This window comes from Parabacteroides sp. merdae-related_45_40 (genome assembly GCF_001915675.1).
This window is the reverse complement of sequence record NZ_MNQY01000039.1, coordinates 20721-65253: the sequence shown is the minus strand read 5'-3', so window position 1 is coordinate 65253 and position 44533 is coordinate 20721. Positions and strand designations below refer to the sequence as shown.

The window sequence follows — 44533 nt, the reverse complement described above, 5'->3', positions numbered from 1 at the left end:
GAATACGTCGGCTGTCGTCCCCGTCAGGCCACTCAGGTTGCTGTCCACCTGCAGGCGTTTCACTTCCCCACCGGTCAAGCCTCCAAAGCGTTTTCCCTGGATTTCAACACTCTGCAACGAGACAGTTTTATCTACAGGAACCTGTGCGAAAACAGACAGGCTCAGGCAAGCAATAGCCGGAAGGAGTAATAGTGTTCGTTTCATATATATATAATTTACATAAGTTTAAAAACAAAAAAAGTCTGTATGTTACATGCATACAGACTGTCCTCGTCACTAATTGCCGAATGATTATTCAGCAGGAGCAGCTTCAGTTTCAGCAGCCGGAGCTTCAACAGCAGTTGAATCACCTTCAGCAACCGCAGTTTCTTCTGTTGTAGCTTGTTCAGCAGGAGCGACAACTTCTTCTACTGTAGCTTCTGTTTCAGTTTCTGCAACTTCAGTGTTTTCTGCTGATTTGTTGCCACAAGATGCGAATGATACAGCTGCGATAACAGCAGCAAATGCAACTAACTTTTTCATTTTGTTTTTTTAATTTAAACGGTCTATAATATCTTCTTGTCTTAAAACGATGCAAATGTATGTATTAATCAAATATGTTGTACAACATATTGCGCTTTTTTTCAAAATATTTTATACACAAGCCTCAACGATCTGATTTACAGACTATATAAACTAATCAATAGTTGCTATACAAGTAACGCTTAATACTTTTCTTAGGCGTCTTTTCGAATTCTGTCGGATACAATTGCAGGGCGGAAACAGCTTCGTAAGGTGCTAAAAGTTTGTTAAGTTCGATCCGGTTCTGCTCCATGATGATCGGAAGATCTTCATGCGAAATTCCCGTGCTGTCCACCGTATCGTAATCCGGATAAACAAGCCCTACCAGCTTACCGTTCTTCTCTATTATGATGCTTTCCATTACAAACGGCAAGTTGTTCAGCTTCGATTCGATCTCTTCCGGATAAATGTTCTGTCCGCTCGCCCCCAAGATCATCGTCTTGCTACGGCCACGGATATAAATACGGTTATCGGCGTCGATCGTCCCCAAGTCACCCGTACGCAACCAGCCGTCCTCCGTAAAAACCTTGGAAGTCGCTTCCTCGTTCTTATAATAACCTTTCATCACATTTTCGCCGCTCACCTGAATTTCTCCTACCTTATTATAAGGATCTTCCGAGTCGATACGCACCTTCATGATGCCCTTCAATATCTGGCCGCATGAACCGGGGACATACTCGTCATTATGGTCATAGCTGATCAGCGGTCCACATTCCGTCATACCATAACCGATCGTGAACGGGAATTTGATCTTATAAAGGAAATTCGTCACCTCCTCATTCATGGCCGCTCCTCCCACGATCACTTCACGAAAACGTCCGCCGAAGGCATCAACCAGTTTCTTCCGTATCTGTGCATAGATACGGGAATCCAGCAATGGAATATTCAACGCCACCTTCATAGTCGTCTTGCTAAGCTGCGGCAGGATCATTTTCTTGTAAATCTTCTCCAGGATCAACGGGACCGTCAGGATCAGGTTCGGTTTCACCTCCTCGAAGGCTTTCAACAGGATTTTGGGAGAAGGAACCTTCCCCAACAGGTAGACATGCGCCCCGACAGCCATCGGAACCAGGAAATTGAACGCACAACTATAAGCATGTGCCAACGGCAGAAAACAGAGTTCGCGTTCCCCCCTGTACAATACGCCAAGCTCGATGCCGTACATCACATTCCCCGCCAGGTTGTTTCCGGTAAGCATAACCCCTTTACTGAAACCGGTCGTGCCGGAAGTATAGTTCAACAGGACCACTTTGTCATTGTCCAGTTCCGCATATTCGATATCATCCTTGCCGAAACCGTCCGGATACTTTTCCGCCATCTTCTCATCCATGCCTTTCAAAAGCTTCTGAATGCTTTCACCATCGCGCTGATGCAGGCAACGGAAATCGGACAGCGAAAAGACACCACGCACGTCCTCGATCATTTCCTCTTCCAGTGTATCCCAGATACGGTCACTGACAAAAAGGAAAACCGACTCGGAGTGATTGATAATATGATGCACATCGTTCGGACTGAAGTCCTGCAAGATAGGTACTATAATCGCTCCGTAGGTCACAGCGGCCATATAAACAATACACCAGCGGGCACTGTCTTTTCCGATCAGAGCAATCTTATCTCCCCGCCGTATCTGACATTCTTCAAATAGGATATGGATACGGGCAATCTCTTTGGCCACATCGGCGAAAGAAAAGGTCGTCCCTTTGCTGTAATCCGTCAAGGCGGGCAGTTCCCAGTTCTTCTTGAAACTTTTCTCGTATATCTTGATAAAATTCTCTTGTATCATACTGCACACTGTATTATAATTTGCGCAAAAATACAGACTATCCGACAAATACACAACAGATAGCCAGAGTTTAACCAACAGTACAACAATACCCAAAGGTTTGACAAACTAAATTTTTACCTATCTTTGGCAACCGAATAAACGGATGAGACATGAAGAACTGGAAAGTACTTATAACAATATGTGTGTTAGGATGCACTCGTATATGTGCACAAGAGACAGGGGCGAACGACACCGTCTCCCGCCATCCGCTCACACACGGGGTCGGTATCGACTTCCGTCCCGTCTACCTCATCCCCACCAATGAGTTCTTTGCCGGCGAGAACGCTGCATGGCAACCCTTGCGTAAGTCCGTGTCGGCACACCTGAAATACTCTTTCCGGTTTCATCCCGATTCGCGCTACGGGAAATTATACCCGCACACGTACCAGGGAATCGGTGTCTCATACCACTCTTTCTTTGACAAGGCCGAGATCGGGACTCCGGTTGCAGTATATGCATTCCAGGGAGCACGCATAGCCCGGCTCTCCTCCCGCCTGTCACTGGATTACGAATGGAACTTCGGGGCCTCTTTCGGATGGAAAAAGTACCATCCGGGAACCAACGCCTATAATTATGTTGTGGGGTCAAAGATCAATGCCTATATCAATTTGGGATTCTTGCTGAACTGGCAACTGGCGGCAGGATGGCAACTGACGGCAGGCATCGACCTGAGCCACTTCTCCAACGGAAACACCCAGTACCCCAACGCAGGCGTCAATACCGTCGGAGGCAGGATAGGCCTGGTGCACACCTTCGGAGCAAATGCCGGGACGGTGATGTCAGGCAGGCGGACCACACAACGCATCAAACCTCACATCAGCTACGACATCGTCTTATATGGCGCCTCGAAACGAAAAGGGGTTATCAAGCCCGATGAAGCCTACCTCGCCCCCGGCTCGTTCGGCGTATTAGGATTCAATTTCAATCCTATGTATAACTTCCACCAATATTTCCGTGCCGGAGCATCGCTCGACGTACAATACGACGAAAGTGCCAACATCAAGGAATACGAAGCCGACTACAACGACCAGGCCGAGCACAGGTTTTACCGTCCGCCATTCAAGGAACAATTGGCAGTCGGGCTATCCGTACGGGGCGAACTGGTCATGCCGATCTTCACGATCAATGTAGGCATAGGCTACAATGTTTACCACAAATGCACCGATACGCAAGGGATGTACCAAATCCTGGCACTGAAAACATCTGTCACACGCAACCTGTTCCTGCACGTGGGATACCAGTTGAGCAAATTCAAAGACCCCAACAACCTGATGTTAGGGATAGGTTACCGGTTCCACAATAAACGATAAGAATATACTATCTCCAAACATTTTCCGTAAATTTGCGCGATAATTAAAAGACAATGATTGATAAGACTGTTTTTGAGAACAAGATAGCCGCATACTATACCTTAGGATGCAAGCTGAATTTCGCCGAAACTTCGACCATAGGGAAAGTCCTTGCCGAACAGGGCGTACGCAAAGCACGTCCGGGTGAAAAGGCCGATATTTGCGTTGTCAACACCTGCTCCGTGACAGAACTTGCCGACAAGAAATGCCGCCAGGCGATCCGCCGGATCGGCAAACAGCACCCAGGGGCGTTCATCGTCGTGACCGGTTGCTACGCCCAGTTAAAGCCGGAAGAGGTTTCCCATATCGAAGGAGTCGACCTTGTCTTGGGAGCCGAGCAGAAGCTGGATTTGTTAATGTATCTGGACGATCTGAAAAAGAGAGAAGAGGGAGGCGCCATAATCGCTTCCCGGACGAAAGATATCCGTACTTTCTCCCCTTCCTGCTCGGCAGACGACCGTACGCGCCATTTCCTGAAAGTGCAGGACGGATGCGATTATTTCTGTTCCTACTGCACGATCCCCTTTGCCCGCGGACGCAGTCGCAACGGGACGATCGCCAGCATGGTGAAGCAGGCCGAAGAGGTCGCCTCAAACGGGGGAAAAGAGATCGTGCTGACAGGCGTCAACATCGGCGACTTCGGGAAGAGCACCGGGGAGACGTTTATCGACCTGATCCGCGCCCTCGACAAGGTGGAAGGGATCGTACGCTACCGTATCTCCTCCATCGAACCGAACCTGATCACGGACGAGGCGATCGATTTCGTGGCATGCAGCAGACGTTTCGCTCCTCATTTTCATATTCCGTTACAGAGCGGAAGCGACGAGGTGCTGAAACTGATGCGCCGCCGTTACGACACGACCCTGTTCCGGCATAAGATCGAAAAGATCAAAGAGGTCATGCCGCACGCCTTTATCGGCGTCGATGTGATCGTCGGTACGCGGGGTGAAACGGATACCTGTTTCGAGGAGGCCCGCACCTTTATCGAAAGCTTGGACATCAGCCAGCTGCACGTGTTCAGCTATTCGGAACGGCCGGGTACGCAGGCACTCAAGATCGACCACGTCGTCGACCCGAAAACCAAGCATGCCCGCAGCCAGCAATTGCTGGACATATCCGACCGTAAGCTCCATGCTTTCTACGAAGCGCATATCGGCCAGAAGGCGAATGTCTTGTTTGAACAAACACGCAAAGGAGGCATGATGCACGGCTTCACGGAGAATTATATCAAGGTGGAGATCCCGTACGACCACTCGTTGGTCAACGAAACCCGGCAGGTCATACTGGAAGGTTGGAACGAGGACAAAACGGCGTTAGTAGTAAAGATTATAGAATAAATGATTTATCCGTTACTTTTGGCTTGATCCAAAAGTAGCCAAAAGATCAAGGCTTAACCGACAGTTCTTCTGCACCCCCGTGTCAAGCACGGGGGACAAGCCTGTTCCCACATCAAATGTGGGATCGCAAAGGAGCAGGTAGCATCGGCAATCCCCGAAGAGCCGTCAGGCTCTATTTCCGGCCTAAGCCGGTGAGCGTTAAGCGCAGAGACCGTAGTGAGCACCCGGAACGTCTGCTGTCTGAGCGAAGCGAGTTTCAGACGCGACAGCGAACGAAGGGAACGGAGTAGCGAAGCAACTTTAGCCTTGAACTTTTGGTTACTTTTCTTTCAAGAGAAAAGCAACAGATAAATCAGCATTTACACAAATAAAAATTAATAAAACCATCATGTGGAATAAAATACAATATGCGCTTATCTACAGTTGGGTAAAGGTTCATGCCTTATTGCCGATGTGGGCGCTTTATATATTATCGGATATCCTCTATGCTCTGGTCTATAAGGTCGTCAGATACAGGGTGAAAGTCGTCAGGCAAAATATGAAAGCCTCTTTTCCCGATAAATCGGACACCGAACTGCGCCGGCTGGAACGCGAGTTCTACCATCACTTCGCCGACTACGTGGTCGAGACGATCAAGCTCGCCCACATCTCCCTCGAAGAGTTACAACGCCGGGCTTTCCTGAAAAATCCCGAACTGGTAGACACGCTGATGGAGAAAGGACACACCTGTTTTATCCTCCTGATGGGACATTACGGCAACTGGGAATGGTTTTCCGGCTCGACTTCCCGTTTCAAGGATTCCCGCATCTACCAGATATACCGACCCCTCAACAACCAGGCATTCGATCGCCTGTTTTTTAACCTGCGTACAAAATTCGGTTCCTTTGGGATCAAAAAACAGGACACCGTGCGCGATGTCATCACCCTGAAGAAAGACAAAACCCGCTGTGTCGTGATCTTTATCGCCGACCAGACACCGAGCCGGAACAACCTGCACTACTGGACGAACTTCCTGAACCAAGATTCCTCCATCCTGACCGGCCCCGAACGCCTTGCCCGCAAACTGGATTTGCCGGTCATATTCCTCGACACGAAGCAGGTGAAACGCGGCTACTATACCATAGATATGAAACTGGTGACCGAGACTCCCAAAGAGACTCCTGAGAACTGGATTACCGAACAATATGCCCGCTTGATGGAAAAATGTATCTTGCGCAATCCGTCGGGGTGGCTTTGGACGCATAAGAGATGGAAACATAAGAGAGTTGAAAGTGGAGAGTTGAGAGTTGAAAGTTAAATTACAAAAAAAGCACACACAATATGAAAACAAACGAAAACTTTCAACTTTCAACTTTCAACTTTCAACCGGACAAACGTCTTGCCGTCGTCATCCTAAACTGGAACGGCCGCGCGCTGATGGAAGAATTCCTGCCCTCCGTTGTCGCTTGCACACCCGGCGAATGGGCAGATGTAATCGTTGCCGACAACGGCTCTACGGACGATTCCATCGAGATGCTGAAAACAAAGTTTCCGACGGTCGGCATCATCCGGCTGGACAAGAATTACGGCTTTGCCGAAGGATATAACCAGGCATTGAAGCATATCGGACACGAATACACAGTCTTGCTCAACAGCGATGTCGAAGTCACTCCGGGATGGCTGGATGCACCTATCGCCGCGCTGGACGCCGACAAAACGATTGCCGGCGTCCAGCCCAAGATACGCGCCCAACGGAATAAAGAATACTTCGAGTATGCCGGAGCGGCAGGGGGATATATGGACCGGTACGGCTATCCGTATTGCCGCGGACGCGTCCTGCATGTCGTCGAGAAAGATGCCGGACAATATGACACGCCTGCCGACCTGCTTTGGGCCACGGGGGCCTGCCTGTTCGTCCGTACGGCCACTTACAAAGAGGTGGGCGGCCTCGATGCCGGGTTCTTTGCCCATCAGGAAGAAATCGATCTGTGCTGGCGGCTACGTTCGCGCGGCTACCGGCTGGTCTGTACGCCATCGTCGGTCGTGTACCACGTGGGAGGCGCCACGCTGAATGTCGAGAGTCCGCGCAAGACGTTCCTCAACTTCCGAAACAACCTGCTGATGCTATATAAGAACTTGCCGGAAAAGGATTTGAAGCACGTGATGCATGCACGTTTCTGGCTGGACTATATCGCCGCTGCCAAGTTTCTGCTGACCGGCCATTACCCGAACGCCCGTGCCGTGTATGAGGCCCGGAAGGCGTTCCACGAGCTAAAACCGTCTTACGAACCGGTCCGCCGTGAGAATCTCGCCAAAACAAAACTTTCCGGCATTCCGGAGCTGCGAAAAGGAAGCCTGATCTTAGCGTTCTATTTACAGGGGAAAAAGAGATTCACGGAACTATGAACAGAGAGAATTTTGCAGGCAAACGGACAAGTACGGACAGAACGGACACCCGATATATAAAAATTCCGACATTTTACTAAAACGCTAATAATCAACAAACAACCTCTAAAATCCATTCCCAAAACCACTTTTGGGATGCACGTCTGTTGCAAATCGGATGTCCATAATTTCCAGGCTTTCTCAAGACCGGCTTTCATAAATAAATGTATATTTACCATACATAACCCCATCTGCTTCCCAATAGGGCAGAGGGCTCTGCCCTATTGAGTAAAAAATATATCCTATAGGGTATCATCATCTATTTTGCCAGGGGATTAATCCCCTGGCAAGGAAAAAAGGAAAAGGGAAAAGAATTTATTCTGCTCTTTTGCCGGAGGATTAATCCCTTGGCAAAAGAAAAAGGAAAAGGGAAAAGGATTTATTCTGCCATTTTGGGGGGGATCAATCCCCCGCTCGGAAAATAAATATATCGGGTGTCCGTTCTGTCCGCATTTGTCCGCTTTCTCTTCCTTTAAAACATAACATCATATTAAACAGGTAGATACAAAAAACAACACTCTTTACCGGACTGTACCGGAGTTGCAAGGGAAAGCAATGCCTTCCCTTGTCTTTTTTACAGGTTCGAGTGCTGCAAAATGTCGATCATGATCGGCTTGAAACCGCTCACGAAACACTCTACGGCGATCACCATCAGAATCAATCCCATCAGGCGCATCATGACGTTATTGCCCGTCTCGCCCATGTAACGGTTCAGACGTGTGGAAGCGCGGAGGATCAGGTAGGTGATAAAATAGATCAATCCGATCGTCCCGATCAAGATGCACTTCTTTGCCAATGTCACGGCATCGTCCATCAGCATCAAGGCATTGGCGATCGCACCCGGCCCGCAGAGCATCGGGATGGCAAGGGGCGTAATGGAAATGTCGTTCACATATGTCTTCACCTCCTCCTCTTTCAGCTTGGCTTTCGCATAGCGTGCCTGCAACATGTCGAAACCGATCGTGAAGATGATAATGCCACCCGCAATACGGAACCCGTTTGTCGAAATACCGAAAAACTTGAACAGGAACTGCCCGGAGAAAGTGAAAACCATCAGCGTCAGGAACGATACGATTGTAGCGCGGCGGACAATGGCACGACGCTGTTCCTCACTCATGCCATTCGTCATGGTCAGAAAGACAGGCATCGTCCCTAACGGATTTGTCAGCGTAAAAAACGAGGTAAAACATAACAGAAAAAAAGGTAACAATGAATCCATAATAATACTATTTTTATAATGTGTCAATAGAATAATGTGCCAATAAAATATCGGCACATTATTTTTCCCATACTAAATAAGCAGACACGAGCCAATGGTTCAGCTTGTTCCCGTCTATCTCTGCTGCTTCGGGAATGCTGACCGTGAAGGTATGCTTGCCCGGCGCGATATCTGTCAAAAGAATCTCTTCAGGCATCACATCCGAACCCGGACACCAGTTGGAACGTGACAGGTCGGATGATCCTAACGGTTCTTCCACTTTCTTTTCCGAATAACCGTCTTTGGCAATATAAGAAGCCAGGCGCTCTTTCAGCCACACGCCCGTTGCCGGGTTGAAACGGCGGAAAGAGGCACAATCCGAACGCCAGGGGATGAAGTTCAACACTTCTTTCCCATCGATCGAAACGATATTGCGTTTCTCGACAAATTCATCACCACCGGAATGGCCGCCATGACCGGTCACGATATATTTCAGCCGGACATTACGCACACCGGCGGGAATCTCGAAATCCGTCGACACGTCCCGACGGGCAAAGATATCCGGATAGGTCTGCCCCTCGTAGTAGACCGTATTCATCAACGGCTCCACATGGCGGCGGGTCAGCGGATCATAAGCCAGGCCGGATTCATCCACATCGACCGTCATACTGGCGATATAGCCTTCCGTCGTCCAGGTGTCGATAAAGATGCCAACATAGGCTCCTCCTTCCAAAAGTGGATACAGGTCGGTTATATCCTGTTCCCAGCTGACGCTATCTTCCCAATGGTCGATATAGACCGGCTTACGGTTATGCGTCAGACTGTCGTCGGGGGCACTGAAATGTCCTACCCCGAAAGGTGTCATGAAACGCATCAGTTCGACCGTCGGTTTATAATCTTCGCCCGCAACGATCCCGACCATGTGTTCCAGCTTCGTACTATCCACTTCCGGGAACTGCTTTTCTCCCTTAGCGATGTTCAGCAGGTTGATGCCCGACTCTTTCGGCAGGACGAAACAGGAACCGGACTTATCCCAGCGGTCGCCGTTGGAGGCAATCGTCACCTTCAATTTGACAGACACATTGCGTTCGTATTCGGGCAACGTTATTTTCTTCAGGATGATACGCCCGTTCACCAGATGGTAAATGCTGTCCGCCCCCGGCGCATTATAGGCTTCCGGATAGATATCCGGTGCAAACCGTACGGGCGTATCGTCAAACACACGTACGGTAAAGTCTCCTTTCGCAGGAATCTCCCGCGGTCCGCATGCCGTCAGCAATAACGCTCCCGCCAGCGAAAAGAGTAAAACAATCTTCTTCATCATTTACGTTTAGTATTTAGTAAGCTCTTTAAGCAACTGTTTCTGCCCGGCAGACCGGTCGCCATGCACACACGGACCGGTCACACAACCGCCTTCACAGGCCATCACCTCGATAAATTGTCCCGGAGCCTTGCCTGTCTTAGCGTATGCACGCAACAATGCGACGTTCTTCTTCGTAAGGTTGGCCACCTGGATCGTATTCAAGCTAGCATCCTGATCTTCTTTCAAGTAGACCTTCACTGCATTGATCACACCGCCTGCTTGTGCAAATCCATGTGCCTCACGTACGGAGTTACGCAAGACGGTGAACGGTTGTGCCTCTTCGATCTTGATATCCATACCGGCCAACACGGAACCGACCTCTTCGAACGTGAGCGTAAAATCCACACAGGGGTCCATCTTCACTTCTTTCCGCTTCGCCACGCACGGGCCGACGAACACGATCTTGGCATCCGGATATTTCTCCTTCACGATCCGGGCGGTGTAGTACATCGGCGAACCGGTAGTCGAAATATATTTTTTCAAGTCCGGGATATGTTTCTCGGCAAGCTGAATATAAGACGGACAACAACTGGTCGTCATAAACGGTTGGCCTTCCGCCAACTTTTCTTTCAGTTCTTCGGCTTCGTGGCGGGTCGTCTCCATCGCTCCCTGCGCCACTTCCACAACTTCAAGGAAGCCCAGTGACTTGATGGCCCCGTAGACCTTCTCCACCGGAGCCGCAAACTGGGCCAGGATGGACGGGGCGACAATGGCTACCATCGGTTCCTTGTTGCGCAGGCGTTGCAGGATGTCAAACACCTGGGATATCTCGAATATCGCCCCAAAAGGACAGGCGTTCACGCATTTGCCGCAATAGATACATTTGGATTCGTCGATATGTTCCACCCCGTACTCGTCCTTGCTGATCGCCTTCACCGGGCAAACTTCCTCGCAAGGGATCGGGATATACACGATAGCATGATAGGGGCAGTTCTGGTGGCATTTGCCGCAACTGATACAGGTATCATGGTCGATCTCCGCCTGCCCGTTCTTCTTGAAGCGGATCGCGTCTTTCGGACAGTTCATATAACAACTGCGCGCCACGCAGCCACGACAAAGGTTCGTAATCTCATAGTTCACCTGTACGCAGGACGAACAGGCTTCATCCACCACGCACATCAGGTTCTCTTTCTTGTTTTCCGAGCGCAGCAACGCTTGTTTGGCGTATTCAGACAAAGGGGTCAGCTCGTCGACCTCGTCCTGCATATCGAATCCGAGCAGCGGCAATGTCTTGTACTTCCACACAGCCCGTTCCTTGTGCACACAGCAACGGCCGATGACTTTCGACTTACGGGGACTCAACTCGATAGGCAGACGGTCTATCTCTTCGAGCAGACGGTTTTCCTTCCAAAGTTTCACTAACTTCGCCAGCAATCCGTGGCGGACAATCATTACGTTGTTGGTAAATGCCATGGTGAATATATTATTTGTGCTTTAGGCTACAAAGATACGGAGCATACGCCCCTCCCGCCAAATAACGAACCAGCTAAATTATAAAAATCTTTTGCCGAAGGACTAAGCCCGGCAAAAGATTGATTTCAGGAGAAAGTTTCACCAAGGATGATCGATGCGCTATGGACATCACCTCCGAAGGGCGGATTCAGCTTAGAGAGTTTCAACTCGACTGCTGCCAGCTGGGGGAAACGCTCCTTCAGAGCATACAAAATCCGTCCTGCCACATGTTCTATCAGCTTGGAAGGGATATCCATCTGCTCTTTTACAACCGCATAGACGGCCGCATAGTTGATCGTATCGTCCAATTCGTCACTCTTCACAGCCTGCTCCAATGGAGCCGTAAGAATCAGATCCACAACGAAATCGTTCCCCACCTTCGTCTCCTGCGGCATTACGCCGTGGTAGGCATAGAATCTCATTTTCTCCAGTTCTATCTTTGTTGTCATAATTCGTTATTTTATCTGTAAATGTAAATAAAGTAAACCTTTCTGCCAAAAAATAGTCTTATATTTGCGATAAGCAACTAACTACATATATGATGGGAATAAAGCAAAAAGAAGAAAACACGAATGGCGGCCTGCATAATACCCTTGCCGCCGGTACGACCGTTAAAGGCGACATCGTGACGGAAACAGACTTCCGCCTGGATGGAAAAATCGAAGGAGATGTAAGTTGTAGCGGCAAGATCGTGATCGGCCCGAAAGGGAACGTCACGGGAAACATCGTTTCCACAAATGCCGAAATATTAGGGGAAGTGGAAGGTTCCATACACGTCAGTGACAAACTTGTCCTGAAAGCGACCGCCGTCATCAAAGGCGATATATTCGCCCAAACGCTGGAGATCGAACCGAACGCCCGCTTCAACGGGGTTTGCAAGATGTCAGGGGAAAAATAACGACAAAATCCTTTTTCATAATAAAGTCACAGAACCGGAGGAGCGTTTTCTCCTTCAATTCTGTGACTTCTTGTTTTATATCTGACAGTCGTCCTTACCGTAACAAGACTTTCACGCATGTCCCGTCTTCCAAGACGACAATATAGACGCCTTCAGCCAAACCGGTCATTTCGCTATAGCCATCCGATAGAGAAACGGTACGAACCGTCTGCCCGGCAATATTGACTACTCGCACTTTCATCGGTTCGGATGTCGTGATACAGATACGTCCATCGATCGCCTGTATGTGGCTTTCTCCCTTCGCGATGGTTTCCGTAGCCGTCGGATCATCATCGAGAGGAACTTCCACGACAGAACTGCTGTCGAATGTCGGAACAGACAACCTATCGCCTGTAAGGTTCGCCTTGCCGTCCCAGGGGAAATCCTCACCGTTATTCGGATCGGTGAAGAGCTTTTCATTGATGGTGGTCACGAAATCGGAAGCCGAAAGTGCCTTGGCAAGCGTGCCGGAGCCAGCACCTTCCAGATAATAGCAGTCAATGATGGAGGGCAGTTCTTCCTCACCTGAGCGGAGGGTGCTTTCGCTGTAGTCATCACCCGAAATCGCGCCACCGGTCACCTTGCCCATATTGTAACAGTTATAGACGCTCGCATCGCTGCCTATGTATCCGGTAATGCCACCTGCCATACCTGACGGATCGATGACCGTCCCGGCATTGTAGCTGTTCGAAACGCTGCTGATCTTGCGCATACCGCCGGTCAATCCGCCGATGCTTCCCTCTGCCGTCCCGCTGACAGTGGCAGTGCTGAAGCAGTTCTCAATACGTCCGTAGCTGAGCATCCCGCTGATGGCACCGGTGTATTCCTGCCCATCATCGGCTTTGGAAGTGACCGTGCCGCCAACTATGCCGAGGTTCTTCACCACACCCCAAGCGACATAGCCGAACAGCCCGTACGACTGCCGCCCGTCGATCGGCTGGACGTTCAGTCCCTTGATGACATGTCCCTGCCCGTCGAAGTAGCCTCCGAAACGGACTTCATCAGGCTCCTCGCCGTTGTTATACTCACCGATCGGCGTCCAAGATTCGCCACCGAGATCGATGTCGGCCGTCAGTTTGGCATTAAGCCGGACAACCGTATCGTCGTCCATGTTGATTTGACCGTCACCGTTGGTGTCCACTTGTTCATGCTCGGAAGCATTCACCTGATCCCGGAACCATTTCAGATGTTCCGCACTCTCTATTAAATAATACCCATTCTCGTCCTGCGAGGGTTGAGTTTGCCCGAAGGCTGAAAAAGTCGGTGCCACAAATAGGGCAAGACAATAAAAGTAAAGTTTGTTCATCATATATTATAAAGTTTAAATTAGTAATCTTCAGTTCGTACCCATTGCATATTTCTTATAATAAGGAATGGATAGCCGGCGCCACAAAAAAGCCGGCTATCCCCTTCATATGAAGGGAGCCACGGATACTTTTTCGTTTAAACCTACTGTTATAACTTACAATGAAGCAAATATATAAAAAAATAACGGAGGAACACTCTATTTACTTACTTATTTTCTGAAAAAATAGCGTGCTCCTCCGCGACTGTAGAACCGACTGGCTGTTTATTTTCTCCCCGAATTCCTAATCAGTTCCGTAATCTTGTTATTCAGGCAGTCTGCCTCGATCAGTTTCTCCAACGTGATGTGCATCCTGTATCGCCAATAATGGTTTGAATCGGACGGGACGTTGATGCGTTCCGCTTCGTAATCTTTCCGCTTGATGGAGTCATCCATTGCAAACCAGTCCTGTATAGGGATTATAGCCAGCATCGAAGCCGTCGCCAGGTGGTTGGAAACGATCTGCGTCGCCAAATCTGCCGTACATTCCTCTGGCGCATCCCCGGCATATCCCAGAACATTATTATAATAACGCTGTATCTTAGCACGGTCCTCTTTCCACCAGCTACGGAGCGGTGTCATATCGTGGGTGGATGTCGTACAAACCGAATGATAAGGCAGGTTGTACAAGTCCGAAAATTCACGTTGCGGAGTCTTGGGCATACGTTCTATTTCCAGACTGAATATCTGCAATTTGTTCATCACATCGGGGACGGATTCCGGGATCATTCCTAAGTCTTCGCCACAAACCAACATGTTCGTACTGCCTACCAGCGGAGTCAGGCGGTTAAAGGCTTGAGCTTTCCAGAACTCATTATGGCGGTGATAGAAAAAGTTCCAATATAACTGGTCAAAAGCATATTGGTCAGAAGCGCTCAACTCGCGATACAAGTAGGACTGGCTAGCCGAAATACGCGGGTGGAATTTATCCGGCTCACGCGGATCGCGCAGGAACAGCACTTCATTGGCTATGGCAAACAGTCCTTTCTTAATCCGAAGGGATGCCTCATCCGTCTTTCCGGCAAACAGAGCTTCCACCTTGCGTTGCGTATCGCAGAAAGGTTTCAACACGAAATGCCGCGATGATGACTGGGCCAGGAACGCACCGATCACTTCTTCCGTCTGATCGCCAAACAATTCGGGCAGGAACTCGCGGTTGATATGAGGGGTAGTCAGGCGCGCTTCATTGAAATCCAAGCCATACTGTTCGATTTCGTTCGGGGTAAGCGGCAAAGCAGGGTTGAAATGCCCGCAAAGTCCCTGAACATACTCCGACGGTACTTCCCAGATACGGAAAAAGCCTAAGATATGATCGATACGGAAACTATCGAAATAATCTTCCAATTTACGGAAACGTTTCTTCCACCAGGAGAAATTATCTTTCTCCATCATATCCCAATTATAGGTCGGGAACCCCCAGTTCTGACCATTTACGGAGAAATCGTCGGGCGGAGCACCGGCCTGACCGTTCATATTAAAGTATTTCGGTTCCATCCATGCCTCGACACTCGTACGGTTCACTCCTATAGACAAATCGCCTTTCAGCACGATCCCGTTCTTGCGGGCATAATCGGAAACACCCTTAAACTGGGTATGCAGGACATATTGCAGGAAATACAAGAAAGATATTTCCGGATATGCCTTGCCTCCCACGGAACAAAGTTCACGAATAGTGTTCTTATCGAATACGGAGTTCTCTTTCCATTGCGTGAAGTCGGAAGTCCGGTACATGTCACGCAAGTAGCAATAGGCGGCATAAGGCATCAGCCAAGACTCGTTTTGCGCGAAAAACTCCCGATATTCAGAGGTGGACAAGATCGCCTCGCCCTCCTGCCTGAAGTATTCCCGGCAATATTCCAGCTTATATCGAACCGCCTGTTCGTAATCGACGGCATCCAGTCCGTTCAACTCTGCCTGTTTCCGGGCAAAAAAGGCCGCCTTTTCCGGATCTGCCAGCTCTCCCAGATCGGGCAGGCTGATGTACATCGGATGAAGGGCGTAAATCGAAATGGCGCTATAAGGATACGAATCGGTACGGGTATGCGTCGTCGTCGTGTCGTTCATAGGAAGCACCTGGATGATACGTTGACACGTTTTCCTGGCCCAATCCACCAACATACGCAAATCCCCCAGGTCACCGACTCCGAAGCTCTTCTCCGAACGTAAGGAAAAGACCGGGATCACCGAACCGGCACACCGCCATAAAGGCAGGTTATCACGAAAATAAAGGCCCGAAACGATCACCGTCTCTCCCACCTGTTGCGAAGGCAGATTCAAGACACGGTTCTCATCTTCTTCCCAATATAAAGGCTGCTGCTGATCATCGCAGATCAGAAACTTATATTCCAACGGATAGGAAATCTCCCCCGCATCCAAGTCTATATGCCAGACGGGAAAGGTGTCGCAACTCAATATTAACGCTTTATCAGGATGCCAATTGCCCAAACAGTCCTGATTTCCGGTGATAGCCACGCGCTGGTTCTTTTCGACACGCGGAACAGAGATCTTGATCGTAAGTCTCTTACCGCTCTTCACCACCCGCTCATGCGTATTACACGGATGTGCAAACAAACTTTTAGTAAATGCTGAGGAATAAAAGGCCAGATTAGCAGGACGAACCTGCCAATAATCATATAGTGTATATTGGTCTGCCTGGCCGATAAAGAATACCTGATGGTTCTTTTCCCATTCCTCGAATATCTGCTTGTCGTTTACACTCAGGAAATATCTGTATTCTATATCCTTGACAGGAGAGGTCACTTCCAGTTCAAGCTGCCAGTTTCCATCTCCCTTATAACTCATTTCTTTTGCCAAAGCAGGTTCCCAGGAACCCAGCTCAGGAATCGACCCTACAACACATAACTTCTGCCCCCAAACGGTATGGAAGTTGATATTAAAGGTGACTTTCATGGTACTTTTATATTTATGATTTATGATTCATGGGATATTATTCACGATTTATGATTTATCATTTAGCGTCAATGATAAATCATAAATCATAAACCATAAATCTTTTCATCCGCATCTCGAAGCACCGCAATTGGTACAGATCAGACAACCTTCCTGGTAGACAAGTGTCTCATGTCCGCAATTCGGGCATTTCTGGCCTTTTGCCTCCGTACCGTTCGGCAGGTATTTCTTCAAAGCGCGTTCCACACCGTTCTTCCAAGTGTTGATAGATTCGTTATTCAGTTCCATACCTTGAACCAGCTTGATCACCTGGTCGATCGGCATACCGTAGCGCAAGACACCGGAGATCAGCTTGGCATAGTTCCAGAATTCCGGATTGAACTTGCCGTCCAGACCTTCGATCGTCATCTTGTAACCACGCTTATTCTTGAACTGGAAGTCGTAATGCTTCTGGCCGTCCTCGTCATAGCTCTTGATAATGCTACCCTTCGAAACGTTCTTCGGCAACATGATACCTTCATCGTCATCGGCAAGACCGGTAAAGATTTCGTACGGGCGACCATTCAGCAGACCGACAAATGCAATCCACTTCTCACGGTTGTTCTGGAATTTCACCACGTCGGCTTCCAGTTCGCGCGGACGGGTAGCCACGATAACCGGCGGCTCCATACAGTTGCAATCTTCTTTTTTCTTCTTCTTGTTATCCGTAGACAACAATACACCTGAGCGGGAACCGTCACGGTAAACCGTACAGCCCTTACAACCGCACTTCCAGGCTTCCACATACAGGGAGTTCACAAGGTCTTCCGTCACATCGGCCGGCAGGTTGATTGTTACGCTGATGGAGTGGTCCACCCATTTCTGAATACGTCCCTGCATACGGACTTTCTGCAACCAGTCGACATCGTTTGACGTCGCTTTATAGTAAGGAGACTTAGCAACCAGTTCTTCCACTTCTTCTTGTGTATATTTTTTGGAAGCAGAGAAGCCGTTGGCCAACATCCAGGTTACAAATTTATGATGGAATACGATATATTCTTCGAATGCGTCACCTGTTTCGTCGACAAAGTCAACACGAGCTTCCGCATCGTTCGGGTTCACCTTGCGGCGACGGCGATAAACGGGCAGGAACACCGGTTCGATACCCGAAGTAGTCTGCGTCATCAAGCTGGTCGTTCCTGTCGGTGCTATCGTCAGACAGGCGATATTACGGCGACCGTATTTCACCATGTCGTCATACAGCTCCGGATCGGCTTCACGCAGACGGTTGATAAACGGATTCTTTTCTTCGCGCTTTGCATCATAGATATCAAATGCACCACGTTCTTTGGCCATTTCCACAGAAGAACGATAGGCTGCCAAAGCCAACATCTTCTGTACCTTCTCGGCAAACTCAGTCGCTTCTTCCGTGCCGTAGCGCAATCCCAAGGCGGCAATCATATCGCCTTCGGCTGTGATGCCCACACCGGTACGACGTCCTTGCAAAGTCTTCTTCTGTATCTTCTCCCACAGGTGGCGTTCGCTCTGTTTTACTTCCAATGATTCGGGATCGGCATCGATCTTCTCCAGAATCTTTTCTATCTTTTCTGATTCCAAGTCGATGATATCATCCATGATACGTTGCGCCAGGATAACATGCTTCCGGAACAGATCAAAATCGAAATAAGCCTCTTTTGTGAAAGGATTGACAACATACGAATATAAGTTGATTGCCAACAGACGGCAGCTATCATACGGGCACAAGGGGATCTCACCGCAAGGGTTGGTCGAAACCGTACGGAATCCGAGATCCGCATACGAATCGGGAACAGACTCTCTCAAGATCGTATCCCAGAAAAGCACACCGGGTTCAGCCGACTTCCATGCATTATGAATGATTTTCTTCCAAAGTTCGGCCGCATTGATTTCCTTCACATTGGTAGGTTCCGACGAGTCGATCGGATATTGTTGTTTATAAGGAGTTCCGTTGATTACGGCCTGCATAAATTCATCATCGATCTTCACAGAAACGTTAGCCCCCGTCACCTTCCCTTCCGTCATCTTGGCATCGATAAACGATTCCGAATCCGGATGTTTGATGGAAACACTAAGCATCAAGGCACCACGACGGCCGTCCTGGGCCACTTCGCGGGTTGAATTTGAGTAACGTTCCATAAAAGGAACCAATCCGGTCGATGTCAACGCCGAGTTCTTAACAGGAGATCCTTTCGGACGAATATGTGATAAATCGTGACCAACACCGCCACGACGTTTCATCAACTGCACTTGTTCCTCATCAATTCGAATAATCGCACCATATGAATCGGCATCTCCATCCAATCCGATTACAAAACAGTTAGAGAGTGAGGCAATTTGAAAATCATTGCCAATTCCCGTCATCGGGCTTCCTTGCGGCACGATGTAACGGAAATGATCAAACAGGGCAAAGAGTTCCTCTTCCGACAGAGGGTTAGGATACTTCTTTTCTACACGGGCAATTTCACTTGCCAAGCGGTGATGCATGTCTACGGGAGACTCCTCATAGATATTTCCGAATGCATCCTTCAAGGCATACTTATTTACCCATACTTTTGCGGCCAATTCGTCACCGGTAAAGTAGTCCAGTGAAGCTTTAAACGCTTCATCGAAGGTGTAAGTTTTACGATTCACGATTGTTTTAAGTTTAATGATGTGCAAGTTTAAGCATTGTTTATGGATTAGCCAAATTATTCAATAAAGAAAATATACATTGTCGACAAGTTATCCCTTCCACAGACCGACCATGCTATTTATCAACAGTTTACCTTTTTTTTCAATTCAAAAAGTTTTCCAAAAAGAGAACCGACACTACAATAAGATTTTCTCAAAATAGAAAAAGGACGCAACCCGGAAGCGCATCCTTTCATATAAATATATCATCAAATCAAGCCTTGAGCAAAGCCTCGATCTCTTCTACCGAAGAACGGAAAGATTTATTCGTTTCGATCTGGTCCCTTACCGTCTTACAGGCATGCAAGACGGTTGCATGGTCACGCTTCCCGACGATCTTCCCGATATGAGAAAAAGAACTATCGGTATACTTCTTCGCCAGGTACATCGTAACCTGACGTGCCTGCACGATTTCCCGCTTGCGTGAGTTGGTCTGGATAGCGGCTAGTTCCAGATTATAGTATTTACAGACTACATCCTGAATCGATTCCACAGACACCTGCTTCTTTTCCAGTTTTACGACGCGGCTCACCACCTGTTTGGTCAATGGCAGGTCGATCATCCGGTTGAACGCCGTAGAATAAGCCAGCAAGGACGCAACGATACCTTCCACATCGCGTACATTCTCCGTCACGTTGCTTGCAATAAAATTGAACACGTCATCCGGAATCACCACACCGTCATGGCTGATCTTATTCTTCAGGATTTTCTTGCGCAAATCCAAATCCGGGCGATCCAGCTCTGCCGTCAGCCCCCATTTCAAACGGGTAATCAAACGTTCCTCCATTCCCTGCAAATCGACGGGAGCTTTATCGGAAGTAAGGATCAACTGTTTGCCCAGCAGATGCAAGTGATTGAATATATGGAAAAATGTATTCTGTGTCTTATCTTTACCGATCAGTTCCTGGATATCGTCCAAAATCAACACATCCACGCCTTGATAAAAATACATGAAATCATTTGTCGTATTTTTCCGGATGGCTTCCGTGTATTGTACGGTAAAAAGGTGGGCTGATATATACAGCACCTTCTTTTCCGGATGGATCTCCTGAATGCGGTTACCGATCGCATGGCATAAGTGGGTCTTTCCCACACCGGACGCCCCGAATACAAACATCGGGTTAAAGGTCTTTCCCGGTTCCTGTGCGATAGCCTCGCTCGAAGAACGGACCAGACGATTGCTTGTCCCTTCAAAATAATTATCGAAGTTGTATTTAGGGTTCAAATGAGAATCCCAATCCTGACGAGCTTTAGACTCGAATAGAGAAGGGATATCCGCACTTTTCTTACCGGTACGGGGAGCGTCATTACCGGTAGGTAAAGTAATCATGCCATCTTCCTTTACCTTATCAACGACTTTGATACGATAGTTCAATATCGTACCCTGTCCTATCACACGATATAAAGTAACTTTCAATACGTTCACATACTTCTCTTCCAGATACTCGTAAAAGAACTGGCTGGGTACTTGAATCGTAAATTTATTATCCTCGTATGATAATGGTATGATAGGCTTGAACCATGTGTTAAAAGCGGCCTCAGGGACAATGTCCTTAATGACTGCGAGGCATTTATTCCACAAAGTTTGATATTCAGTCTGCATGATTTTTTACTCTCCCAACTCTACTTACAACTTCAATTTTTATTTTTACGACTACAAAGTTTAGAAATTAATTCCGAAAAAAAAAGTATCATTTTGTTTGGAACTTTTGATTGTTCAATATCCCGTTTATTGTCAGGCAGTTAATTCCAACAATCTGAATATCTTCATTTTAAAATATCAGAATCACAAAAAACCTTTGTTTAAGAGCATTCTTTAGCTCCTTGCCATCTCTGGCAACCGACTTCAAAAAAGGCCTTTCGATCCAGTTATACTTCTCAATCTAAAGGCCTTAGAGAAGTCAAACTTCTGTATTTTATATTTTTTCGTTTAATTGGAATAATTCTAAATAAACAGATTTGTACAACAAATCTTATGCAATCTTAAAATACAGAAAAATGTACATATCTTTTGGGGTTCTGCCTCAAATCGAGCAAAAGCTTGGAGGCATTGTCTGCCGTACTGTTCAGGTTATCGTAAAGAGCACGGTCGTTCAACAGGAGTCCCATACTATTATCCTTTGAGTTCAGCTTACGCGTCATCTGTTCCACGTTATCCAATGTTGCATTCACCGCATTCACGGTCGTTGCCAGATCCAGTTTTTTCAAATCCGTGCTGACATCGGCAAAGTTTCCGGTGATGACCTTCAGATCGCTCATAATGCCCGGCACATCCTTGCTCAGCATCTGGTTGAGCTGGCGGGAAGAAACAGCCAGACTATTAGTCGTTGTCTCTATATTATTCAAAGACTGGGCCAATGCCGGATGATTTACCAGCGTTTGCAAACCGCCCAGAATCGAATCGATCTTCGGCAAGAGCAGTTCCACCTGCGGGAGAATCTTTTCCTGCACGGATTGCATCATATCCGACTCCATCCGCCCCTCGATCGTATCACCGGGCTTCAGATAGTCGTCCACATACTTGTTCAGATGGATATGCAATTCACCGCCACCGAGGAAGCTGTTCACAATCGTGATATAACTGCCTTTATTAATTTTCATGTGGTCTTCCAGGCTGATATCGATCGAAATCTTATCGACGGCATCATAGTCATAAACTATCTCACGCACCAGACCGACTTTAAAACCTTCTACAAATACAGGACTCGAAACCGTCACTCCCTTTACATTCGTACAAGCCACCACATAATGATTTGTCGGTTTAAACAGATTGATCCCTTTCAAATAATTAATTCCTAAATATAGCAATGCCAGACTGACTATAGACACAAGTCCGATCTTTGCTTCTTTGGTGAATACATTTTTCATTTCTTCTCTGTATATATAAATATAAATTCTGTTACTATCAATATTTCACTTTCTTTCCATCTTTAAAGGCGACTATAAAAGCGTCCTTAAAATCTTTCGCTACCTGCCGGCGCAACTTGCGGATAGAATCGAAACTTGTCGTCTCGCCGTATGTATACTTGTAAATGCCTTTCTCAATAAAGTAATCGACATTCTTATATCCTTTAAACAATTTAGAACCGGAAGAAAGTTTTTTATCCGAGGTAAGTATTTGTATTTTATAAATCGTTTGCCCCTTTTTAACCCGACCCGCTTGCTTCGCGGAGACTGCCGACTTGGACACGCGACTCTGGTTGGACTCCTCCATCTTGTTCTTTTGGCGAATATACTCTTCGCTTCCAGGAGGCGCAGAAATCGGTTGATTATCACCAATATTATCTACAACTTCCAATATAGGAGCAGCACTTGCATTTCCCGCCAACGCACCGCGCTTGCGGTCATACTCCCACTTATATTTTGTAAAAGCATTATAAATGGCGGTTGCCAGTTTATTTTGCCCTTCCTTCGTTCTCATGAAGCGTTCTTCCGCAGGATTCGAGATATACCCTAATTCCACAAGAATACTCGGCATGCTCGTCTTACGCAGCACAAGGAAACCCGCCTGCCGCACTCCCCTGTTATTACGCTTGGCCGAAGCAAAACATTTCTGCACCTCCGAAGCCAAGCTAATGCTCTGCTCCATATGCTTATTCTGCATAAATTCGAAAATAATATACGATTCGGAAGAAGTCGGATCGAAACCTTCATACTTCTGCAGATAATTATCTTCCAAAAGGATTGCTGAGTTTTCGCGCATAGCGACTTCCAGATTCTCATCCGTACGGGCCAAACCTAACGTATAAGTCTCCGTTCCCGATACGGAACTGCCTCTCTTCACCGCATTCGTATGAATGGAGATAAACAGGTCCGCCTTATTCCGGTTGGCGATATTCGCTCTCTCGTCCAATTCGATGAAGACATCCGTTTTGCGTGTATAAATGACTTTCACATCATCATGCTTTTCCGATATCAGGCTACCGAGCCTAAGAGCTACCGCCAGATTAATAGCCTTTTCATTGATGGACGAACCACGCGCACCAGGGTCTTTCCCCCCATGCCCGGCATCGATCACCACCGTAAACGTCTTTTCCTTTGCCTGCGACACAGGTAAAACAAAAAACAAGGCTATCACCAAATTGATATATAGAAAAGTTCTTTTTACCACTTTAAAAATTTCTTGCAAATTCGGGACAAATGTAATGTTTTTTGATGAGTTAAACTGGGCTGATCTGAAATAAAAAAAGGGCAATTCGCAAGGAATCGCCCTTTCCATTTATAGATCCGGTATAGGATTATTCAGAAACTACTTCAAAAGGAACTTCTACCGATACTTCTTTGTGAAGTTTCAAGGTAGCTTTGTAATTGCCAACTTCCTTAACAGATTCCTTGATATAGATAATCTTACGGTCTACCTCGAAACCGGCTTTTGCCAATGCATCAGCCACTTGGATATTCGTTACAGAACCGAAGATCGTACCTGTAGAGCTTGTCTTAGCACCGATTGTCAGGGCAACGCCTTCCAACTTAGCAGCCAAAGCCTGAGCATCCTCTTTAATCTTAGCCAACTTGTGAGCACGTTGTTTCAAGTTTTCAGCCAATACTTTCTTTGCAGACTCAGATGCGATAACTGCTTTACCCGTGGGGATTAGAAAGTTACGTCCGTAACCGTCTTTAACCGTTACGATATCGTCCTTGTAACCTAAGTTGATTACGTCTTCTTTCAAAATAACTTGCATATTCTGTCTCCTCTCTTTTATTATTTCATTAAATCGGTTACGTAAGGAAGCAACGCCAAATGACGAGCTCTTTTAACAGCCTGAGCGACACGACGCTGGAATTTCAAAGAAGTACCAGTGATACGACGCGGAAGAATCTTACCCTGTTCGTTCAGGAATTTCTTCAAGAATTCAGGATCTTTGTAATCGATATACTTGATGCCATTCTTTTTAAAACGGCAATATTTTTTCTTTTTAACGTCTACTGAAGGCGGAGTCAAATATCTGATTTCTGATTGAGTTGCTGCCATGATTAATTCTCCTTTACTGTTTCTTTAGATGATTTCAAACTTCTTCTCTTTGCTGCATATTCTGCTGCATATTTATCCTGGCGGAAAGTCAGGAAGCGAATCACACGTTCGTCACGACGGAAGTTAATTTCCAGTGTAGCGATTGTTTCCGGATTTGCCTTGAATTCAACCAACTGGTAGAAGCCTGTTGTTTTCTTGTCGATAGGATAAGCTAATTTGCGCAAACCCCAATTTTCTTCGTTCACGATTTCAGCACCCTGTTCTTTCAGGAGGTTCGTGAATTTTTCTACCGCTTCCTTCATCTGAGCGTCAGACAAAACGGGAGTCAAAATGAAAACGGTTTCGTAATTGTTCATAAAACGCTGTTTTGTATTGTTATTACTAAATATTTTTTGCGGTGCAAAGGTAGGAACTTTTTTTTATTCTGCAAACAAAAACTTTTATCTTTTCAGAGCAACCTCAATTATGTTTATCCTAGTAAGCTCAGTAGCAAATCAGAATAGAAGACTCTGCCGAAGCCATGAATTAACGTTTTATCCGGCAGAGGAAATGATTAAATTGCCTACTATAAGATTATTATTGAATATAATTTAAACAGGCTCTAAACCAAACAGTTCACCTCTAATAAAAAAGGTGCAGTCAATGGCTCAATATAAACAACTCATTACAAGTAGCTTACAGAGGTTTTCCGTTCATTGTGGTTCAATCCTACATCTTAAAATAAATATATTAATAATATATATATAGGCTCATATCCTTGTACCCCTTTAAACCGGCATAGACACGACAGGAATGAGAAAAATCCCTTCTTTCGCATCCGGAAGTCCGGTCTTTTACCTCCCGAACTTCTTGGTTTGACACGCCAAAGTCCCTTGTTTCGTACACAGAAGTCCCTTATTTCAAGGCTCACCCGGATATTGCACGATCGTCCTCACCTGTAGGGGGAGTCTACATCTTCTTCCCTTTCCTTCAATCGTTTCCCCGTGGCTCTGTCTTTAGCTCCGGGTTTACCCCTACCCATTGGGACAACCGTTTCCCTGCCGATACCGACATCAAATCAGAACCGCAAAGGACCGCCAATTCCTCCCCCCCGTAACTCCTGACTTCGAATTCATTCATCATCGTAATCCCCATCGTTTTATCGTCCCGTAAAGATAAGCAATAATTAGTGATATTCAAAACATAATGACATCTATATTCTACCTTTTCCTACCTGTTACCGCACCGATCTTCGCCGATATTCCCCAAACCGTATTCCTACCTGTTGCGAGGCCCTACCTTCGTGTTGTCATTGATAATGAAAACAGGTAGAGCGACCAATACGAATTCATAAAAATCGATATCTTTGCAATCGGTTATCTGCAACAAACATCAGGACGAATGCGTTATAATTAAAGAAATTAAAAACGATATGACACGAAAACTATATTTTACAATCTTATCACTGCTCTTCATATCTACAATTTACGCTCAATACGTCCCGGACATACTGGGCGATAATTATCTGCGCCGGACCATTCAGATGCCGGATGACTACGAGGGGAAAGTCGTCTGCACGCTTGTCAAGAAGCCACAGTTACCGGAGGCCAAACAGGCAATCTTGTATATACATGGCTACAATGACTATTTTTTTCAGAAACAATTGGGTGACAGCGTGAATGCCCACGGTTATAACTTTTATGCTATGGACCTCCGCAAGTACGGACGCTCGATACTGCCGAACCAGAATCCTTTCTTCTGCAAAAGCTTGAAAGAGTATTTTGCAGACCTCGATACTGCCCTTGCCATTATTAGGGAAGAGGGGAATGACAAAATATTGCTGATGGCACATTCTACCGGTGGATTGATTACCCCGTATTATCTGGACAGCAAAAAAGGTAAACTTCCTGTCGACGGATTGATATTGAACAGCCCCTTTCTGGACTGGAATTTCGGATGGATGATGGAAAAAATCGTGATCCCTGTAGTTTCCTGTATAGGGAAACTATTTCCTAACCTGACCGTACAAGGATACGGGGATGCTTCGTATGCTCATAGTCTGCTCAAACAATTCAAAGGGGAATGGGTATATAATACGGACTGGAAGATGATTAACGGCCATCCGAAAAAAGCCGGATGGATAAACGCCATACAAGAAGCGCAGAAAACAGTGCAGAAAGGGATCGGCCTGGACTGTCCGGTACTGGTGATGTCGTCAAACAAGTCGTTCCCGGAAACAAAAGAATGGAATAACGAATATCTGTCTTCCGACATCGTGCTGGACATACACGATATTCAAAAATACGGACAGAAATTAGGCAATTATGTTACACGTGACACGATACAGAACGGGATTCATGACTTGATACTCTCTGAAAAAGACTCGCGCGACCATGTATATCGCACAGTGTTCGACTGGTTGCCGGGAAAATAAACATTGATTATTCTGATATTTGTATTTTCAGAATGCTTATACTTCTTTTCGAAATGAGATATCCGCCGGTAAGTTTTAATCCTTACCTTTGTCCGGTTAAAATAAATATGGAATGAAAGCCTTACAGACAATCATTGCAGTTGCCACTCTTCTCCATGCTGCAAATACTTTTGCACAGACGGAAGAAGCAGAAGATGCAACCTCATATAAAGCCGAAGTTTTCGGATCGGCCAGCAGCGGATCGACAACTCCGTTCTGGATGGTGAGCAATCGGTACGGGGTAGTTCCCCTAGACGCCAATAACGGCTATCTCAACGCTGGAGTTTTTCATCAACAACATTTTGGAAAGGGATTTCGCTGGAGTGCAGGGCTGGACATTGTAGCTGTCGTACCCCGTTACCGTAATGTGTATATCCAACAGATATATGCCGAGTTAGGATATAAAAGTATGCTTCTGAGTGTGGGGAGCAAAGAAAACCGGCATTCGCTTTGGGATCATTCCCTTAGTTCCGGTGACATGGTTCTCTCCTCCAACGCACGCCCGATTCCGGAAATAAAACTGAGTATGCCGGAATTCACCGTCGTTCCGCTCACAAAGGGTTGGATGCAGGTGAAAGGAGATTTTGCGGTAGGCAAGTCTTTCGATACCAAATATCTGGAAAATTTCTCCAATGGAAAACAAACCTATATAAAGAACGTCCTTTGGCATCATAAATCTTTTTACGTCCGCATCAAGGACACGCAAAACGAATTCCCGCTTTCCGGTATTATCGGCGTGCAACACTGGGCGCAATGGGGTGGAACATCCAGCAATCCGAGAATAGGTGTACAACCTCACTCCCTGAAAGATTTTATCCGGGTAGTTTGTGGTAGCGAAGGCGGAGACAATGCAACTCTTTCGGACCAGGTCAACGTGCTTGGCAATCATTTCGGTTCGTACGATTTCAAACTGGAATATACGATGCCGAACTGGAAACTGGCAGCTTATCATCAGCATTATTTCGAAGATAAATCCGGAATGATATTCGTGAACGGGACAGACGGACTTTGGGGAGCACAGTTGGATTTGCCACGCCTTCCCTGGCTAAAAAAGGTTGTAACGGAATATTTGGTCACCCGCAATCAGAGCGGACCGTTCCATTTTATCATCTTCGATCATGACAAATATCAAGGTCCGGGTGGTGGCGGAGATGATTATTACAATAATATAGAATACATAACCGGTTCTTCCTATTTCGGACAAGGTATAGGATCACCGCTTCTGACTTCCCCCCAATACAATACGAACGGGGATATAGATTTCAAGAATACACGTGTACGTGCCTGGCATTTGGCATTTGAAGGAGACCTGTCGCCAATGGTTTCCTATCGCCTCAGATACACACTCATGAATAGCTGGGGAAAACCTTACGCCCCGTTTCTGGATAACAAAAGAAGCAATTCCGGACAGGTGGAAGTCAAATATCGCCATCCACGCCTGCAAGGTTGGGAATTCACAGGAGCTGTGGCCGCAGATGCAGGTTCACTCTATGAGGATAACGTCGGGTTCAGTCTGAGTGTCTGCAAACGCGGCATTTTAAAATCCTGGAAATAGATTATTTATATTGCTCCCATAAGGCTGACGCAATGATGTCTTGTGTTTTGTCAGCCATCTGCTGCAATCCTTTATGGGAAGCATCCATCCCTTCGGTCGGGATAGGCGGATGAATGACCATTTCCATCTTGTGACGGTGAATATTCAACGAACCGATCGGCAATACGTCAAAAGGTCCGTTCAAGGTGATCGGGACAATCTGTAAATGCTGGTCGGCTGCCATCTGGTAAGCTCCTTTCTTAAAACGGATCATCTTTCCGTTATAAGTACGTGAACCTTCCGGGAATACCACCACCGACGCTCCGTTCTTCAGGCTACGTTCCGCCTCCAACACGCTACGGGCGGCAGCTTTCGGTGTCGAATTATCGACAAAGATAAAACCTGCAGCCCGGCAAGCAGCTCCCACAAACGGGATTTTGGCAATACCGGCTTTCATCACCCACTTGATCGGTACACCCAAAAAACCATATATAAGGAATATGTCGAAAGCGCCTTGATGGTTGGCAACAAATACGTACGATTTCTTCCGGTCTATATTTTCCCGTCCTTTCACCTTCACCGGGCAAAGGGCCAAATGGCAAGTCAGCCATGACCAAATCATTCCCGGATAATAAGCAAATATTCTTTCCCCGCCTAATAGGCAACCAACAATAACCGTAAGGGCTGTCAGTATGGTCAATGCCACAAAAACAGGAACCACAAACAGCCATAAATAGAGCATATAAAGTATCCGTAGCATATATAACTGTATTATTTCACAAATATAAAAGCTAAATTCAATGGTTTCATCATTTTTGTCCCAAAATATTTTTGCAATCGGGTTATTATTGCTTTATTTGCGGTAGAAAAAAAATAATATATAAAATATCTATCACCATGAACGAATTATTGAAAAATCTGGGGGTAATCGTACTCCTTATCGGTGTTATCATTTTGGCTGTACCGGCAATTAACGGAGGATTGTCAAATACTATTCTTCTTACCGGTTTAGGAGTCATTATTCTGGGTTATATCGGTCATATCGTTATAAACAAGAGACTCGGATAATCACACACTTACAAATAAAAAAGTCCGCTCCTTAGGAACGGACTTTTTTATTTTCTGTCCAGGATAATCAGGCTTCCCCTTTCACCCCTCCGATAGGAGGAACAAAATCTTCAAATTTGGCAGTCTTACCATTTGCTTGTTCTTCAAACTTTGCCAGATTATCTTGCAAAGCAAACAACAGTCGTTTTGCATTGTCCGGAGTCAGGATGACGCGACTTTTCACCTGTGCCTTCGGAGCACCCGGCACAACGCGGATAAAATCCAATATGAACTCGGATGAAGAATGTGATATAATTGCCAGATTTGCATACGTTCCCTGAGCCATCTCTTCTGACAGCTCTACTTGAATCTCATTTGTCGGTTTGTTATTTTCCATATTCTTATTATTTGATTATAAATATTCCAAGACAAATATACATATTAAAATCGGAATAGTATCAAATAAAAAGGGCTACCTTCACAGGCAGCCCTTTTTCAGTTGTGTTTTTAATTCTCAATTCTTTAGACCAATGTAAAAAAAATACCTTATTGTGTTTAATATTCTATAATCTCGACGCTTAAACTAAGGCAATTCGTCTTAGTAATTTCATTGTTTATTCAACGTTACAAAGATATGCCTCATACAATTAACCACCAAATACTATTTTATCATTATATGATACTATTCCGTCACAGATAATTCATCTATTTTGCAAATTAGTTTAAAATCATGTTTTAAATCCTAAAACGAGTACGTGCATATTTTTCACGATATTCGGTAGGAGTATTACCTTTTCGTCGCTTAAAAGCCCGATTGAAATTCGATAAGTTATTAAAACCAGATTTATAGCATATTTCTGCTATTGTATCACTTGTGTCAATCAGTCGGCAAACCGCTTCAGCTATACGAATGTCATTCAAATTGTCGATAAAAGTTTTTCCCGTCCACTTTTTCAGAAACCGAGTAAGCGACGCTTCGCTCATATTTATTAACGAAGCAAGTTCGGACAATAAAACCGGACGCTGATAATTTTCATGCAAAAACAACATGATCGTATCCAGACGGTCATTATCTATATTGCTAAAGTTTTCTACAGTATTGATAGCATTTAACTTGCGTGCCTTTTCATCTAACGACAAAGTCTTGAGTATTTCTATCAAACGTAATAAATTGTGAAACGAATCCGGTTTATCACTCGATAGCTTTTTAAGTTCGGGTTGAATACGCAAAATCATTTCACGGCTAAAGACAAGACCGCACGAGGCTTTCTCAAACATATCCTTTATAGTCTTGAAATGACGCTTGTTGATAAAACTATCGAAAAGAGAGGCATGGAACTGAATTGTTATTTCCAAAATATCCGTACTCAGACATTTGTGATTTGAATAAGCATGCTTGGCTCCACCTGCAACCAATAACAGATCAAGCTCTTCCATCTCCTCCACCGAATCACCAACGATTCGAATCGCGCCAGCAGCATTCTCCAAATAGTTCAGTTCAAATTCCGGATGCACATGAAGCGGATAGGAAAAACTACGCTTAGGTCGCTGCATCACCAGAAAACAATCTTCCGGTGAAAGCGGCGTAATTTCTCTTAATACATCTACGGAACCCATAACATTTACTGAACAATTATTCTCGATATAACAGGACAATGGTCTGAAGGATATAAGTTATCCAGACTTTCAGCCAAAACACCATGACGAAGTACTTTGACATTACCTTTTACAAAGATATAATCAATCCATACACGTTCGTCCAAAGGAACACGCCCATAATCGTGAAAAGTCCACTCAGGTCCGTAGCACAAAGGAGCCAATGTACGGGCATGTGTCAAATGTCGCGGATCTTTTTCGTCTGTTAAAACTTTAATCGGATCATCAGTCGGAACAGCATTAAAGTCACCAGTAACAATCACCGGTAGATTTCTGGAAAGCAACTTCACCTGCTTTAAGACTAAAGAAGCCCCTTCATGACGAGCAACCTGTCCCATGTGATCCAAATGAGTGTTCAGAAAGAAAAACTCTTTTCCGGATTTCTTATCTTTGAATATCGCCCAAGTCGCAACACGCTCACAAGCGGCATCCCAGCCTTTTTTGCCCACGGCATTCATATCTTCCGCCAGCCAGAAATTGCCACTTTTGACAACAGAGAAACGATCCTTTCTGTAAAGGATAGGAGAATATTCACCTTTTGTCTTACCATCTTCACGCCCCACCCCGACATAACCATAGTCCGGCAAACAGTCCAATAAATCCGTCAACTGATTATGCAAGACTTCTTGCGCACCAAACATATCGACATCATAAAACTTGATCACATTGGCAGCCAGGTCTTTCCTATACTCCCACCAGTTAGCCCCGTCAGACTTTGTACTCATGCGAATATTAAAAGACATCACATTCATTTCATTATCAAGATGTTCAGCAAAAACAATATTCGTCGAGATCAAAAGGGTGAACAAATAAAATAGTACTTTCTTCATATATGATTTATTTTAATTATCAAGATAATACACAAATATAAGGACTCTGATTTTATTAAACAAATAACAGAAAATAAAAAAGGGCTACCGAATATCGGTAACCCTTCTCTTTTATTTATTCCGCATTTTACTCATCGTCTCTGTCCATAGTATTGAAATCTACGACATTCTTACGATTTGCAAAGATACGTTCGAACTCATCTTTAGCACCGACAACCAATTTGTCGAAATCACGCTGGCCTGTACCGGCAGGAATCAAATGACCACAGATAACGTTTTCTTTCAAACCTTCCAGACGATCCACTTTTCCATTGATAGCAGCTTCATTCAGCACTTTAGTTGTTTCCTGGAAAGATGCGGCAGACATAAAGCTATTTGTCTGCAAAGCGGCACGAGTAATACCCTGAAGAATCTGGTTAGCCGTAGCAGGAACTGCATCACGGACTTCAACCAATTTCAAGTCACGACGTTTCAGCATACTATTCTCATCTCTCAACTTACGAACAGTCACGATCTGACCTGCCTGCAATGTCTGAGAATCTCCCGGATCCGTCACAACCTTCTTGCCCCAGATACGATCGTTTTCATCCATTACCTCCAGCTTATCAACCACCTGCTGTTCCAAGAAGCGAGTATCTCCCGGATCGATGATTTCAACCTTACGCATCATCTGACGAACGATTACCTCGAAATGCTTATCGTTAATTTTTACACCCTGCAGACGGTATACGTCCTGGATTTCATTTACGATATATTCCTGAACAGCCGTCGGTCCCATGATTGCCAGGATATCAGACGGAGTAGTCGCACCATCAGACAGAGGCATACCTGCACGAATATAGTCATTTTCCTGAACAAGCAGTTGCTTGGACAGAGGCACCATATATTTCTTTACTTCACCCAATTTGGATGTAACAGTAATTTCACGGTTACCACGCTTGATCTTGCCGAAACCAACTTCACCATCGATTTCAGAAACGACAGCCGGGTTAGACGGGTTACGAGCCTCAAACAATTCCGTTACACGAGGCAAACCACCAGTAATATCACCGGCTTTACTTACTGCACGCGGAATCTTGACCAAGACTTCACCCGCCTTAACCATATCGCCCTCGTCTTTTACAACGTGTGCACCCAACGGTAATGAATAATTCTTCAGATAGTTTCCGTTTTCATCCACGATGTGTGCAGCCGGAGCTTTTGTCTTATCTTTAGATTCGATAATGATCTTTTCTTTCAAACCGGTCGTTTCGTCACTTTCAACATTGTAAGTAACATTTTCAACCAAACTTTCGAATTCGATCTTACCGGAAACTTCCGATACGATAACGGCGTTGAACGGGTCCCATTCGATAATAACATCCCCCTTCTTGATTGTATCTCCATTCTTGAAGAACAATTTGGAACCATAAGGAATATTGTGAGCCAGTAATACGATCTTCGTTGTCGGATCGACAATACGGAGTTCAGCCAAACGGCTGACAACAACCTGGAATTTCTTACCGTTTTCTTCGCTATCCACAGCACGAAGTTCTTCGATTTCCAGAACACCGTCATATTTAGAAGTGATACTGTTTTCTGTTGCCACGTTAGATGCGATACCACCGACGTGGAATGTACGCAGTGTCAGCTGAGTACCCGGTTCACCGATTGACTGTGCTGCGATAACACCCACAACCTCACCTTTCTGAACCATCTGGTTCGTAGCCAGATTACGGCCATAACATTTCGCACAAACACCTTTCTTGGATTCACAAGTCAATACAGAGCGGATTTCAACACTTTCGATCGGAGAATCTTCGATCTTTTTAGCCGCATCTTCACGAATTTCTTCACCGGCCCGAACGATTACTTCTCCTGTCAACGGATGAATAACATCATGAACGGAAACACGCCCCAAGATACGTTCACCCAGACTAGCGATCACTTCATCATTGTTCTTCAATTCCGTACAAACCAAACCACGCAACGTACCACAATCTTCTTCATTAATGATCACATCATGCGATACGTCAACCAGACGACGAGTCAAATAACCAGCATCAGCAGTCTTCAAAGCTGTATCGGCCAAACCTTTACGAGCACCGTGAGTAGAGATAAAATACTCCAACACGGACAGACCTTCTTTAAAGTTAGAAAGGATCGGGTTTTCAATAATCTGACCACCTTCTGCACCACTTTTCTGCGGTTTTGCCATCAAACCACGCATGCCGGACAACTGACGAATCTGTTCTTTAGAACCACGGGCTCCAGAATCCATCATCATATAGATAGAGTTGAAACCATCATTATCAGCAGTCAACTGCTTCATCAATGTATCGGACAACTTGCTGTTAACATGTGTCCAAGTATCAATAATCTGGTTATAACGTTCGTTGTTGGTAATGAACCCCATGTTATAGTTGTTCATAATCTGTTCAACTTCGTCATAACCTTCTTTCACCAACGCCTCTTTTTCAGGTGGGATCAGAACGTCAGCCAAGTTGAAGGACAAACCACCTTTGAAAGCCATATAATAACCCAGATTCTTGATATCATCCAAGAACTGAGCCGTACGGGCAACACCACAAGCCTTGATCACCTTACCGATGATATCACGGAGAGCTTTTTTACCCAATACTTCATTAATATAACCGACTTCTTCCGGAACAAATTCATTGACCATTAAACGCCCGACAGAAGTTTCGACCATTTTCTTAACCGGATTACCTTCCTTGTCTATGTCGTTCACATATACTTTGATCGGAGCATGGATATCCACTTTCTTTTCATTATATGCGATCGTTGCTTCTTCCGGCCCATAGAAAACAAGACCTTCACCTTGTGTTCCCTTGCGCATTTTGGTTATGTAGTACAAACCTAACACCATATCCTGGGAAGGAACAGTAATAGGTGCACCGTTAGCCGGATTCAGAATGTTATGAGAAGCAAGCATCAACATCTGTGCTTCCAATACGGCCTCGTTTCCTAAAGGCAAGTGAACAGCCATCTGGTCACCGTCGAAGTCGGCGTTGAATGCCGTACATGCCAACGGGTGCAACTGAATAGCTTTACCTTCGATCAACTTTGGCTGGAATGCCTGAATACCCAAACGGTGCAGTGTCGGTGCACGGTTCAGCAATACCGGATGTCCTTTCATTACGTATTCCAAAATATCCCAAACCACCGGCTCCTTACGGTCGACGATCTTCTTAGCAGACTTAACCGTTTTTACGATACCGCGTTCAATCAATTTACGGATCACGAAAGGCTTATAAAGTTCGGCTGCCATATTCTTTGGCAGACCACATTCATGCATCTTCAATTCAGGACCTACAACGATAACCGAACGGGCCGAATAGTCAACACGTTTACCCAACAGGTTCTGACGGAAACGACCTTGTTTACCTTTCAAACTGTCGGAGAGAGACTTCAACGGACGGTTAGCATCTGTCTTAACAGCACTCGATTTACGAGAGTTATCAAACAAAGAATCCACAGCTTCCTGAAGCATACGTTTTTCATTACGTAAAATAACTTCGGGAGCTTTAATATCGATTAATCGTTTCAGACGGTTATTACGGATAATAACACGACGATACAAATCATTCAAATCGGAAGTAGCGAAACGGCCACCATCCAACGGAACCAACGGACGCAGTTCTGGAGGGATAACAGGTACAACCTTCACGATCATCCATTCCGGTTTGTTACGCCCTCTGGATGCACGGAAGGACTCAACAACCTGTAAACGTTTCAATGCTTCGTTCTTACGCTGTTGCGAACCGTCTGTGCTTGCACGATGGCGCAATTCGTAAGACAAAGAATCTAGGTCCAGACGAGCCAACAAATCATAGATGGCTTCAGCACCGATCTTTGCGATGAACTTATTCGGATCCGTATCTTCCAACATCTGGTTTTCCTTTGGCAGGTTATCCAGAATCTGCAAATATTCTTCTTCCGAAAGCAAGTCCAATTCAGCAATAGTGTCTACACAACCCGGCTGAATCACGACATAACGTTCGTAATAGATAATAGAATCCAGTTTCTTGGTCGGCAAGCCTAACAAGTAACCGATTTTATTGGGCAGGGAACGAAAATACCAGATATGAGCAACAGGTACAACCAAATGAATGTGTCCCATACGTTCACGACGTACTTTTTTCTCTGTAACTTCTACCCCGCAACGATCGCAGACAATACCTTTATAACGAATACGCTTGTATTTACCGCAATGGCATTCATAGTCCTTGATAGGACCGAAAATACGCTCACAGAAAAGACCGTCACGCTCAGGTTTGTACGTACGATAATTAATCGTTTCCGGTTTTAAAACTTCACCACTAGAGTTCTCAAGAATCTCTTCAGGGGAAGCCAGACCGATGGTTATTTTTGAAAAGTTACTCTTTATCTTGTTTTCTTTTCTAAAGGCCATATTTTTTATTTATAAAGAGTTATCAATGAGTAAGTAGATGAGCCGAAACTCATCTACTTATATTGTTTTTGAATTAATCCAGAGTAAAGCTTAAACCAAGACCTCTCAGCTCGTGCAGCAATACGTTCAGAGATTCAGGGATACCCGGTTGTGGCATCGGATCACCTTTCACAATTGCTTCGTAAGCCTTAGAACGTCCAACAACGTCGTCAGATTTGATCGTAAGAATTTCCTGAAGAACATGTGCAGCACCGAAAGCTTCCAGTGCCCAAACTTCCATCTCTCCGAAACGCTGACCACCAAACTGTGCCTTACCACCCAGAGGCTGCTGAGTAATAAGAGAGTACGGACCGATTGAACGAGCATGCATCTTATCGTCAACCATGTGACCCAACTTCAGGAAGTAAGTAACACCCACTGTAGCCGGCTGGTCAAAACGTTCACCTGTTCCACCGTCATACAAGTAGCTCTTACCGTAACGGGGTAATCCGGCTTTGTCCGTCCATTCGTTCATATCATCTAATGTTGCACCATCAAAGATAGGAGTAGCAAATTTAACCCCCATCGTCCGGCCTGCCCAACCTAACACAGCTTCAAAAATCTGTCCTAAGTTCATACGAGAAGGTACACCCAGCGGATTCAAACAGATATCAACCGGAGTTCCATCTTCAAGGAATGGCATATCTTCCTGACGGACGATCTTGGAAACAATACCCTTGTTACCATGACGACCGGCCATCTTATCCCCAACCTGGATCTTACGTTTCTTAGCAATGTAAACCTTAGCCATTTGAACAATACCAGTAGGCAGTTCATCGCCGATCGTAAGATCAAATTTCTTACGTCTCAACTCAGCATCCAGTTCCTTATATTTCTTCAAATAATTCAGAATCACCTGCTTGATAAGTTCGTTCTTATCAGCATCGGCAGTCCATTTACTTACTTGGATAGAATTATAATCCAATTCTTCCAGAGCCTTGCGAGAGAACTTAACTCCCTTCGCAATAATCTCTGTATTCATATAGTCTTTAACTCCCTGAGAAACCTTACCATTAGTCAAAACCAACAGTTTATCAACCAACAAGTTCTTCAGGTCAGCCATCTTCATTTCGTATTCCTCATCCAATTTAGGAAGAATAGCCTTGTCTGTCAGTCTGGACTTACGCTTCTTGATGGCTTTCGAGAATAAAGCAGTTTCAATAACTACACCACGAAGAGACGGGGTTGCTTTCAAAGAAGCATCTTTCACATCACCAGCCTTATCGCCGAAAATTGCACGAAGCAATTTTTCCTCTGGAGAAGGATCAGATTCACCCTTCGGAGTAATCTTACCAATTAAAATATCACCCGGTTCAATACGAGCACCCACACGGACAATACCACTTTCATCCAAATCCTTAGTTGCTTCTTCGCTGACATTCGGGATATCGGAAGTCAACTCTTCCATACCACGTTTCGTTTCACGAACCTCCAAAATGTATTCGTCAACGTGAACTGAAGTAAAGAAGTCTTCACGGACCATACGTTCGTTCAAAACGATAGCATCCTCATAGTTGTAACCCTTCCACGGCATATATGCCACTTTCACGTTACGTCCCAAGGCCAACTCACCATTCTGAGTAGAATAACCTTCCGTCAGGATATCGCCAGCCTTCACACGCTGACCACGATGACAGATCGGACGCAGATCGACAGTCGTACTTTGGTTAGTCTTACGCCACTTCGGAATATTGTATGTCTTAACCGCATCTTCGAAACTTACGAATTCTTCATCTTCCGAGCGGTCATATTTGATCTTGATACAAGTTGCATCCACAAATACAACTTCTCCCTCACGTTCAGCCATGATCTGGGTACGTGAATCACGAGCAACCTGCGCTTCGATACCTGTACCAACGATTGGAGCATCCGTACGCAGCAAAGGAACAGCCTGGCGCATCATGTTAGATCCCATCAATGCACGGTTAGCATCGTCATGTTCCAAGAACGGAATCAAAGAAGCCGCAATAGAAGCAATCTGCTGTGGAGCAACGTCCATCAAATCGATCTCCGTAGGAGGCACGACCGGGAAATCAGCTTCAAAACGAGCTTTCACTCTATCACGAACAAACTTGCCGTTATCATCCAATGGAGCATTCCCTTGGGCAATCGTCAATTCTTCTTCTTCTTCTGCAGTATAATATTGTAAACCTTCCTCAGAAAAGTCCACCTTACCATCAACAACCTTACGGTACGGAGTAGAGATAAAACCAAGATCGTTAATCTTAGCATATACACACAAAGAAGAGATCAAACCGATGTTCGGTCCCTCAGGAGTTTCAATTGGACAAAGACGACCATAATGCGTATAGTGTACGTCACGAACCTCAAATCCAGCACGTTCACGAGACAGACCACCCGGTCCCAATGCAGACAAACGACGTTTATGCGTAATTTCAGCCAGTGGATTTGTCTGGTCCATAAACTGAGACAAAGCATTCGTTCCGAAGAATGAGTTAACGACAGAAGAAATAGTCTTCGCGTTAATCAAATCAATCGGAGTAAACACTTCATTATCGCGTACATTCATACGTTCACGAACCGTACGAGACATACGAGCCAAACCAATACCGAACTGGTTGTACAGCTGTTCGCCCACTGTACGCACACGACGGTTGCTCAAATGGTCGATATCATCAACGATCGCTTTCGAGTTGATCAACTCAATCAGATACTTGATGATCTCGATTATATCTTCTTTTGTCAAAACCTTAATATCATCGCTGGTAGTAAGGTTCAACTTCTTATTAATTCTGTAACGGCCAACTTCACCTAAATCATAACGCTTTTCAGAGAAGAACAGGTTCTGAATAACTTCACGGGCACTTGCTTCATCTGCAGGTTCTGCATTTCGCAACTGACGATAAATATACAGGACAGCTTCCTTTTCAGAGTTACTAGGGTCTTTCTGAAGCGTATTATAGATGATAGCATAATCTGAAAGATTCTGGTCCTCACGATGTAATAGAATGTTTTGCGTGCCAGATTCCAGAATAGCCTCAATATTGTCGCTATCGAGAACCGACTCACGGTCGATGATAACGTCATTACGTTCAATAGAAACAACCTCACCGGTATCTTCATCTACGAAATCTTCCACCCAAGTCTTCAAAACACGAGCAGCCAGTTTACGACCGATCAGCTTCTTCAGGTTAGCTTTCGAAACTTTTACTTCTTCAGCCAGATTAAAGATCTCGAGAATGTCTTTATCGCTTTCAAAACCAATAGCTCTTAAAAGGGTTGTTACAGGTAATTTCTTTTTACGGTCGATGTAAGCATACATCACATTGTTGATGTCAGTTGCAAACTCGATCCAGGAACCTTTAAAAGGAATGATACGCGCTGAATACAACTTCGTACCATTGGCATGTGTACTTTGTCCAAAGAATACACCCGGTGAACGGTGCAATTGTGAAACCACAACACGCTCCGCACCATTTATCACGAAAGTGCCCCTTTCCGTCATATACGGAATCGGGCCCAGATATACGTCCTGTATCACTGTATCGAAATCCTCGTGATCAGGGTCTGTACAATACAGTTTTAACTTCGCTTTTAAAGGCACACTATAGGTTAACCCGCGAGCAATACATTCGTCAATCGTATAGCGAGGCGGATCTATATAGTAATCTAAGAACTCCAACACAAAATTGTTACGCGTATCTGCTATCGGAAAATTCTCGGCAAATACCTTATACAATCCCTCCTTTTTTCTCTTTTCAGGAGGTGTGTCAAGTTGAAGAAAGTCTTGGAATGACTTCAATTGTACTTCGAGAAAGTCCGGATATGGGAACTGATTTTTGATCGAAGCAAAATTAACTCTTTGGTTTTCAGCTGTTGAAGACATCTAGTAAGGAATTTATTGAACTTATTGAAATTATAGACACAAAAAGGTTAAGAATCTCCTTTAAGGGAGACTCTTAACCAAATCACCTGATTACCAGGTTATAAATACTATTTAAGCTCAACTTCAGCTCCAGCTTCTTCCAACTGTTTCTTCAATGCTTCAGCATCAGCTTTAGCGATTCCTTCTTTGATAGCGCTAGGAGCACCGTCAACCATATCTTTAGCTTCTTTCAAACCAAGACCAGTTAATTCTTTTACTAACTTAACGATAGCCAGCTTGTTTGCACCAGCTGCTTTCAATACTACGTCAAAAGAAGTTTTTTCTTCTGCAGCGGCAGCAGCGCCACCAGCAGCAGGACCAGCAACAGCAACAGCTGCAGCTGCAGGTTCGATACCATATTCTTCTTTCAGGATTGTAGCCAGTTCGCTAACTTCTTTTACGGTCAGGTTTACTAATTGTTCTGCAAAAGCTTTCAAATCTGCCATTTTTGTATGATTTAAATGTTTGTTTATCTGTGTAAATTAAAAAAATTATCTTTCTTCCAGAGTCTTCAACAGACCATGGATAGTTTGTCCTGATGACTGAAGAGCAGAGATAACGTTCTTCGCCGGAGATTGCAACAACATGATAACATCTCCGATAAGTTCGTTTTTGCTCTTGATATTTACCAAGGCTTCGAGATTTTCTGCACCGATATAGAAACTTTCCTGTACATAGGCAGCTTTCAATTCCGGCTTAACAGGAGCATCCTTTTTAGCATCTTTAGTAAATTCCTTAATCAGACGAGCGGGAGCATTAGCAGTCTGTGAGAACATCACAGCTGTATTGCCTTTCATTGCAACCTGCAGAGGTGAGAAATCACCTTCTACATTTTCCAATGCCTTTTTAAGCAAGTTATTCTTTACAACAACCAACTTGATCTCTTTCTTGAAACATTCCCGTCTCAATTTGCTGGTTTTCTCAGCATCCAATGCTTCGATGTCAGTCAAATAAAAGTTAGGATATTCCTTTACGATCTCAGTCAGTTGACCTATAATTAAGCCTTTATCTTCCTTTTTCATTGTCCAATAATTTTAATTAGTTTTCTTCAACTGATTTGGGGTCAATTTTAATACCCGCACTCATTGTACTTGAAAGATAAATGCTCTTTATATATGTACCTTTAGCTGCAGACGGTTTCAACTTCAAAAGAGTTGAAATAAATTCCTTAGCATTGTCACGAATCTGATCGGAATTGAAAGAAATCTTACCGATTGAAGTGTGAACGATACCGGATTTGTCTACCTTAAAGTCGATCTTACCTTGCTTAACTTCTTTCACTGCGTTTCCAATTTCATTGGTAACCGTACCACTCTTTGGGTTAGGCATCAAACCACGCGGGCCTAATACTCTACCCAGAGCACCAATCTTACCCATGATAGAAGGCATAGTGATAATTACGTCAATATCAGTCCAACCGCCTTTAATCTTTTCAATATACTCGTCCAATCCAACATAGTCAGCACCTGCAGCAGTAGCTTCAGCTTCCTTGTCTGGTGTACATAATGCGAGAACCCGAACCTGCTTACCCGTTCCGTGAGGCAGTGAAACCACACCTCTCACCATTTGGTTAGCTTTACGAGGGTCAACACCTAAACGAACATCAACATCTACAGAGGCATCAAACTTAGTAGTAGTAATTTCTTTTACCAAAGCTGAAGCTTCTTTCAATGTGTACGCTTTCCCAGCTTCAATCTTGCCCAAAGCCAACTTTTGATTTTTTGTAAGTTTACTCATCTCAATTGAAGTTTATTAATTATTACCCGGGAATGTCCCTTTAACAGTGATACCCATACTTCTTGCTGTTCCGGCAACCATTCTCATAGCTGACTCGACAGTGAAGCAGTTCAGATCGACCAACTTGTCCTCTGCAATAGTTTTTACCTGATCCCAAGAGATTTCTGCAATCTTCTTACGATTCGGCTCAGCAGAACCACTCTTCTGTTTGGAAGCTTCCAACAACTGGATAGCAACAGGAGGAGTTTTTACAACAAAGTCGAAAGACTTATCGGCATAGTAAGTGATTACAACAGGTAATATCTTACCGGCCTTGTCTTGGGTTCTGGCATTAAATTGCTTGCAAAACTCCATAATATTAATACCCTTAGAACCCAGAGCAGGTCCTACAGGGGGAGAAGGGGGGGAGAAGGGTTTGCTGCTCCTCCTTTAATCTGCAATTTGATTTGTCCAGCAACTTCTTTAGCCATTGTTTCTAAAATTTTTTAGATATATAACATCGATAACTTTTAAAGAAAGACAGTACTTTTCGTAACAAAAGCACTTATTCCTTCTCCACTTGCATATAACCCAACTCAAGCGGTGTTTTACGTCCGAAAACTTTTACCATCACTTTAAGTTTCTTTTTCTCGGCATTGACCTCCTCAATCACACCAGTGAAGCCATTAAAGGGTCCAAAAGTGATTTTCACATTCTCACCAACATAAAACTGAATATCTAGGTCATCCTGCTGTTCCTGCAATTCATCAACCGTACCTAAAATACGACTAACTTCTGCCGGACGCAAGGGAACGGGGTTATCCGATCCACCCAAAAAACCGATTACGTTAGGAATGTTTCTCAATCGATGAGCGACTTCTCCAACCAAAGCGGCTTCTACCAAAACGTATCCAGGCAAGTAAGCGCGTTCTTTCATCACCTTCTTACCATTACGTACCGTAAAAGTCTTTTCAGTAGGAATCAAGACCTGTGACACATACTCACCTAAGTCAGTATTCTTCAACTCAGCCTCAAGATACTCTCTGACTTTATTCTCCTTGCCACTAATAGCACGCAGAACATAAAATTTCTTTTGAATATCAGACATACTTTAAACTGATTAAAAGATTTTCTCGTAGAAGAAACGCATCACACCCTCAAAGCCTAAATCAATAACAAAGATTAATGCCGCGATTATAAGGGAAGCAAACATAACAACCACAGCACTATTGGAAAGCTCTGTTCTCGTAGGCCAAGAAACTTTATAAACAAGTTCGTTATAAGATTCCTTAATATAATTAATTATCTTTTTCATCGAATCTATAGATTTTTAGCACGGAACGAGAGGCTCGAACTCCCGACACCTGGTTTTGGAGACCAGTGCTCTACCAACTGAGCTAGTTCCGTAAAATAGCCAGCCCTAAAAAAGACTGGCTACATTTTATATGTTTGAATTAGTTTTCTAATTCTGTGATCTGACCAGCACCTACTGTACGACCACCTTCGCGGATAGCGAAACGAAGACCTACATTACAAGCTACCGGATAGATCAGTTCAACGTCAATTGTAACGTTATCACCTGGCATTACCATTTCAGTTCCTTCCGGAAGAGTGATCTCACCAGTTACGTCCAATGTACGGATATAGAACTGAGGACGATATTTGTTGTGGAACGGAGTGTGACGACCACCTTCTTCTTTCTTCAAGATATAAACCTCAGCTTTGAAACGAGAATGTTCTTTTACCTGACCCGGGTGGCAGATTACCATACCACGTTTGATTTCGTTCTTGTCGATACCGCGAAGCAACAAACCAACGTTGTCACCAGCTTCACCCTGATCCAGTAACTTACGGAACATTTCAACACCTGTAACAACAGATTTCTTTCCGTCAGCACCCAAACCGATGATCTGAACTTCATCACCAACTTTTACAATACCAGTTTCGATACGACCAGTAGCAACTGTACCACGACCAGTAATAGAGAATACGTCTTCGATAGGCATCAAGAAAGGCTTGTCAACTTCACGCGGAGGCAGCGGAATCCAAGTATCGCAAGCTTCCATCAGTTCCATTACTTTTTCTTCCCATTTCGGATCACCGTTCAAAGCACCCAGAGCAGAACCACGAATGATCGGAGTGTTATCACCATCGAAATCATAGAATGAAAGAAGTTCTCTCATTTCCATTTCAACCAGTTCCAACATTTCTTCGTCGTCCACCATGTCACATTTGTTCATGAAAACAACCAATCTCGGAACGTTTACCTGACGAGCCAACAAGATGTGCTCGCGAGTCTGAGGCATAGGACCATCAATGATAGCACCGTCCATCTGAGCAGCACCAGTTACCATGTTCTTTACGTAGTCGGCGTGACCCGGACAGTCTACGTGAGCATAGTGACGGTTTGCAGTCGAATACTCTACGTGAGAAGTGTTGATAGTGATACCTCTTTCTTTTTCTTCAGGAGCGTTGTCGATTGAGTCGAATGAACGCAATTCTGAAAGACCTTTCTTTGCCAATACTGTTGTGATAGCAGCTGTCAAAGTTGTTTTACCGTGGTCAACGTGACCAATCGTACCAATGTTCACATGTGGT

37 protein-coding genes, 1 tRNA gene and 1 pseudogene (1 of these 39 running past the window's edge) are annotated in these 44533 nt (G+C 45.1%); 8 read left to right on the top strand and 31 right to left on the bottom strand.

Features of this window, described 5'->3' with window-relative positions; all coding sequences use genetic code 11:
- From BHV83_RS03930 to BHV83_RS03920, 3 genes are all read right to left on the bottom strand, one after another.
- A partial coding sequence (locus tag BHV83_RS03930) for a hypothetical protein (protein ID WP_286756387.1) occupies positions 1-204 on the bottom strand: 204 nt, incomplete at its 3' end.
- Between the two features lie 87 nt (positions 205-291).
- Positions 292-522, bottom strand: coding sequence for a hypothetical protein (locus BHV83_RS03925; protein WP_005637046.1), 231 nt, complete (start codon positions 520-522; stop codon positions 292-294).
- 157 nt (positions 523-679) lie between these two features.
- Positions 680-2344 carry an AMP-binding protein gene (locus BHV83_RS03920; RefSeq protein ID WP_005637047.1) on the bottom strand — a complete coding sequence of 555 codons (1665 nt, stop codon included), beginning with the start codon at positions 2342-2344 and terminating at the stop codon, positions 680-682.
- A gap of 152 nt (positions 2345-2496) precedes the next feature.
- Here BHV83_RS03920 and BHV83_RS03915 point away from each other — a divergent pair, with 152 nt between their 5' ends.
- The 4 genes from BHV83_RS03915 (at position 2497) to BHV83_RS03900 (ending at position 7457) form a co-directional block, all read left to right on the top strand.
- Positions 2497-3696 carry an acyloxyacyl hydrolase gene (locus tag BHV83_RS03915; protein ID WP_005648055.1) on the top strand — a complete coding sequence of 400 codons (1200 nt, stop codon included), beginning with the start codon at positions 2497-2499 and terminating at the stop codon, positions 3694-3696.
- A gap of 53 nt (positions 3697-3749) precedes the next feature.
- Positions 3750-5072 carry a tRNA (N(6)-L-threonylcarbamoyladenosine(37)-C(2))-methylthiotransferase MtaB gene (mtaB, locus tag BHV83_RS03910; RefSeq protein WP_005648057.1) on the top strand — a complete coding sequence of 441 codons (1323 nt, stop codon included), beginning with the start codon at positions 3750-3752 and terminating at the stop codon, positions 5070-5072.
- Positions 5073-5460: 388 nt separating this feature from the next.
- On the top strand, positions 5461-6369 hold the full coding sequence (locus BHV83_RS03905; protein WP_122205312.1) for a lysophospholipid acyltransferase family protein: 909 nt from the start codon (positions 5461-5463) through the stop codon (positions 6367-6369).
- A gap of 23 nt (positions 6370-6392) precedes the next feature.
- A complete protein-coding gene (locus BHV83_RS03900; protein WP_005637051.1) occupies positions 6393-7457 on the top strand; it encodes a glycosyltransferase family 2 protein in 1065 nt (354 codons plus the stop codon).
- 613 nt (positions 7458-8070) lie between these two features.
- Here the strand turns inward: BHV83_RS03900 and BHV83_RS03895 are convergent.
- The 4 genes from BHV83_RS03895 to folB form a co-directional block, all read right to left on the bottom strand.
- Complete coding sequence (locus tag BHV83_RS03895; protein ID WP_005648061.1) at positions 8071-8715, bottom strand: MarC family protein; 645 nt, start codon at positions 8713-8715, stop codon at positions 8071-8073.
- Positions 8716-8773: 58 nt separating this feature from the next.
- Positions 8774-10018 carry a PNGase F N-terminal domain-containing protein gene (locus tag BHV83_RS03890; RefSeq protein WP_046452579.1) on the bottom strand — a complete coding sequence of 415 codons (1245 nt, stop codon included), beginning with the start codon at positions 10016-10018 and terminating at the stop codon, positions 8774-8776.
- A gap of 6 nt (positions 10019-10024) precedes the next feature.
- Entirely contained in the window at positions 10025-11470 is a 1446-nt protein-coding gene (locus BHV83_RS03885; RefSeq protein WP_005637059.1) for a monomeric [FeFe] hydrogenase, read from the bottom strand.
- 125 nt (positions 11471-11595) lie between these two features.
- A complete protein-coding gene (gene folB, locus BHV83_RS03880) occupies positions 11596-11958 on the bottom strand; it encodes a dihydroneopterin aldolase (RefSeq protein WP_005648063.1) in 363 nt (120 codons plus the stop codon).
- A gap of 89 nt (positions 11959-12047) precedes the next feature.
- On the opposite strand from folB, the gene BHV83_RS03875 reads away from it, so the two are divergent.
- Complete coding sequence (locus BHV83_RS03875) at positions 12048-12407, top strand: bactofilin family protein (protein ID WP_122205311.1); 360 nt, start codon at positions 12048-12050, stop codon at positions 12405-12407.
- Positions 12408-12501: 94 nt separating this feature from the next.
- Here BHV83_RS03875 and BHV83_RS03870 read toward each other — a convergent pair whose 3' ends face one another.
- The 10 genes from BHV83_RS03870 to BHV83_RS03825 all read right to left on the bottom strand — a co-directional run bounded on the left by BHV83_RS03870 (position 12502) and on the right by BHV83_RS03825 (position 25540).
- Positions 12502-13755 (bottom strand): DUF6383 domain-containing protein, encoded by a 1254-nt coding sequence (locus BHV83_RS03870; protein WP_286756378.1) that lies wholly within the window; start codon positions 13753-13755, stop codon positions 12502-12504.
- 261 nt (positions 13756-14016) lie between these two features.
- Complete coding sequence (locus BHV83_RS03865) at positions 14017-16701, bottom strand: 4-alpha-glucanotransferase (protein ID WP_286756376.1); 2685 nt, start codon at positions 16699-16701, stop codon at positions 14017-14019.
- A 105-nt stretch (positions 16702-16806) separates the two neighbouring features.
- Positions 16807-19350 carry an adenosylcobalamin-dependent ribonucleoside-diphosphate reductase gene (locus tag BHV83_RS03860; RefSeq protein ID WP_036724401.1) on the bottom strand — a complete coding sequence of 848 codons (2544 nt, stop codon included), beginning with the start codon at positions 19348-19350 and terminating at the stop codon, positions 16807-16809.
- Positions 19351-19603: 253 nt separating this feature from the next.
- Positions 19604-20992, bottom strand: coding sequence for a chromosomal replication initiator protein DnaA (dnaA, locus tag BHV83_RS03855; RefSeq protein WP_005637083.1), 1389 nt, complete (start codon positions 20990-20992; stop codon positions 19604-19606).
- Positions 20993-21372: 380 nt separating this feature from the next.
- Positions 21373-22257 carry an MlaD family protein gene (locus BHV83_RS03850; RefSeq protein WP_005637091.1) on the bottom strand — a complete coding sequence of 295 codons (885 nt, stop codon included), beginning with the start codon at positions 22255-22257 and terminating at the stop codon, positions 21373-21375.
- Between the two features lie 37 nt (positions 22258-22294).
- Positions 22295-23500 carry an N-acetylmuramoyl-L-alanine amidase family protein gene (locus BHV83_RS03845; protein WP_182387857.1) on the bottom strand — a complete coding sequence of 402 codons (1206 nt, stop codon included), beginning with the start codon at positions 23498-23500 and terminating at the stop codon, positions 22295-22297.
- 127 nt (positions 23501-23627) lie between these two features.
- The gene (rplI, locus tag BHV83_RS03840; RefSeq protein ID WP_005637097.1) at positions 23628-24071 is read right to left on the bottom strand and encodes a 50S ribosomal protein L9; all 444 of its coding nucleotides are present in this window, start codon (positions 24069-24071) and stop codon (positions 23628-23630) included.
- A 20-nt stretch (positions 24072-24091) separates the two neighbouring features.
- Complete coding sequence (gene rpsR, locus BHV83_RS03835; RefSeq protein ID WP_005637107.1) at positions 24092-24361, bottom strand: 30S ribosomal protein S18; 270 nt, start codon at positions 24359-24361, stop codon at positions 24092-24094.
- A gap of 2 nt (positions 24362-24363) precedes the next feature.
- A complete protein-coding gene (gene rpsF, locus BHV83_RS03830) occupies positions 24364-24717 on the bottom strand; it encodes a 30S ribosomal protein S6 (protein ID WP_005637109.1) in 354 nt (117 codons plus the stop codon).
- A gap of 613 nt (positions 24718-25330) precedes the next feature.
- Positions 25331-25540 carry a hypothetical protein gene (locus tag BHV83_RS03825; RefSeq protein ID WP_286756358.1) on the bottom strand — a complete coding sequence of 70 codons (210 nt, stop codon included), beginning with the start codon at positions 25538-25540 and terminating at the stop codon, positions 25331-25333.
- A gap of 232 nt (positions 25541-25772) precedes the next feature.
- Here BHV83_RS03825 and BHV83_RS03820 point away from each other — a divergent pair, with 232 nt between their 5' ends.
- Positions 25773-26774 (top strand): alpha/beta hydrolase, encoded by a 1002-nt coding sequence (locus tag BHV83_RS03820; protein WP_122205385.1) that lies wholly within the window; start codon positions 25773-25775, stop codon positions 26772-26774.
- Between the two features lie 112 nt (positions 26775-26886).
- Entirely contained in the window at positions 26887-28368 is a 1482-nt protein-coding gene (locus BHV83_RS03815; RefSeq protein ID WP_122205307.1) for a capsule assembly Wzi family protein, read from the top strand.
- A gap of 1 nt (position 28369) precedes the next feature.
- Here BHV83_RS03815 and BHV83_RS03810 read toward each other — a convergent pair whose 3' ends face one another.
- Positions 28370-29107, bottom strand: a complete 738-nt coding sequence (locus tag BHV83_RS03810) for a lysophospholipid acyltransferase family protein (protein WP_122205306.1) — start codon at positions 29105-29107, stop codon at positions 28370-28372.
- A gap of 137 nt (positions 29108-29244) precedes the next feature.
- Here BHV83_RS03810 and BHV83_RS03805 point away from each other — a divergent pair, with 137 nt between their 5' ends.
- Positions 29245-29415 carry a hypothetical protein gene (locus tag BHV83_RS03805; RefSeq protein ID WP_005637127.1) on the top strand — a complete coding sequence of 57 codons (171 nt, stop codon included), beginning with the start codon at positions 29245-29247 and terminating at the stop codon, positions 29413-29415.
- A 67-nt stretch (positions 29416-29482) separates the two neighbouring features.
- Here the strand turns inward: BHV83_RS03805 and BHV83_RS03800 are convergent, their stop codons facing one another.
- The 13 genes and pseudogenes from BHV83_RS03800 to tuf form a co-directional block, all read right to left on the bottom strand.
- Positions 29483-29791, bottom strand: coding sequence for a DUF3467 domain-containing protein (locus BHV83_RS03800; protein ID WP_005637128.1), 309 nt, complete (start codon positions 29789-29791; stop codon positions 29483-29485).
- A 338-nt stretch (positions 29792-30129) separates the two neighbouring features.
- Positions 30130-31011, bottom strand: a complete 882-nt coding sequence (locus tag BHV83_RS03795; RefSeq protein ID WP_005637129.1) for an AraC family transcriptional regulator — start codon at positions 31009-31011, stop codon at positions 30130-30132.
- A 5-nt stretch (positions 31012-31016) separates the two neighbouring features.
- Positions 31017-31880: an endonuclease/exonuclease/phosphatase family protein gene (locus BHV83_RS03790; protein ID WP_122205305.1), complete on the bottom strand. Its 864-nt coding sequence runs from the start codon at positions 31878-31880 to the stop codon at positions 31017-31019.
- A gap of 127 nt (positions 31881-32007) precedes the next feature.
- The gene (rpoC, locus tag BHV83_RS03785; RefSeq protein WP_005637131.1) at positions 32008-36294 is read right to left on the bottom strand and encodes a DNA-directed RNA polymerase subunit beta'; all 4287 of its coding nucleotides are present in this window, start codon (positions 36292-36294) and stop codon (positions 32008-32010) included.
- A 73-nt stretch (positions 36295-36367) separates the two neighbouring features.
- Positions 36368-40180, bottom strand: a complete 3813-nt coding sequence (rpoB, locus tag BHV83_RS03780; protein WP_286756351.1) for a DNA-directed RNA polymerase subunit beta — start codon at positions 40178-40180, stop codon at positions 36368-36370.
- Between the two features lie 107 nt (positions 40181-40287).
- Positions 40288-40665 carry a 50S ribosomal protein L7/L12 gene (rplL, locus tag BHV83_RS03775; RefSeq protein ID WP_005637133.1) on the bottom strand — a complete coding sequence of 126 codons (378 nt, stop codon included), beginning with the start codon at positions 40663-40665 and terminating at the stop codon, positions 40288-40290.
- A 45-nt stretch (positions 40666-40710) separates the two neighbouring features.
- Entirely contained in the window at positions 40711-41241 is a 531-nt protein-coding gene (rplJ, locus tag BHV83_RS03770) for a 50S ribosomal protein L10 (protein ID WP_005637134.1), read from the bottom strand.
- A gap of 16 nt (positions 41242-41257) precedes the next feature.
- The gene (gene rplA / locus BHV83_RS03765; protein ID WP_005637135.1) at positions 41258-41956 is read right to left on the bottom strand and encodes a 50S ribosomal protein L1; all 699 of its coding nucleotides are present in this window, start codon (positions 41954-41956) and stop codon (positions 41258-41260) included.
- Between the two features lie 15 nt (positions 41957-41971).
- Positions 41972-42426, bottom strand: a pseudogene (gene rplK, locus BHV83_RS03760) (50S ribosomal protein L11).
- Between the two features lie 74 nt (positions 42427-42500).
- Positions 42501-43043, bottom strand: a complete 543-nt coding sequence (gene nusG / locus BHV83_RS03755; protein WP_005637137.1) for a transcription termination/antitermination protein NusG — start codon at positions 43041-43043, stop codon at positions 42501-42503.
- 12 nt (positions 43044-43055) lie between these two features.
- A complete protein-coding gene (gene secE / locus BHV83_RS03750) occupies positions 43056-43250 on the bottom strand; it encodes a preprotein translocase subunit SecE (RefSeq protein WP_005637138.1) in 195 nt (64 codons plus the stop codon).
- A gap of 19 nt (positions 43251-43269) precedes the next feature.
- Positions 43270-43342: transfer RNA gene (locus tag BHV83_RS03745), tRNA-Trp, on the bottom strand.
- 47 nt (positions 43343-43389) lie between these two features.
- Positions 43390-44533: the 3' portion of an elongation factor Tu gene (gene tuf / locus BHV83_RS03740; protein ID WP_502687956.1), read on the bottom strand. Its footprint extends 44 nt past the window's final position; the window shows 1144 of its 1188 coding nt (coding positions 45-1188); the start codon falls outside the window, past its right edge; its stop codon occupies positions 43390-43392.

Excerpts from the sequence above, each read along its gene's own strand:
- BHV83_RS03800 (WP_005637128.1), bottom strand. The coding sequence starts at position 29,791 with ATGGAAAATAACAAACCGACAAATGAGATTCAAGTAGAGCTGTCAGAA.
- BHV83_RS03915 (WP_005648055.1), top strand. The coding sequence starts at position 2,497 with ATGAAGAACTGGAAAGTACTTATAACAATATGTGTGTTAGGATGCACT.
- BHV83_RS03805 (WP_005637127.1), top strand. The coding sequence starts at position 29,245 with ATGAACGAATTATTGAAAAATCTGGGGGTAATCGTACTCCTTATCGGT.
- BHV83_RS03790 (WP_122205305.1), bottom strand. The coding sequence starts at position 31,880 with ATGAAGAAAGTACTATTTTATTTGTTCACCCTTTTGATCTCGACGAAT.
- rpoB (WP_286756351.1), bottom strand. The coding sequence starts at position 40,180 with ATGTCTTCAACAGCTGAAAACCAAAGAGTTAATTTTGCTTCGATCAAA.
- rpoC (WP_005637131.1), bottom strand. The coding sequence starts at position 36,294 with ATGGCCTTTAGAAAAGAAAACAAGATAAAGAGTAACTTTTCAAAAATA.
- dnaA (WP_005637083.1), bottom strand. The coding sequence starts at position 20,992 with ATGCAGACTGAATATCAAACTTTGTGGAATAAATGCCTCGCAGTCATT.
- mtaB (WP_005648057.1), top strand. The coding sequence starts at position 3,750 with ATGATTGATAAGACTGTTTTTGAGAACAAGATAGCCGCATACTATACC.
- BHV83_RS03890 (WP_046452579.1), bottom strand. The coding sequence starts at position 10,018 with ATGATGAAGAAGATTGTTTTACTCTTTTCGCTGGCGGGAGCGTTATTG.
- BHV83_RS03865 (WP_286756376.1), bottom strand. The coding sequence starts at position 16,701 with ATGAAAGTCACCTTTAATATCAACTTCCATACCGTTTGGGGGCAGAAG.
- BHV83_RS03895 (WP_005648061.1), bottom strand. The coding sequence starts at position 8,715 with ATGGATTCATTGTTACCTTTTTTTCTGTTATGTTTTACCTCGTTTTTT.
- rpsF (WP_005637109.1), bottom strand. The coding sequence starts at position 24,717 with ATGAACAATTACGAAACCGTTTTCATTTTGACTCCCGTTTTGTCTGAC.
- nusG (WP_005637137.1), bottom strand. The coding sequence starts at position 43,043 with ATGTCTGATATTCAAAAGAAATTTTATGTTCTGCGTGCTATTAGTGGC.
- secE (WP_005637138.1), bottom strand. The coding sequence starts at position 43,250 with ATGAAAAAGATAATTAATTATATTAAGGAATCTTATAACGAACTTGTT.
- BHV83_RS03925 (WP_005637046.1), bottom strand. The coding sequence starts at position 522 with ATGAAAAAGTTAGTTGCATTTGCTGCTGTTATCGCAGCTGTATCATTC.
- rplJ (WP_005637134.1), bottom strand. The coding sequence starts at position 41,241 with ATGAAAAAGGAAGATAAAGGCTTAATTATAGGTCAACTGACTGAGATC.
- rplI (WP_005637097.1), bottom strand. The coding sequence starts at position 24,071 with ATGCAAGTTATTTTGAAAGAAGACGTAATCAACTTAGGTTACAAGGAC.
- BHV83_RS03885 (WP_005637059.1), bottom strand. The coding sequence starts at position 11,470 with ATGGCATTTACCAACAACGTAATGATTGTCCGCCACGGATTGCTGGCG.
- BHV83_RS03920 (WP_005637047.1), bottom strand. The coding sequence starts at position 2,344 with ATGATACAAGAGAATTTTATCAAGATATACGAGAAAAGTTTCAAGAAG.
- rpsR (WP_005637107.1), bottom strand. The coding sequence starts at position 24,361 with ATGGCAGCAACTCAATCAGAAATCAGATATTTGACTCCGCCTTCAGTA.
- rplL (WP_005637133.1), bottom strand. The coding sequence starts at position 40,665 with ATGGCAGATTTGAAAGCTTTTGCAGAACAATTAGTAAACCTGACCGTA.
- folB (WP_005648063.1), bottom strand. The coding sequence starts at position 11,958 with ATGACAACAAAGATAGAACTGGAGAAAATGAGATTCTATGCCTACCAC.
- BHV83_RS03875 (WP_122205311.1), top strand. The coding sequence starts at position 12,048 with ATGATGGGAATAAAGCAAAAAGAAGAAAACACGAATGGCGGCCTGCAT.
- BHV83_RS03900 (WP_005637051.1), top strand. The coding sequence starts at position 6,393 with ATGAAAACAAACGAAAACTTTCAACTTTCAACTTTCAACTTTCAACCG.
- BHV83_RS03810 (WP_122205306.1), bottom strand. The coding sequence starts at position 29,107 with ATGCTACGGATACTTTATATGCTCTATTTATGGCTGTTTGTGGTTCCT.
- BHV83_RS03850 (WP_005637091.1), bottom strand. The coding sequence starts at position 22,257 with ATGAAAAATGTATTCACCAAAGAAGCAAAGATCGGACTTGTGTCTATA.
- BHV83_RS03870 (WP_286756378.1), bottom strand. The coding sequence starts at position 13,755 with ATGATGAACAAACTTTACTTTTATTGTCTTGCCCTATTTGTGGCACCG.
- BHV83_RS03905 (WP_122205312.1), top strand. The coding sequence starts at position 5,461 with ATGTGGAATAAAATACAATATGCGCTTATCTACAGTTGGGTAAAGGTT.
- BHV83_RS03795 (WP_005637129.1), bottom strand. The coding sequence starts at position 31,011 with ATGGGTTCCGTAGATGTATTAAGAGAAATTACGCCGCTTTCACCGGAA.
- rplA (WP_005637135.1), bottom strand. The coding sequence starts at position 41,956 with ATGAGTAAACTTACAAAAAATCAAAAGTTGGCTTTGGGCAAGATTGAA.
- BHV83_RS03820 (WP_122205385.1), top strand. The coding sequence starts at position 25,773 with ATGACACGAAAACTATATTTTACAATCTTATCACTGCTCTTCATATCT.
- BHV83_RS03815 (WP_122205307.1), top strand. The coding sequence starts at position 26,887 with ATGAAAGCCTTACAGACAATCATTGCAGTTGCCACTCTTCTCCATGCT.